Origin of the sequence: Streptomyces sp. NPDC014995 (genome assembly GCF_043080745.1) — a bacterium.
In the GTDB taxonomy this organism is placed as follows: Bacteria; Actinomycetota; Actinomycetes; order Streptomycetales; family Streptomycetaceae; genus Streptomyces.
The window spans coordinates 114541-172211 of the sequence record NZ_JBIBVX010000022.1 but is presented as its reverse complement, the minus strand read 5'-3'; the positions used below and the strand labels follow the sequence as shown (position 1 = coordinate 172211).

Here is a 57671-nt window from a genome sequence, read left to right as displayed (position 1 = left end):
TCTGACCGTTCACGGTCTGGGTGATCGACTCGATGGCGATCGGGGTGCAGTACATGCCGCGGCTGGCGAAGGCGGCGTACGCGCTCGCCATCGTCAGCGGCGAGAGGCCGGTCGAACCGAGCGTCATCGACGAGGGCACCTCGGGGACCTTGTCGCCGTTGCCCTGGACGACGCCGAGGGCGTCGGTCATCTTCACCACGGGGCACATGCCGATGTCGGCGAGCATCTGCACGAAGTAGGTGTTGACCGACAGCTCCATGGCCTTCTTCAGCGCGTACGGCCCGACCTCGGACTCCGCCTCGTTCTCCAGCTTGGCGTTGTCGGTGTTGACCCAGGGCTTGCCGCTGCACGTCTGCACCTGGTTCGGGTACGGCATCTGGTACGGCGCGGGGTACGTCTGCGTCACCGGCCGGCCCTCCTCCAGGGCGGCCGCCGCCACGAACGGCTTGAACGTCGAACCGGTCGGGAAGCCGAAGTTCGAGCCGCCCATCGCCGCGTTGACCGAGTAGTTGTACTCGGTCTCGTTCTTGCCGTAGCCGTACGGCTTCGACTGGCCCATCGCGAGGATCTTGCCGGTGCCGGGCTCGACGAGGGTGGCGGCCGCGGCGACCTTGTCCGACTTGTAGACGTGGTCCTTCAGCGAGTCCTGCACGGACTGCTGGGCCTGCGGGTCGAGCGTCGTCTGGATGGTGAGGCCGCCCTGGTTCCAGACCTTGGCGCGCTCCTCCTTGGTCTTGCCGAAGACCGGGTCGCTCTTGAAGACCCGCTCGACGTACTTGCAGAAGAAGCTGGCGCCCTGGACGGCCGTGATGCAGCCGTTCTTCGGCTGGGTGACCTTCAGGCCCAGCGGGGCCTTCTTCGCCTGGTCGGCCTCGGCCTGCGAGACGTCGCCGACCTCGGCCATGCGCTCCAGCACGACGTTACGGCGCTTGGTGGCCTCCGCCTCGTCGTTGACCGGGTCGTAGCGGCTGGGCGACTGGACGATGCCGGCCAGCAGGGCCGCCTCGGGCAGGGTCAGGTCCTTGGCGTGCTTGGAGAAGTACCGCTGGGAGGCGGCCTCGACGCCGTAGGCCTGCTGGCCGAAGAACGTGATGTTCAGGTAGTTCTCGAGGATCTTCTTCTTGCCGAGCTCCTCCTCGACCTGGATCGCGTACTTCAGCTCGCGGATCTTTCGGCCGAGGGTCTGCTGGGTGGCCTGCGCGACCTTCGTCGGGTCGTCGCCGGCCTCCTCGACGAAGACGTTCTTCACGTACTGCTGGGTGAGTGTGGACGCGCCCTGGGAGACGCCGCCGGTCTGCGCGTTCTTGTTGAGCGCGCGCAGGATGCCCTTCAGGTCCACCGCGCCGTGCTGGTAGAAGCGCGAGTCCTCGATCGCGACGATCGCCTTCTGTATGTACGGCGACATGTCCTTGAGGTCGACGACCGTGCGGTCACGGGAGTAGACCGTGGCGATCTGCTCGCCCTTGGCGTCGAGGATCGTGGTGCGCTGGCTCAGTGGTGGCGTCTTGAGGTTGGCCGGGAGTTCGTCGAAGGACTCCACCGATCCCTTGGCGGCCAGACCCAGCGCGCCGAACGCCGGCAGGGCGATGCCGGCCAGCACGGCTCCCGAGAGCACACTGACACCGAGGAACTTGGCGGCCTGCTGCGTCGTTGTGAGACCACCGCCCGAGCGCTTCTTTGGCATGAGGGCAGCCTACGTTCTCATTCGCCGGACACGCGTATATGCCTTGGCCTAAGCTGCTCTCAACTGTCACAGCAGCAGGGCTACGTATCAATACGTCCGGCGACCCCGAATCGTTCCGGAGGTTCCTCACTTTCTTGTTGGGGGCGTGTCCGAATCCGCCTTGTGTGTCATCCGGCGTCCGTTGTGACCCAACAGAACTGTCCCGTTTTTGCCGGGATAGTCGTGCATGTCGCAGGCTCACTCCCCCGGGTGATCTGCCGCTTACGCATAGTCCGTTCGGGCCATTCAAGATTGGGCCCGAAGGGGGTGTTGCGCTGTGCCCACCTTCCGTAACGTCCTCAACTGGCGGCGGTGAATATGCCGCTGCCGCCGTGGGGGAGCCTCGATTCGGGAGAGGACGGCGCCGGTATGGGCTGGGTAACCGACTGGAGTGCGCAGGCTGCCTGCCGCACTACCGATCCGGATGAACTGTTCGTTCAGGGAGCAGCGCAGAACAGGGCCAAGGCGGTGTGTACCGGGTGCCCGGTACGCACCGAATGTCTGGCCGACGCGCTGGACAACCGCGTCGAGTTCGGCGTGTGGGGAGGCATGACGGAGCGCGAGCGCCGCGCACTGCTGCGCAGGCGGCCGACCGTCACCTCCTGGCGCCGGCTACTGGAGACGGCGCGCTCGGAGTACGAGCGCGGCGCGGGCATCGTGTCGCTCGACGACGACCAGGTGTACGAGAACTACGCGGCGGTGGGCTGAGAGCACCTCTCGGCTCAGTTGTCGGGCAGCTCCGGCCGGTTGGCCGCGAGCCGGTCCCCGATGTCCCGCAAGCCGGCGAGGTCGTGGACATCGCCGGGCAGTGCGGCCACTTCGGTGACCGCCACCTCGGGGTGGAGCGCGGTGAAACGGTCACGCGTGCGCTGCTCGCGCGAGAGCAGGTGCATACGGTCCGCGTGCAGCCTCAGCAGGCCCGCGGTGAGCCGATCGGCGCTCTGATCCGTGCCGGGATCAGTGCTGCGATCTGGGCTTCTGTGGGTGCCTGGGGAGGCGGGCTCGGGACCGGATGCGGGAGAAGCTGCGGGAGATTCTGAACTGCCGTACGTGTCGGGAGAGTTACGAAGTCCAGCTTTCCCGCCGTCCTGATCCACAATGCGGGGCTCTTCAAGATTTTCGGCGGCGGCGAGCGCCCGCTCGGCGGACAGCTGGGCGGCGCCGCTGCCATGGACCCGGTTGAGCACCAGACCGGCCAGCGGCATGTCCTCGGCGGCCAGCCGCTCCACGAAGTACGCGGCCTCCCGCAGCGCGTCCCGCTCGGGAGCCGCCACCACCAGGAACGCCGTGCCGGGCGCCTGGAGCAGTTTGTACGTCGCGTCCGCGCGCGTGCGGAAGCCCCCGAACGTCGTGTCCATGGCGGCCACGAACGTCTGGACGTCCTTGAGCAGCTGACCGCCGAGCAGCTTGCCCAGGGTGCCGGTCATCATCGACATCCCGACGTTCAGGAACTTCATCCCGGCGCGTCCGCCCAGCTTCGCCGGGGCCGTGAGCAGCCGGATCAGCCGCCCGTCGAGGAACGACCCGAGCCGCTTGGGCGCGTCCAGGAAGTCCAGCGCCGAACGGGACGGCGGCGTGTCGACGACGATCAGGTCCCACTCGTCCCTCGCCCGCAGCTGCCCCAGCTTCTCCATCGCCATGTACTCCTGCGTGCCCGCGAAGCCCGCCGAGAGCGACTGGTAGAAGGGGTTGCCCAGGATCGCGGCCGCCCGCTCGCCGTCCGCGTGCGCCTCGACGATCTCGTCGAAGGTGCGCTTCATGTCGAGCATCATCGCGTGCAGCTCGCCGTCCCCCTCGACCCCCTTCACCCGGCGCGGGGTGTTGTCGAGCGAGTCGATGCCCATGGACTGCGCGAGCCGACGCGCCGGGTCGATGGTGAGGACGACCACCTTGCGGCCGCGCTCGGCCGCCCGCAGGCCCAGCGCGGCCGCCGTCGTCGTCTTGCCGACCCCGCCCGAGCCGCAGCACACCACGATGCGGGTGCCCGGATCGTCGAGCAGGGGATCGATGTCCAGCACGCGCGCGGGGGACAGGCCGTGACGGGTGCTCCCCTGGTCGTGAGTCTGGTCCGGACTCATGACATCCCCTGCTTCCGCAGCTCGGTGGCGAGTTCGTACAGGCCCGCGAGGTCCATGCCCTCGGCGAGCAGCGGCAGTTCGTGCAGCGGCAGGCCCAGCTCGGCCAGGACGGACCGCTGCTCGTGCTCCAGCGCGTACCGCTCGGCGTACTCCTCGGCCTGCTCCAGGAGCGGGTCCACCAGCCGCTCGGCGTGCCCGCCGCGCCGCGCGCCGCCGAGCCCCGCGGCGGACAGCGACCGCGCGACAGAGGAACGCCCGACCGACCGCAGGAGTTCCAGCCCGTCCCCGTCCAGCACTTCCGGACGGACCATGTTGACGATGATCCGGCCCACCGGCAGCTTCGCCGCCCGCAGTTCGGCGATGCCGTCCGCGGTCTCCTGGACGGGCATCTCCTCCAGCAGCGTCACCAGGTGCACCGCCGTCTCCGACGACTTCAGCACCCGCATCACGGCCTGTGCCTGATTGTGTATCGGGCCGATCTTGGCGAGGCCCGCGACCTCGTCGTTGACGTTCAGGAAGCGGGTGATGCGGCCCGTGGGCGGGGCGTCCATGACGACGTAGTCGTACACCAGCCGCCCGTTCCTGTCCTTGCGGCGTACCGCCTCGCACGCCTTGCCCGTGAGGAGTACGTCCCTGAGGCCGGGCGCGATGGTGGTGGCGAAGTCGATCGCGCCGAGCTTCTTCAGGGCCCGGCCGGCGCCGCCCAGCTTGTAGAACATCTGGAGGTAGTCCAGAAGGGCCAGTTCGGGGTCGATGGCCAGTGCGTACACCTCCCCGCCCCCGGGAGCGACGGCGATCTTGCGCTCCTCATAAGGCAGCGCTTCCGTCTCGAAGAGCTGCGCGATGCCCTGCCGGCCCTCGACCTCGACGAGAAGCGTCCGCTTCCCCTCGGTGGCGAGGGCAAGCGCGAGTGCGGCGGCGACCGTCGTCTTTCCGGTCCCGCCCTTGCCGCTGACGACCTGGAGCCTGCTCACGTCTTCGAGCGTAACCAGTCGGCGCCCGAGCCAATCGGGAGGCTGTGGACAACGGGGCGGACGGACGCTCGTCGCGCGGCCGTGATCGGCCACCTGGCCTGCGCGGGGCCCCGCGGTCCACAGCGGATACAGTCGGCCCATGACCAAGTGGGAATACGCAACCGTGCCGCTGCTCGTCCACGCCACGAAGCAGATTCTGGACACCTGGGGCGAGGACGGCTGGGAGCTCGTCCAGGTCGTCCCCGGGCCGAACAACCCCGAGCAGCTCGTGGCCTACCTGAAGCGGGAGAAGGCGTGAGCGCGGTCGAGGCGAGGCTCGCCGAGCTGGGCCTGACCCTGCCGGAGGTCGTTCCTCCGCTGGCGGCCTACCAGCCCGCCGTGCAGTCCGGGCCGTACGTGTACACGGCCGGCCAGCTGCCCATGGTGGACGGCAAACTGCCCGTCACCGGCAAGGTCGGCGCGGAGGTCACCGCCGAGGAGGCCAAGGACCTCGCCCGCGTCTGCGCGCTGAACGCCCTGGCCGCCGTCAAGTCGGTCGCGGGCGACCTGGACCGCATCGCGCGCGTGGTGAAGGTCGTCGGCTTCGTCGCGTCCGCCGCAGACTTCACCGGCCAGCCCGCCGTCCTCAACGGCGCGAGCGAACTGCTGGGTGAGGTCCTCGGCGACAAGGGCGTGCACGCGCGCAGCGCGGTGGGCGTCGCGGTACTGCCGCTGGACGCGCCGGTCGAGGTGGAGATCCAGGTCGAGCTGGTCTAGCCGGGCCGGCGTGAGGGACGGGTGGCCGACGGCCTCCGGGCCCGGGACGCGGGCGTGGCCGCCGTGGCCGCGCACGCCGCGTGCCTGCGCGTCGCCGGCCGCGAAGACGGCGGTGGGCGGGTCGCCGGTCCGCAGGATCTGCGTGCCGGCGGCGAGCGCATCGCCGTAGTCGAAGTCGAAGCCGGTCGAGCGGACGGTCGCGGGATCGCAGGCGATCCCGAACTCCTCGCGCGCGGTGCTCCTTGGGGCGCGGCGGCGCGGCGGCGCGGTGGGCAGAGGCCGTGCGGACGGGCTGAGGGCGCCTTCGGCGGCGCGGCCACTGCCGTCCCTCGGCGGGCCGCGCCCGAGAGCGGGCCACCTGCGGCGCCCGCCGTATCCCCCTCGCCCCAGGCACCTCTCGAACATTCGCGCATCGCGGGATAGCCTCCGGCCATGGCGAATGGGCAGTGGTTTCCAGCGGACTGGCCGGACCGTATCCGCGCGCTCGCGGACGGCACGCTCGAGCCGGTCGCCCCGAAACGCGCGGCCACCGTCATGCTCCTGAAGGACGCCGAGGGCGGTCCCGTCGTCCACATGCTGCGCAGACGCGCCTCCATGGCCTTCGCCGGAGGTGCGTACGCCTATCCGGGCGGTGGGGTCGACCCGCGGGACGACGACCGGCAGGTGCGCTGGGCGGGGCCCACGCGCGCGTGGTGGGCCGAGCGGCTCGGTGTGGACGAGGCGGAGGCCCAGGCGATCGTCTGCGCGGCCGTACGGGAGACGTACGAGGAGGCGGGCGTCCTGCTGGCCGGGCCGACCCCCGATTCCGTCGTCGGGGACACCACCGGCGCCGGCTGGGAGGCCGACCGGGCGGCCCTGGTCGCCCGTGAGACGTCCTTCGCGGAGTTCCTCGGCCGGCGGGGACTGGTGCTGCGCTCCGACCTGCTGGGCGCCTGGACGCGCTGGATCACCCCCGAGTTCGAGCCCCGCCGCTACGACACCTGGTTCTTCGTCGCCGCGCTCCCCGAGGGCCAGCGCACCCGCAACGCCTCCACGGAGGCCGACCGCACGGTCTGGATCCGCCCGGCGGACGCGGCCGACGCGTACGACAAGGGCGAGCTGCTGATGATGCCGCCCACCATCGCGACCCTGCGCCAGCTGGTCCCGTGCGCCACCGCCGCCGAGGCCCTGGCCGCCGCTCCCGCGCGCGACCTCACGCCCGTCCTGGCGCGGGCGCGTCTCGTGGACGGCGAGGTCGTGCTGTCCTGGCCGGGCCACGACGAGTTCACCAAGCACATCCCCACAGGTGGAGCCCCCGCATGACGGACGCAGCAGCCCTTCCCGGCCGGCCTCGCGGCGGGGTCCTCTCCGGCCCCGCGACCCCCCGGGCGGTCAACGTCCTCGCGCCCAACGCCTCCGCGATGACCCTGGACGGCACGAACACCTGGATCGTCTCCGAGCCCGACTCCGACCTGGCCGTCGTCGTCGACCCGGGCCCGTTGGACGACGGCCACCTGCGCACGGTCCTCCGCACCGCCGAGGAGGCCGGCAAACGCGTCGCCCTGACCCTGCTGACGCACGGCCACCCCGACCACGCCGAGGGCGCCGCCCGCTTCGCCGAGCTGACCGGCACCAAGGTGCGCGCCCTGGACCCGGCGCTGCGGCTGGGCGACGAGGGCCTGGCCGCCGGGAACGTGATCAGCGTCGGCGGCCTGGAACTGCGGGTCGTCCCGACCCCCGGCCACACCGCCGACTCCCTCTGCTTCCACATCCCGGCCGACCGCGCGGTCCTGACCGGCGACACGATCCTCGGCCGCGGTACGACGGTCGTGGCGCACCCCGACGGCCGCCTGGGCGACTACCTGGACTCCCTGCGGCGGCTCAGGTCCCTCACGGTCGACGACGGCGTCCACACGGTCCTCCCGGGCCACGGTCCCGTCCTGGACGACGCCCAGGGCGCCGTCGAGTTCTACCTCGCCCACCGCGCCCACCGCCTCGCCCAGGTCGAGACGGCCGTGGAGGACGGCTTCCGCACTCCCGCCGAGGTCGTCGCCCACGTGTACGCCGACGTGGACCGCTCCCTGTGGCCGGCGGCGGAGCTGTCCGTACGGGCACAGCTGGAGTACCTGGAGGAGCACGGGCTCATCTAGGGCCTGTCGTTCCGATCACGCCGCGGACGTGGGCGGCTCTGGGCGGCTCTGATCGGCCTGCGGCGGCCTGGGGGCCTTGACGCCGTGCACGCGCGCGTACTCCTCGGCGAGCCACGGTCCGAGGTCGTCGACGTACGAGCGCAGGACGGCCGCGTCCCCGGTCGGCTCGTAGCCGCGTACGGCCGCCGCCCGCACCTGCTCCGCGCGCGCGGGGTAGTAGGCGGCGAACGCCCCGGCCATTTCGTGCAGGTCGCTGGTCCAGCCGTTCCAGCGGGGCATGACCAGCGTGAAGGCGGTGCGGACCAGGTGCCGGGACATGAAGCGGACCAGCGGACGCCGGGCCTCGTCGGCGTTCTCGGCGCTCTCGGCGTCGTCGGCCTCGGCGGCGCGGGCGCGCCAGCGGGGGAGGAGCAGGGCGAGGTCCCCGTTGGTCTCCCGCGCGAGCAGGGAGTCCGGCCGGTAGCGGGGCAGCTGCTCGGCGAGGTCCTCCCCGAGCAGCGGGGTGCACAGGCACGCCACGAACCAGCCCAGGTCGTACCTCTCGAGGTCGCTCAGCAGCCGTGCCCGGCCGTAAAGCAGCGTGCCGACCCCGTCGATCTGCGGGAACTCCGTGTCGAGCGCCTCGCCCAGCGCACCGGCGCCGGCCCGGTCCGCCTCCGTGGGCTCCTCCCGGAGGGCGACCAGGAGGTCCAGATCGCTGCGCCCCACGCGCGCGGTGCCGCGCGGAATCGACCCGTAGAGGTACGCACTGTGCAGCCGCGCCCCGAAGACCTCCGGCACACGGTCGCGTGCCGCGGCCACGACGGGACGGAAGGCGCGGGGCACGCGCGCGAGAGACCCCTCGCGCTCGATGTATCCCTGCGCGTCGAGACCGGGGCGGTGAACGGTTTCGGCCATGGGGTCACTGTGCCGGGAGAGGAGCGCGGGGGCAGCGCATTTACGGCGCCCGCGGACCGCCCTCCTGGGGCCCACCGGTGAGGCACGAGGGGCCCTGCCGCGTGTCATCCACGGCAGGGCCCCTCGTGATGGTCATACGGACGTGTGTGACCGGGCGGCGCGGTCAGCGCGAGCGCTTCGCCAGCCGTTCCACGTCCAGCAGGATGACCGCTCGCGCCTCCAGGCGCAGCCACCCGCGCTGGGCGAAGTCGGCGAGCGCCTTGTTGACCGTCTCGCGCGAGGCGCCGACGAGCTGGGCCAGCTCCTCCTGCGTGAGGTCGTGGACGACGTGGATGCCCTCCTCCGACTGCACGCCGAAGCGGCGGGAGAGGTCCAGCAGGGCGCGCGCCACGCGGCCGGGGACGTCCGAGAAGACCAGGTCGGACATGGCGTCGTTGGTCTTGCGCAGGCGCCGGGCGACGGCGCGCAGGAGCGCGGCGGCCACCTCGGGGCGGGCGTTCAGCCAGGGCTGGAGGTCGCCGTGGCCCAGGCCGAGGAGCTTGACCTCGGTCAGCGCGGTCGCCGTGGCCGTACGCGGGCCCGGGTCGAACAGCGACAGCTCGCCGATGAGTTCGCCGGGGCCGACGACGGCCAGCATGTTCTCCCGGCCGTCGGGGGACGTGCGGTGGAGCTTGACCTTGCCCTCGGTGACGACGTAGAGCCGGTCGCCCGGGTCGCCCTCGTGGAACAGGGAGTCGCCACGGGCGAGGGTCACCTCACTCATGGAGGCGCGGAGCTCCGCGGCCTGCTCGTCGTCGAGAGCCGCGAAGAGCGGGTTGCGCCGCAGAACGTCGTCCACGAGTTCTCTCCTTGTCGACCTGCTCAGGGGATGGTGCTCCCCCGTGTGCCAGGGGACCGTGTTCCCCATTTTGCCGGACGGTCCAAACAGTGTGATCTGTCACAAGGATGCCGCACAGGTGTCCCGAGGTAAGCGGCAGGGGTCCAATTGGGGGCCGATCTTGCGGGGCCGGGGCGGATGTCGGTGAGGGGCTTTAGGCTGGCCGGGTGTCCAAAACGCCGGTGAGAGCACAGGCCGAGGGAGCTGGGCGGGTGGTTGTACGTCGCGATTCCGCTGTGGGCGAACAGGTCTCGGGTGAGGGTGAGCAGACGGTCAGGAAGACGGCAAAGGTGACGAAGAAGACGCCTGTGAAGCCCGCGGCCGCGGCCGGGAAGCCCGAGTCCCGTACGGCCCTCGTCCGCCGCGCCCGCCGGATCAACCGCGAGCTCGCCGAGGTCTACCCCTACGCCCACCCCGAGCTGGACTTCGAGAACCCCTTCCAACTGGTGGTCGCCACGGTCCTGTCGGCCCAGACCACCGACCTCCGGGTGAACCAGACGACCCCCGGCCTCTTCGCCAAGTACCCCACGCCCGAGGACCTGGCTTCCGCCAACCCGGAGGAGGTCGAGGAGATCCTCCGGCCCTGCGGTTTCTTCCGGGCCAAGACCAGGTCGGTGATAGGGCTGTCGAAGGCCCTGGTGGAGCAGTTCGGCGGCGAGGTCCCCGGGAAGCTGGAGGACCTGGTGAAGCTGCCCGGCGTCGGTCGCAAGACCGCCTTCGTGGTGCTGGGCAACGCGTTCGGCCGGCCCGGGATCACCGTGGACACGCACTTCCAGCGGCTCGTTCGGCGCTGGCGGTGGACCGAGGAGACCGACCCCGACAAGATCGAGGCCGCGGTCGGCGCGCTCTTCCCCAAGAGCGACTGGACGGACCTCTCCCACCACGTCATCTGGCACGGCCGCCGTATCTGCCACGCCCGCAAGCCCGCCTGCGGCGCCTGCCCCATCGCCCCGCTCTGCCCGGCGTACGGCGAGGGCGAGACGGACCCGGAGAAGGCGAAGAAGCTCCTGAAGTACGAGAAGGGCGGCTTCCCGGGCCAGCGCCTCAACCCCCCACAGGCCTACCTGGAGGCGGGCGGCAGGCCGGCTCCGCCGCTGGGGGCCACCGGGTGACGGGAGGTGCGCCGGGGATGGCAAGTGCGACTCCTGGCTTCGGGTGGGAGGTGTCGGTGAAGCGGGGCTTCGGCTCGGCGCCGGGGTTGGCGAGTCCGTGTCTTGGGTTCCGGCAACGGGTGCTGGTGGGGCGGGGCTTCGGCTCTGTGCCGGGGGTGGCGGGTGCGCGCCTCGGGTTCCGGCAACGGGTGCTGGAGGAGCGGGGCTTCGCCTCTGCGCGGGGGGCGGCGAGTCCGTGCCTCGGCCTCCGGCGGCGGGTGTCGGCGAAACCGGTCTTCGACCGCGTATCGGATAAACCGCACATGGGTCGCACATCGGGCGAACTGTCTTTCGGTCACACGACAGGCCACCCGCCCATCGACCCCGCCTCGGGGATGGCGAGTCCGCCCCTCGACTCCCGGTCGCGGGTGACGGCCGAGCCCGCCTTCGGCCCTCGGCCCGGGCGGCCCACGGCGGAACCCTCCCCATGCCCCCCGTGGGGCCGTACGGCGGAACCCTCCCCCGGTCCCCGGTCAGGCCGTACGGCAGGACCGTCCGCAAGGCCCCGGCCGGCCCTCACGCCAATGACCGTCCCTGGTCCCCAGCCGGCCCTCACGCCAACGACCGTCCCTGGTCCCCAGCCGGCCCCGACGGCGGCTCCGCCTCTCCGCCGCCCACCGGACCCCGCCGCCCCGGCATGGGTGCGCCGCGCGGAACGATCTACGGCCCCTCGGGCGTTGTACTCGGCAGGACGGAGGGTGGTGCGGCGGTGACACCCGCGAGCAACGCGAGCAACACGCAGGGCGGTTCGGTGACACTCACCAAAGCAGGTCTGCCGGGCTGGCTGGAGCCGGTCGTGCAGGCCGTGGAGACGGTGAAGCCGGTCCAGCTGAGCCGCTTCCTGCCCCCGGAGGACGGCGCGGGGCGGCAGTCGGCCGTGCTCATCCTCTTCGGGGAGGGCGAGCGCGGGCCGGAGCTGCTGCTCATGGAGCGGGCCAGTTCCCTGCGCTCGCACGCCGGGCAGCCCTCCTTCCCGGGCGGCGCCCTCGACCCGGAGGACGGCGATCCGCACGGCGACGGGCCGCTCAGGGCGGCCCTGCGCGAGGCGGAGGAGGAGACCGGCCTCGACCCCGCCGGCGTGCAGCTCTTCGGCGTGCTGCCCAAGCTGTACATCCCGGTCAGCGGTTTCGTCGTCACCCCCGTGCTCGGCTGGTGGCGCGTACCCAGCCCGGTCGGAGTGGTCGATCCCAACGAGACCGCCCGCGTCTTCACGGTCCCAGTGGCGGATCTCACGGACCCCGGCAACCGCGCCATGGCCGTCCACCCCAGCGGACACAGCGGCCCCGCATTCCTCGTCCAATCCGCTCTCGTATGGGGGTTCACCGCCGGTCTCATCGACCGCCTGCTGCACTTCGCGGGGTGGGAGCGTCCCTGGGACCGCGACAAGCAGGTCCCGCTCGACTGGCGGTCATGACAGGGTGTCCTTCGTGAACGTGCTGGACATCCTGTTGCTGGTCGCGGCTGTGTGGTTCGCGGTGGTGGGCTACCGCCAAGGCTTCGTCGTCGGCATCCTGTCGGTGATCGGGTTCCTGGGCGGCGGCCTCGTCGCCGTCTATCTGCTGCCCGTCATCTGGGACGCGCTGACCGACAACTCCGAGGTGAGTACGACGGCCGCCGTCGTCGCGGTGGTCGTCGTGATCGTCTGCGCCTCCGTCGGCCAGGCCCTGACCACCCATCTGGGCAACAAGCTGCGCCGGTACATCACCTGGTCCCCGGCCCGCGCGCTGGACGCGACCGGCGGCGCCCTCGTCAACGTCGTCGCCATGCTGCTCGTGGCCTGGCTGATCGGCTCCGCCCTCGCCGGCACCACCCTGCCCACGCTGGGCAAGGAGGTCCGTAACTCCAAGGTGCTGCACGGGGTGTCCCAGGCGCTGCCCGACCAGGCCGACACCTGGTTCGCCGACTTCTCCTCCGTCCTCGCGCAGAACGGCTTCCCGCAGGTCTTCAGCCCGTTCGCCAACGAGCCGATCACCGACGTCCGGCCGCCCGACCCGACCCTCGCGGGCAGTGCGGTGGCGGCCCGCGCGCAGCGCTCCATCGTCAAGGTCATGGGCACCGCGGAGAGCTGCGGCAAGGTACTGGAGGGCACCGGCTTCGTCTTCGACGAGCGCCGCGTCATGACCAACGCGCACGTCGTGGGCGGCGTCGACGAGCCCACCGTCCAGATCGGCGGTGAGGGCCGCAAGTACGACGCCACCGTGGTGCTGTACGACTGGAAGCGCGACATCGCCGTCCTGGACGTACCGGATCTCGACGCGCCCGTACTGCAGTTCACCACCGATGACGCGGCGAGCGGCGACAGCGCGATCGTCGCCGGCTTCCCGGAGAACGGGGCGTACGACGTGCGTGCCGCGCGCGTGCGCGGACGCATCACGGCCAACGGCCCGGACATCTACCACCGCGGCACCGTCCGCCGTGATGTCTACTCGCTGTACGCGACGGTCCGCCAGGGCAACTCCGGCGGCCCGCTGCTCACGCCCGACGGCAAGGTGTACGGCGTGGTCTTCGCGAAGTCCCTCGACGACGCCGACACCGGCTACGCGCTCACCGCGGACGAGATCCAGCAGGACATCGCCCGGGGACGTACCGCGAACCAGGAAGTCGACAGCGACAACTGCGCGCTGTAGCGCGGCAGGGAGTGTCGCGGTGGGGGAGTGGTCAGCCGCGCGGGTGACGCAGGCGTACCGAGACCCATCGGGCCCGGCGGCGCAGGATGCGCGGAATGCCCACCCGGAGGTCGCTGCCCTCTTGCGGGGCGGTCCCTCGTTGGTGGGAGCTCAGGCCGGTGGCCGAGCGGCGGTTGCGTGCTGCGTCACTGTAGTCGTGCGTCCAGCCCATACCCGGACGTGTGCCCGTGCCCCAAGGTCGATAACCGCCCGAGCGCCCGCCAATTGGCCTATGCGCCGGGCAATTGGCTGTTCGTAGTACAGGTGTTCAGAACCGGATACCGGGCGCGATGGCTTGGTCACCGATCGGGTTCGGGATCCTTCAGCCAGTTGACCAGTTCGGTGGAGAAAGCGACCGGATCCTCCTCGTGCGGGAAATGCCCGAGTCCGTCGAACAGCCGCCAGCGGTACGGCGCTTCGACGTACTCCCCGGAGCCGGCCGCGCTGCGGGTTCGCGTCACCGGGTCGAGGGAGCCGTGCAGATGCAGCGTCGGCACGCGCACGGGCCGCTTCATGCGCCGGTAGAACTGGATGCCGTCCGGCCGCGCCATCGACCGCACCAGCCACCGGTAGGGCTCCACCGAGCAGTGCGCGGTGGACGGGATGCACATCGCGCGCCGGTACGTCTCCAGCGCCTCGTCCTCCGGCAGCCGGGGCCCGGACCACTCCCGGATCAGCCGGCCCACCAGCTCCCCGTCGTCGGCGGTCAGCTGCCGCTCCGGGATCCAGGGCCGCTGGAACCCCCAGATGTGGGAGCTGGCGGTGGTCTGCCGGACGTCGGCGAGCATCGCCGAGCGCCAGCGCCGGGGGTGCGGCATCGAGGCGACCGCGAGCCGGCGTACGAGCTTGGGGCGCATGACGGCCGCGGTCCACGCCAGGTAGCCGCCCAGGTCGTGGCCGACCAGCGCGGCGTCCGGCTCGCCGAGGGAGCGGATCACGCCGGTGATGTCGAGGGCGAGGTTGGCCGGGTCGTAGCCGCGGGGCGTGCGGTCGCTGCCGCCGACGCCCCGCAGGTCCATCGCGACGGCCCGGAAGCCCGCGTCGGCCAGCGCGGTCAGCTGGTGCCGCCACGTCCACCAGAACTGGGGGAAGCCGTGCACCAGCATGACGAGGGGGCCGTCACCCAGCTCGGCGATGTGGAAGCGCGCGCCGTTCGCGGCGACCTCGCGATGGGTCCAGGGGCCCTCCGGCCGGACGACCGAGGAGGGCTGCGCCGAAGGCGTGGCGGGGTCCGTCATGACGATGAGCGTGCCACAGGCTCGATGGCCCGCGGGGCCCGGTCCTGCGCGAGCTCGGTCCGCGGGTGCGGCTTGGCCTTCTGCAGGACGCCCGCCGTCTCCTTCATCGACGCGGCGACCTTCTGCGGGCCCTTGCTCTTCCTGGCCTTCTTCGCGAACGCGACGCCGATCAGTGCCAGGACGACCGCGACGAGGACGTTCGCCGCGAAGGACAGCAGGAAGCAGATCGCGAGGTTCCAGCCGCTCCAGGTACGGATGCCGTACGCAAGCGCGAAGTTCAGCATCGGCAGGGAGAACAGCAGCACTGCGCCGGCCACCGTGAACGCGCCGCCGCTCGTCGCGCCGCGCTTCACGTCCTGCTTGAGCTGTGCCTTCGCCAGTGCGATCTCGTCGTGCACCAGCGCCGACATCTCGGTCGTCGCCGAGGCGAACAACTGGCCGATGCTGCGTTCGGCGCCGACCGGGCTGCCGTCGGGTGCGCTCATCGCGTTCTCCCTCGTCTTGTACGGTTCCGCCGTCTTCTGCCTGACTGCGTACGGTCCCGTCTTTTGTACCGTCCCGTCAGATCATGCCGGACGGTCGCCCTTCTCGCCCGCCCCGCTCCCCACTTCGGCAAGCCTGCGGCGCGCGGCGGCCATCTCCTCGGCGATCCGGCGGTGCTCGGCGGCCTTGCGGTCGTGGATGTCGGCCATGCGCAGGTGGTACGCCGGGTTGTCCTCCTCGTAGACGTCCGGGATGCCGTCGAGGTCGTCGTCGCGCTCCTCGGCCTCCCACAGGCGCCGGTACTTGGCGTTGCGCACCTTCAGCAGGATGCCCGCCAGGGTCGCCGCGATCAGCGAGCCCATCAGGACGGCGGCCTTGACCTCGTCGGTCAGGGTCTCGTCGCCCTGGAAGGCCAGCTCGCCGATGAGCAGTGAGACGGTGAAGCCGATGCCCGCCAGCGACGCGACGGCGAAGACGTCCGCCCAGGCGAGGTCGTCGCTCAGCGAGGCCCGGGTGAAGCGGGCGGTCAGCCACGTCCCGCCGAATATGCCGAGTGTCTTGCCGACCACGAGCCCGAGGACGACACCGAGGGTCTCCGGCCGGGTGAACACGTCCCCGAGCGCGCTGCCCGATATCGCCACACCCGCGCTGAACAGGGCGAACAGCGGGACGGCGAGGCCGGCGGACACGGGCCGCACCAGGTGTTCGATGCGCTCGCCGGGGGAGTGCTCCTCGCCCTCGCGGGTGGTGCAGCGCAGCATCAGCCCCATGGCGACGCCGGCGATGGTGGCGTGGATGCCGCTGTTGTACATCAGCGCCCAGACCACGACCGCGATCGGGACGTACACGTACCAGCCGCGCACGCCCTTCTTCAGAAGCAGCCAGAAGACGGCGAGGCCGGCGAGCGCGCCGCCGAGAGCGGCGAAGTCGATCGTGTCGGTGAAGAAGACCGCGATGATCAGGATGGCGAACAGGTCGTCGACGACGGCGAGCGTGAGGAGGAAGGCGCGCAGGGCGCTCGGCAGGGACGTGCCGATGACGGCGAGCACGGCGAGCGCGAAGGCGATGTCGGTGGCGGTGGGCACCGCCCAGCCCTTCAGCGAGCCGCCGCCGGTGACGTTGGTGAGGAGGTAGACGAGGGCCGGTACGGCCATGCCGCACAGGGCGGCCACTACGGGCAGGACGGCGGCCTTGGGGTCCTTGAGGTCACCCGCGACCAGTTCGCGCTTGAGTTCGATGCCGGCGACGAAGAAGAAGACGGCGAGGAGGCCGTCGGCTGCCCAGTGCTCGATCGACAGGTTCAGGCCGAGGGCCTCGGGGCCGAGGTGGTAATGGCTGACCGCCTCGTAGCTGTCGTGCAGTGCGGGTGCGTTCGCCCAGACCAGTGCGGCGATCGCGGCCAGGAGCAGCAGTACACCGCCGACGGTCTCGGTGCGCAGCGCGTCCGTGACGAAGGTCCGCTCGGGCAGGGACAGACGTGCGAGGACCTTGCGGGGAGTAGTGGGGCGGGAAGGCGCGGTCACGGGAGGGACCTCCGGTTGGTGGGCAGCACGGAGCAGTTGCCGACCAGACTTCCCGGCGCACCTTTTTGTTTAGTTTACCTAAGGTGCGCGGGGAGGGATCCGTTGATCTCCACATTAGGTGCGAAAAGGGCACCCGGCGCACTGGTCACCGGGTGCCCCTGAGGATCGTTCTCAGTCCTGCGGGAGTGCTCGGTCCTGCGGGAGCGCTCAGTCCTCGCTCGGCGCCGCCGGCAGCTTGGCCTGGATGAGGTCCATGACCGTCGAGTCCGTCAGCGTGGTCACGTCACCGAGCTGGCGGTTCTCCGCGACGTCCCGCAGCAGGCGGCGCATGATCTTGCCGGAGCGGGTCTTCGGCAGCTCGGCCACGGGCAGGATCCGCTTGGGCTTGGCGATCGGGCCGAGGGTGGTCCCGACGTGGTTGCGCAGGTCGTTGACGAGGGTCTCCGTCTCCGCCGCCGTACCGCGCAGGATGACGAAGGCGACGATCGCCTGGCCGGTCGTCTCGTCCGCCGCGCCGACGACGGCCGCCTCGGCGACCGACGGGTGGGAGACGAGCGCCGACTCCACCTCGGTGGTGGAGATGTTGTGTCCGGAGACGAGCATCACGTCGTCGACCCGGCCCAGCAGCCAGATGTCGCCGTCGTCGTCCTTCTTTGCGCCGTCACCGGCGAAGTACTTGCCCTCGAACCGCGACCAGTACGTCTCGATGAACCGCTGGTCGTCGCCCCAGATGGTGCGCAGCATCGACGGCCACGGCTCGGTCAGGACCAGGTAGCCGCCACCGCCGTTGGCCACCTCGTTCGCCTCGTCGTCGACGACGGTCGCGCAGATGCCGGGCAGTGGCGTCTGCGCGGAACCGGGCTTGGTCTCGGTGACACCCGGCAGCGGCGAGATCATCATCGCGCCGGTCTCGGTCTGCCACCAGGTGTCGACGATGGGCGTCCGGTCCCCGCCGATGTGCTTGCGGTACCAGATCCAGGCCTCGGGGTTGATCGGCTCGCCGACGGAGCCCAGGACGCGCAGGCTGCCGAGGTCGAACTTGGCGGGGATGTCGTCGCCCCACTTCATGAACGTACGGATCGCGGTGGGCGCGGTGTACAGGATGGTCACCCCGTACTTCTGCACGATCTCCCAGAACCGGCCCTGGTGCGGGGTGTCGGGCGTGCCCTCGTACATGACCTGGGTCGCGCCGTTCGCCAGCGGCCCGTACACGATGTACGAGTGCCCGGTGACCCAGCCGACGTCCGCGGTGCACCAGTACACGTCGGTCTCCGGCTTCAGGTCGAAGACGGCGTGGTGGGTGTACGCGGCCTGGGTGAGGTAGCCGCCGGAGGTGTGCAGGATGCCCTTCGGCTTCCCCGTCGTACCGGACGTGTAGAGGATGAACAGCGGGTGCTCGGCCTCGAACGCCTCCGGGGTGTGCTCGGCGCTCTGCCGCGCGACGATCTCGTGCCACCACACGTCCCGGCCCTCGGTGAAGGCGACCTCCTGGCCGGTACGGCGGACGACGAGCACGTGCTCGACGTTGTCCACGCGCGCGACCGCGTCGTCGACGGCCGGCTTGAGCGCGGCCGGCTTGCCGCGCCGGTAGCCGCCGTCGGCCGTGATGACGACCTTGGCGTCGGCGTCCTGGATGCGGGTCGCCAGCGCGTCCGCCGAGAAGCCGCCGAAGACGACGGAGTGCGCGGCGCCGATACGGGCGCACGCCAGCATCGCGATCGCAGCCTCGGGGATCATCGGCAGGTAGACGGCGACCCGGTCGCCCTTGCGGACCCCCAGCTCCAGCAGGGCACCCGCGGCCTTGGAGACCTCGTCCTTGAGCTCGGCGTAGGTGATGGCGCGGCTGTCGCCGGGCTCGCCCTCGAAGTGGATCGCTACCCGGTCGCCGTGCCCGGCCTCCACATGCCGGTCCACGCAGTTGTACGCGACGTTGAGTTCGCCGTCCTTGAACCACTTGGCGAACGGCGGGTTCGACCAGTCCAGCGTCTCCGTCGGCTCCTTGGCCCAGGTCAGCCGGCGTGCCTGCTCGGCCCAGAAGCCGAGCCGGTCAGCCCTGGCCTGTTCGTACGCCTCCGCCGTGACGTTGGCGTGGGCGGCCAGGTCGGCGGGGGGTGCGAACCTGCGCTCCTCACGAAGCAGGTTGGCCAGGCTCTCGTTGCTCACGACATCTCCCTCTCGAAGGGTGTCCGTTGTGTCCCAGACCACAGCTCATCAGACCCGGGGGGCCGGTGACAAGGGCCGACGGACAATTGGTTTAGACCTGTCGGGGCTGTGTTTCGCCCCCCTTCCGCCGACCGGGGTCATCCGTACCCACGGACGCCGACCGGGCGGAGTTCAGACCCTGTAACGCCTTTCACATCCCGGCCCACACACAGGTGAAGCGCCACCTAGGGGAAGGGGCCCGCATGGACCGCGTGTAAGCGGTGCGAGGCGACCCCGTCGCGGTGGCTGAGATCTTCCCAACGGTCCTGGACTCCGCCCACACCTGTCGCCCGGGGTCGGGCACGAGACGGCCTGGCTGTACGGCATCGCCCACAGCGTTATCTGCCGGGGGTGCCGCAGGACGGCCTGTGGGGGTCGTCCGGCCGCCGGGTTTCTGATGGCGAAGTCGACCGGGTTCCGGGGAGAGGAACCGCCCGAATCCGCTTCGTCCCGGTCGTTCGAGCCGGGGCTTCGCCCGAGTGCCTGCCCGAGCACCTTCGCAGGGCCACCCTCCGTCCCGGCGACTCCCTCGGCATCGAGAACTGGGATGGGACATGTCCGGCCGATGCGGTCGGCGACGTCGCGGCCCCCAGCGTGCCGGGGCGCTCTGGACCGCCGGTACCGGAGGGCATCTACGCGATCAAGGGCGAGCCGCACCCTGTGTGCCGGTGGAGCGGTGGCCGCAGTCCGCACCGGTGACGGTGCCGGTGTGCGCCCCCGCCCCGACGGGGCCCGCACACCGGCACCGGGTTCATGCCGACACGTCCACCACCCCTACGTGGTCGAACAACCCCCCGTCGCCCCCGCCCGCCTCAGCGAGCAGATACGCCTGTGCCTCGCCCACGTGGAAGTACATCCCGTGCAGCTCCAGCGCCCCGGCCCGCAGCGCCCGGGCCACCGACTCATGGGCGCGCAGGTGGTCCAGCTGCTGGACCACATTGGTCAGGCAGAGCTGCTCCACCGCGTCGGCGGGCGCCCGCCCGGCCAGCCGCGTCCAGGGGCGGCTGCCGTCGGCCATCCGCTCCAGGCTCGGCAGCCCGTGCCGCAGCCACCGCTTCAATGGGGTCTGCGCGCCGCCGGGTTCGGAGCTGAGCAGCGCCTGCATGGCCCCGCACCCGGAGTGCCCGCACACCGTGATGGACCGCACCTGTAGCACGTCCACCGCGTACTCGATGGCGGCGGCGACCGAGTCGTCCCCGCTCTCCTCCCCGGGCGGCGGCACCAGATTGCCCACGTTGCGCACCACGAACAGGTCGCCGGGACCACTGGAGGTGATCATCGACGTGACCAGCCGTGAGTCGGCGCAGGTCAGGAAGAGCTGCGACGGCCGTTGCCCCTCCCGGGCCAGCCGCGCCAGTTCACCCCGCACCAGCGGCGCGGTGTGGCGCTGGAACGCGCTGATGCCACGGACGAGCTGGTCTCCACTCGACTCGACGCCGACGGCCCTGCCCGATCCGGTGCCCCTGTCCGAGCCAGTGCCCCTGTCCGAGCCGGCCGGGCCGTCGGATCTGGCAGAGGTACCGGACTGGGTGGAGGCGTCGGATCTGGCGGAGGTACCGGTCTGGGTGGAGGCGTCGGATCTGGCAGAGGTACCGGACTGGGTGGAGGCGTCGGATCTGGCGGAGGTACCGGACTGGGTGGAGGCGTCGGATCTGGCGGAGGTACCGAACTGGGTGGAGGCGTCGGATTCGGCGGAAGTGCCAGACCGGGCGGAGGTGCCGGACCGCGCGGACCTGTCGGTTGTCGCGGACCCGGCGGGAGACCCGCCGGGCTTTCCGCCCGGCTCCCGTCCGCTAGGCGGCTCCCTACCCGGTTCCCCACCCGGTTCCCCGAGCGGCGATCCCTCCTCCAGGTGCCCGTCGGCGCGATGGTCGGCGCGGTCGCCGGAGGAGGGTGAGTGCGAGGGCGTGGACCGCGGGCCCTCGCACTGGTGGTTGCGCCAGGGTGTCCACGGGCGGCAGCGGCAGCCGGCGAGGGGGGCGCCCGCGACCGGGGTGGGGTCGGGAGTCTCGACGGCGGTGAGCTCGGCAATCGAGCCCCCCGGTCCGGAGCGACGGCCGGTCAGCTCTACGGAGCCGCCCTGCGCGGTGTGCGTCTTCTGCCAGTCCTGCAGGGTCTCGTACGCCGCGTGGTCCATGAAGGAGCCGTCCAACTCGACGACGACATGGGCGCCTTGGGGTACGTGATGCAGGGCGCGGCTGAGCCGTGGCACCGCGAGGAACGTCAACTGTCCTCGTACGTGTACGTGACGGACTCCTTCCTTCTCGTCGTGCGTGATCCGGGTGCGGGCGAGGCGGTGCAGGGAGACGGCGACGGCCACGGCGATCCCCAGCGCCACGCCCTGCAGGACGCCGAGGAACACCACGCCGAGGGTGGTGACGGCGTACACCAGCACCTCTCGGTGGCGGGTCACCGTGCGAATGTGGTGCAGGGACACCATCTGGATGCCGACGGCCATCACCAGGGCGGCGAGCGAGGCGAGCGGGATGAACTCCAGGATCGGGACCATCAGCAGCGCGGCGACTACTACGAAAACGCCGTGCAGCATCGTGGAGTTCCGGCTGACGGCACCGGCGTGCACATTCGCCGAACTGCGCACGGCCACGCCCGCGACGGGCAGTCCGCCGAGCGCGCCGGAGACGATGTTGGCGGAGCCCTGCCCGAGCAGTTCGCGGTCCAGGTCGGAGCGCCCGACACGGGCGGGCAGGCCGGGACGGGAGGCGATCAGCTTGTCCACGGCGACCGCGCCCAGCAGCGACTGCACGCTGCACACCAGGGTGATGGTGAGTACGGCCGCGATGAGACCGAGCACCGGCCCTTCGGGGAGTCCGACCAGGGCGTGACTGCTCCAGGACGGCAGCTCGACCCTGGGCTGGGTCAGGCCGGCGAGCGCGGCGGTCGCGGTGGCCCCGGCTACGGCGACGAGTGCCGCGGGCACCGTGCGCAGCAGGCGGCCCATCCGGCCGGGCAAGCGTGGCCAGAGCAGCAGCAGGGCCAGCGTCAGCGCGCTCACGGTGACGGCGGCGGGGTGCAGATTCGCCAACTGGGCGGGCAGGGCCCGGAGGTTGTCGAGGACGGAGCTCTGCGGGCTGCCGCCGAGGACGATGTGCAGCTGGGCGACGGCGATGGTGACGCCGATGCCGGCGAGCATGCCGTGCACGATGGCCGGGCTGACGGCGAGCGCGCTGCGCGCCACGCGCAGGCACCCGAGGCCGAGTTGGGCGAGTCCGGCGAGGACGGTGATGGCGCACGTCGTCCGCCAGCCGTAGCGGTGGATGAGGTCGGCGGTGACGACGGTCAGGCCGGCGGCGGGGCCGCTCACCTGGAGTGGCGCACCGCCGACCCATCCGGCGACGATCCCCCCGACGGCGGCGGCGACGAGGCCGGCCTGCAGGGGCGCGCCGGTGGCGAGGGCGATGCCGAGGGACAGGGGCAGGGCGATCAGGAAGACCGCGATCGAGGCGGACACGTCGGCGCCGGCGATCCGGAGGCGGCGGCGCCGGGCCGGTGGGGGGCTGTGCGGCGGATGGACGCGTTGGATGCGCGTCGAGTCGGACGTGCGGGTGGGGACGCAGGCTGACATGTTTCCCGTCTCCTCCGGGGCAGCGCGGTCGCGGAACAAGTGGTCCCCCGTCGATGGCGGGGGCGGTCGCGGCCGTGGGTCACGGCGTGCAGTGGCGGGATGAAAAATCAACGCTCGGTAAACAGATCGTAATGCAGAGTAAAGGCCAAGCATGGATATTGCGGGCAAATGGGTCAATAGATCACCCGCAGGGAGGAAGTGAGCATTTGATCGGCTTGTCGTACTAATTCCTTCTCGGCCCCGTGCGACCTTGGCGGCGCTGTCGGCTCGTCCCGGCACGCCACCGAGAACGCCCTTGCCGGCGTTGGCCCGAGAGAAGGAAGAAGGTGGGCGGAAGATGGCCGCCACCCAGAGGATCGCCGCGGGCGCCGTGGTCGCCGCGGCCGTCGCCGCATCGCTCGCCGGTTGTGCGACGGGAACCGGTGGGCCCGACCGTTCCCGGGAAGGGGCGCCCGGTCCGCAGAAGGGGAAGCCGGCCCCGGCCCCGAGGAGCGCGGTCCGCCTGATCGGCGACGGCTCCACCGCCTTCACCGGCGCCCAGCCCCACCTGCCCAGACCCGAACGCCTGCGGCCGGGCCAGAAGCCGCCGCAGTTCGTCGTCTTCTCCTGGGATGGCGCCGGCGAGGACAGCCAGCGGCTCTTCTCCCACTTCCGGGAGGTGGCCAAGGCCAACAACGCCACGATGACGTACTTCCTCAGCGGCGTGTACCTGCTGCCGGAGGAGAAGCGCGACCTCTACAAGCCGCCACAGCACTCGCCGGGCCGCTCCGACATCGGCTTCAACGACCCACAGGGCATCGCCGACACCGTGAAACAACTGCGCCTGGCGTGGCTTGAGGGCAACGAGATCGGCACGCACTTCAACGGCCACTTCTGCGGCAAGGGCGGCGGCGTCGGCGAGTGGTCGGTGGAGGAGTGGAAGGACGAGATCGCCCAGGCCAAGCAGTTCGTGAGGACCTGGAAGACCAACACCGGCATGAAGGACGCGGCCCCGCTGCCCTTCGACTACGACAAGGAACTCATCGGCGCCCGTACCCCCTGCCTCGAAGGCCGGGAGAACTTCATGAAGGCGGCACGGGAACTCGGCTTCCGCTACGACACCAGCGGCGTCAACAACCAGGTCTGGCCCGGCAGGAAGGAGGGCCTGTGGGACCTGTCGATGCAGCTCGTGCCCTTCCCGGGCCACTCCTACGAGCAGCTCACCATGGACTACAACTTCATGGTCAACCAGTCCGGCACCACCACCCAGGGCAACCCCGCCAAGCACCGGTACTGGGGTGACCAGATGCGGGACGGCCTGCTCAGGGGCTTCCAGCGGGCCTACGACGGCAATCGCGCGCCACTGATCATCGGCAACCACTTCGAGTCCTGGAACGGCGGCACGTACATGCGCGCCGTCGAGGAGGTCGTGGAGAGGGTCTGCACCAAGGAGGAGGTGCGCTGCGTCTCCTTCCGGCAGCTGGCCGACTGGCTGGACGCCCAGGACCCGAAGACGCTGGACAAGCTGCGCACCCTCGGCGTCGGCGAGGCCCCGAAGCAGGGCTGGGCGTCCTTCCTGTCCGGCCGCCCCGCCCCGGCCCCGAGGGGCGTGCCGGGGGCACCGGCGGCCAAGCAGTAACCGTCGGGCGGAGCTGCCGCACCGGCATCACACGGAGGCGGTGACGCTCTCACCGAGGACGAAGCCGGGGTCGATCTGCGCGGCCAGGTCGGCCCCAGTCCGCTCGTTGCCCCACGCCTGGGCGTTTCTGCGATGGAAGTGCACCATCTGGCGCGTGTACCGCTCCCAGTCGCGCCGCTCGTACGCCGAGTCGACGGCCGTCCGCAGCCGGTCCAGGGCGTGGCGGTTGGAGTCCTCCAAGGCGTCGAACCGGGGCGGCCGGCCCTTCTCCATGGCGCGCACCCAGTCCGAGTGCCCGACCGTCACGAGCAGGTCGTCGCCGACCTCGGCGCGGAGGAAGTCGAGGTCGTCCTGACCCTGCACCTTGTTGCCGACGACTCTCAGCTCGACGCCGAAGTCGCGGGCGTACTCCTTGTACTGGCGGTAGACGGAGACCCCCTTCCGGGTCGGCTCGGCGACGAGGAACGTGATGTCGAAGCGGGTGAACATGCCAGAGGCGAAGGAGTCCGAGCCGGCCGTCATGTCGACCACGACGTACTCGTCACGGCCGTCCACCAGGTGGTTCAGGCACAGCTCCACCGCTCCCGTCTTGGAGTGGTAGCAGGCGACCCCCAGGTCGGCGTCCGTGAAGGGGCCCGTGACCATCAAACGGACCGCGCCGCCGTCGAGTTCCACGGCGCGGGCGCAGGCGTCGTACACGGCGTTGTCCTCGCGCACCCGCAGCAGCCGGGAGCCCTCGCCGGGCGGGGTCGTCTTGATCATCATCTCGGCGGAGGCGATGCGGGGATTGGAGCCGCGCAGATAGTCCTTGATCAGCGGCAGCCGGTCGCCCATCGCCGGCAGTGCGGCGGCCTCCGCCTCGTCGAGGCCGAGCGCGGGTCCCAGATGCTGGTTGATGTCCGCGTCGATCGCGATCACGGGTGCGCTGTCAGCTGCGAGGTGCCGGATGAACAGGGAGGACAGGGTGGTCTTGCCGCTGCCACCCTTCCCGACGAAAGCAATTTTCATGTTCACCAAGCGTAGTTCCGTGACAGCTGTACGTGGCAGGGGTGCGTGAAGAAGACCACTCCTACGAGGGGTGAGCCGTGCCGTTGCGTAGTGTCGTACTCATGAGTACGACAGGCGCTACCGCCGATCCGCTCGCGGCCCTCGGCGCACTGCCCGGTGTGGCCGAGTCCGTGGAGACCGTGCGCAAGGCCGTGGACCGGGTCTACGGGCACCGCATCATGCGACGCCGCAGCACCGCGATCACCTCGGAGGCGGCCCTTCGCGGCGCCCGTGGCTCGGCTGCGCTGTCCGGCGCGGACTGGGCCCTGGAGGAGGTGCGCCGCCGCAGTGACTTCCGCGTCGACGACGAGGCGCGCGTCGTCGGGGCGGCGCTGCGGCTGACCGCCGAGGCGGGTCAGCTGCTGTCCATCTGGCGCCAGTCGCCCCTGCGGGTGCTGGCGCGGCTGCACCTGGTGGCCGCGGCGAGCAAGAGTGACGAGGTCGGGCGCCCGCGGCAGGCCGGTGAACCGGTCGACGAGCCGCTGGTCGAGCTGCCACTGCCCGGCGCGGACGAGGTCTCCGGCCGACTGGAGGGGCTGGCCGGACTGATCGTGGCGGGCAGCTCCGCTCCCGCCCTGGTGACGGCCGCCGTCGTCCATGGCGAACTGCTGGCGCTGCGCCCCTTCGCCTCCCACAACGGCCTGGTCGCGCGTGCGGCCGAGCGCATCGTCCTGATCGGCAGCGGCCTCGACCCGAAGTCGGTCTGCCCGGCCGAGGTGGGCCACGCCGAACTGGGCCGGGCCGCCTACCTGGCCGCCCTGGAGGGCTACGTCTCCGGGACTCCAGAAGGCATGGCGGCCTGGATCGCCCACTGCGGCCGGGCGGTCGAGCTGGGTGCCCGCGAGTCGACGGCGGTGTGCGAGGCGCTGCAACGCGGGGCGGCGTAACGGGAAAAGGCCCCCGGAAGGGGGCCTGAACAAAGGTGCGGCGGTACGAGTCCTCGTACCGCCGCTGGCATGCTCACCGAGTTACCAGGCGTCCTCGAATGTCGCCCATCAGGTCGGGAACTTTGCCCGTCACCTGGTGTGGCTGGCCCGTAATCGACGGGTCGACGTCGCGTGGGTGCCCGATGTTCATGCTGCGGTCCGTGGGGCCAATTGCGTTATTAAGGTGATCCTTTCGGATGTCCTTGGTCTCGCGGGCCGTTGAGTCCTTTGTACTCCAGGACCCCGGCAAGCGGAAGTGCCGCCACCAGTTCTTTACTTTTACTCGCAAACGGGCGTTAATCGGATGCTCTGGTGGGGGTCTTGTGGGCCCGGCTCAGGCGCTCGCCGCCGCCCTGCGCCGGCTCGCGTACCAGACGAGGCCGGCCGTGGCGGCCGCCGCTCCTATGGCGGCCGCGGCGACCAGTGCCGGCCGGGGCGGGACGGAGAACGACGGGATGCGCTGCTTCAGCCGCACCGGCCGGTGGAAGTCGAGAATCGGCCACCCGCGCGCGACGGCCTCGCGGCGCAGGGCGCGGTCCGGGTTCACGGCATGCGGATGGCCCACGGCCTCCAGCATCGGCAGGTCGGTCGCCGAGTCGCTGTAGGCGTAGCAGCGCGAGAGGTCGTACCCCTCGGACGCCGCCAGTTCCTTGATCGCCTCCGCCTTGGTCGGGCCGTACGCGTAGTACTCCACCTCGCCGGTGAAGCAGCCGTCCTCGCCCACGACCATGCGGGTGGCGACCACGCGGTCCGCGCCGAGCAGTTCGCCGATCGGCTCGACCACCTCGGCGCCGGACGTCGACACGATGACGACGTCGCGGCCGGCGGTGTGGTGCTCCTCGATCAGGGAGGCCGCCTCGTCGTAGATGAGCGGGTCGATCAGGTCGTGCAGGGTCTCGGCGACGATCGCCTTCACCTGCTGGACGTTCCAGCCGCGCACGAGTGCGGACAGGTACTCGCGAGTCCGCTCCATCTGGTCGTGGTCCATACCGCCCACGAGGAAGACGAACTGGGCATACGCGGTGCGCAAGGCCGCCCTGCGGTTGATCAGCCCGCCTTGGTAGAAGGACTTGCTGAAGGTGAGCGTGCTCGACTTCGCAATGACCGTCTTGTCCAGGTCAAAGAAGGCCGCTGTGCGGGGCAAGGAGTGGTTTTCCACAACCCAGAGCATAGGGGCAGCCCATTCGGCGTAAGGTGGGCGCGTGGGTTTGCCTGAGAGGGCTCTCGGGTACACCATGGAAGTCACGGATCGTTCGCGACCGTGCTAACCCGGTCCGGCTCCTCCCCCCCCGAGTCGGCCGTGGAGACGACCCCCGCTCTCCCCCCCGGCGGGGGTCGTCGCATGTCCGGATGGGTTTTCCCCTTCTGCAGGCGTCTGCGGTGCCGTGTCGAGGCGATCGCGGGCGCCTCTTTCGCATGCCCACACCTCGTCACCGTCCGTAGTCATCGGACTGCTCTGCGGAAGTCGCACAGGGAGCGGTGTGGCGGTCACCTGTATGGGTGACAGCGATATCCACAACCACCCACTCGTCCACAGTTATCCACCAAGATCCACACGATTTCCGGGTTCGTTGCACCGTGATTCCCACGCGTCCGCTCGCGCCGAGTTCATGGCCGGTTCCGTTTGCCGGACGCGGAGGCCGGTATCCGCCGGCCGTTCATATGGAGCCCGGCCACCGGGTCTTCACACACAGGGGATTCGCGGGGCCGCAGAGAGGTGCGCGCCACGCGGCGAAGGGGGATGGAAGCCGTGACCGGAGCCGTCACACACGACCCGCCGCCCGCCGCCGGAGGACGGCAGGGCAGGCCGCTGATCGTCACCGAGGACGCCGAGCTCCTCGACGACCTGCTGCGGCTGTGCGCCGCGGCGGGCGCCACACCGGAGGTGCACCCCTCGGTGCCGGAGCACCGGGGCGGCTGGGAGACCGCACCGCTCGTCCTGGTCGGCGACGACGCCGCGCGCCGCGTGCGCGGGGCCGCCCGCAGACGCGGAGTGGTCCTCGTCGGACGCGACCAGGACGACTCCGGAGTGTGGCGCAGGGCTGTCGAGATCGGCGCCGACCACGTCCTGGTGCTGCCCGATGGCGAACAGTGGCTGGTCGACCGCATCGCCGACGTCGCCGAGGGCGTCGGCCGGCCCGCTCTGACCGTCGGTGTCGTCGGCGGGCGGGGCGGGGCCGGAGCGTCCACGCTCGCGTGCGCGCTCGCCGTCACCTCCGCGCGTGAGGGACTCCGCACCCTCCTCGTGGACGCCGATCCGCTGGGTGGCGGACTCGACGTACTCCTCGGTGGCGAGACCGCGGCAGGACTGCGCTGGCCCGCGTTCGCCGCCTCGCGCGGGCGGGTCGGCGGCGGCGCGCTGGAGGAATCGCTGCCCGAGCTGCACCAGCTGCGGGTGCTCAGCTGGGACCGTGGCGACTGCGTCGCCATCCCGCCCCAGGCCGTGCGCGCGGTGCTCGCCGCGGCCCGCCGCCGGGGCGGCACGGTCGTCGTCGACCTGCCGCGCCGCATCGACGACGGTGTCGCCGAGGCCCTCGCCCAGATCGACGTCGGGCTCCTCGTGGTCCCCGCCGAACTGCGCGCCGTCGCGGCGGCCGGACGGGTCGCCTCCGCCGTCGGCATGGTCCTGCGCGACCTGCGGGTGGTGGTACGCGGGCCGCACGCGCCCGGACTCGACGACCGCGAGGTCGCCCGGCTGCTCGGACTGCCACTGGTCGGTGAGGTACCCGTCGAGTCGGGCCTGCTGTGCCCGGACGGCGGCAAGGCACCACCCGGCGCGGCCCCGCGCGGGCCCCTCGCCCGGTTCTGCAAGGAGTTCTGGGAGCGGGCGCTGGTCGAGGCGGGTGGCGCATGAGCACGGTCCCCGGACTCGAAAGGCTGAGGGGCACGGGCGCACTGCTCGACGGCGTACGGCAGTGGCTCGCCGAGAGCGGCGCCGAGCCGACTCCCGCGCGCGTGGCCCAGGCGCTGCGGGAGCAGGGGCGGGTCCTCGGAGACGCGGAAGTCCTCGGTGCGGCGGAGCACCTGCGGTCCGAACTGGTCGGCAGTGGGCCCCTGGAGCCACTGCTCGCCGACCCTTCGGTGACCGACGTCCTGGTGTCCGCCCCGGACCGGGTCTGGGTCGACCGCGGCGGCGGCCTCGAGCTGACCACCGTCTCCTTCCCGGACGCGGCAGCCGTACGACGCCTCGCGCAGCGCCTGGCCGCGGTCGCCGGACGGCGTCTGGACGACGCCCGGCCGTGGGCCGACGCGCGGCTGCCCGACGGGACCCGGCTGCACGCGGTGCTGCCCCCGGTCGCCGTCGGCTGCACCTGCCTGTCGCTGCGGGTGGTACGGCCGCGGGCGTTCACCCTCGACGAACTGGTGGCCGCGGGCACGGTGCCGCCGGGCGGCGACCAGGTGCTGCGGGACCTGCTGCGGGCCCGCCTGTCCTTCCTGGTCAGTGGCGGCACCGGCAGCGGTAAGACGACCCTGCTCAGCGCCTTGCTGGGGCTGGTGGGACCGGGGGAGCGGATCGTGCTCGCGGAGGACTCCGCGGAACTGCGGCCCGATCACCCGCACGTCGTCCGGCTGGAGACCAGACCCGCCAACCAGGAGGGAGCGGGGCTCGTCACGCTCGAGGACCTGGTGCGGCAGGCGCTGCGGATGCGGCCGGACCGCCTGGTCGTGGGTGAGGTGCGCGGACCCGAGGTCGTCCACCTGCTGGCCGCCCTGAACACGGGACACGAAGGCGGTTGCGGGACGGTCCACGCCAACGCCGCCGCGGACGTGCCCGCCCGCCTCGAGGCGCTCGGCACGGCGGCCGGGCTCGACCGTGCGGCGCTGCACAGCCAGTTGGCGGCCGCGCTGTCGGTGGTGCTGCACCTGGCGCGTGACCGGGACGGGCGGCGGCGGATCTCCGAGGTGCACGTGCTGGAGCGGGACCCGTCCGGGCTGGTGCGGACGGTGCCGGCGCTGCGGTGGCGGGCGGAGGCGTTCCGCCGCGAGCGCGGGTGGGAGCGGCTGCGGGAACTGCTGCGAAGTGAGAGGAGCGGAACGGGAGATGAGCGTGATGCCTGAGGTGCCGATGGCGACGGCCGCGGTCTGCGCCGGGGCGGCGATCTGGCTGCTCGGCGGGCCGTACTCCGGAGCCCGGCGGGCGCAGTTGCTGCTGGCGGGAGGTGGGGTGGTCGGCAGTGGACCTCCGTCGTGGCGGGACCTGGCCTGCGAGCTGCGGAAGGTCCGTGGGCGGTGGCGGCCCGAGTGGTGGGCGCCGGTCGTTGGAGTGGCCCTGGCGGTGCTGGGTGCCTCGGTGCTGCCGGCCGTCGCGGGGGCGGCCGGAGTGCCCCTGCTGCGCCGGGTGCGGCGGACGCGGGAGGTACGGCGGGCCGGACAGCGCCGGGGTGACGCCGTGATCGCGCTGTGCGCGGCGCTCGCCGGGGAGGTGCGCGCGGGACGGCAGCCCGGCGAGGCGTTGCAACGGGCCGCCCGTGACTCCGGAGGGCTGGGCCCGGCGCAGGCCGCCGTGCTGGCGGCGGCGCGGTTCGGCGGGGACGTACCCGGTGCGCTCGCGGCAGCGGCACGGCAACCCGGGGCTGACGGCCTGCTGGGGCTCGCCGCGTGCTGGCGGGTGGCCGTGGACCAGGGCGCGGGTCTCGCCGCCGGACTCGACCGCCTGGAAGGGGCGTTGCGAGCCGAGCGTGACCAGCGAGCCGACCTGTCCGCGCAGTTGGCGGGGGCGCGCTCGACGGCGGTGATGCTCGCCGGGCTGCCGGTCCTCGGCCTGGCTCTGGGCACCGCGTTGGGCGCCGACCCGTTGCGTGTCCTGCTGCACACCGGCGCGGGATGGGGGTGCCTGCTGGTCGGCGGGGTGCTGGAGGGGGTCGGGATGTGGTGGGCGATGCGGATTGTGCGGGGCGCGGAGGAGGTGTGAGGCGGGAGCGGGCGGCGGATCGTTCGGGCGGGCCGGGTGCGGCCGGGTGAGGGAGACGGAGACGGAATGAGTACGGAAGTTGTCCACAGGCTGGGGGTGGCCGTGGGGATCGGGCTGGCGCTGGCGTGGTTCGTGCGGTGGTTGACGGGCGTGCGACGTGAGCGGAGGACGCGGCAGCGGCTCACCGAGCTGCTGGCCCTGTCGTCGGCGCCGGACACCTCGCGTCCTGAAGTGCGGGAGTTCGCGCGGCGATGGCTGCCCGAGGTGGCGGTCCTGGGCGCCGGTTGGGTGGTGGGCGGCGGTGTCGTCGGGCTCGTCCTGGGGCTCATCGGCGCGGTGGTGATGCGACGGTGGCGTCGCAGGCAGCGGGCGGCCGACGTCGTGAGCGAGGCCGACCTGCGGGCCGCCGCCCGGCAACTTCCGCTCGCCGCGGACCTGCTGGCCGCGTGCATCGCGGCGGGTGCCGGGCCGGTCATCGCGGCGCAGGCGGTGGGTGAGGCCCTGGGCGGGCCGGTCGGGGAAGGGCTGGCGCGCGGTGCCGCGGAGATGCGGCTGGGCGGCGAACCGGCCACCGCCTGGCGGAGGCTGGCCGCCGCGCCGGGCGCGGCCGCACTGGCCCGCCTGCTGGAACGGGCCGACGTCTCGGGGCTGCCGGCGGCCGGACCCGTCACCCGGCTCGCCGCCGACGCCCGCGCCGAGTGGGCACGCGCGGGGACGGCTCGGGCCCGTCGTGCGGCCGTCATGGTCACCGCACCGGTCGGGCTGTGCTTCCTGCCCGCCTTCATCGCGGTGGGCATCGCACCCGTCGTGATCGGCCTCGCCGGTGGAGCGCTGGGAGGGGGTGGGCCATGACGGTGCGGTGAGCGGGACGCCGTTGGGTGGGCGGGAAGTGGAGCGCCCCAGGGCGTGCGGTGAGCGGCCCGGCGGCGAGGAAGCGGCAGGGCGCGGCCCGAGAGAACCAACACGACCGACAGAGCCGGCAGGACCGGCAGAGCCGGCAGGACCGGCAGAGCCGGCAGGACCGGCAGAGCCGGCAGGGCCGACAGAACTGGCGGGGGCCGAGTCCAACAGAACCGTCAGGACCGACAGTCCAACAGCACCAGCAGGACCCACAGGTCCAGCAGGTCAAACAGGTTTGACCAAACAGCGGGATCGAACTTTACGGGGGTTGAGATGAACAAGGCGGTACGGGCGCGGCTGCGTGCCCTGGTGTGCAGGGTGCGTGCGGCGCGGAGGGACGCGGGGATGGTGACGTCCGAGTACGCGATGGGGATCGTCGCGGCTGTCGCGTTCGCCGTGATCCTCTACAAGGTGGTGACGAGCGGGACGGTCACCGCGGAGTTGGAGGGCATCGTGAAGCGGGCGCTCAGTGCGAGTACGTGAGCGCGGACGGAGGCGGGACGCGGACCGGGGGTTCGTGACGGCGGAGGCGGCCGTCGTGCTGCCGGTGCTGGTGGCGTTCGCGATGGCGCTGGTGTGGGGGCTGCTGGTCATGGCGGCTCAGCTCCAGTGCGTGGACGCGGCCAGGACGGGCGCCCGGGCCGCGGCCCGGCAGGACCCGGCCGACGCGGTGGTCGAGGTGACGCGGGCCACGGCACCGCGCGGGGCGCGCGTGACGGTCAGCCGGGAGGGCGACCAGGTGCGCGTGGTGGTCGTGGCACAGCCGCCGGTGTTGCGGGGGCTGCCGTTCGAGGTGCGGGCGGAGGCCGTGGCGGCGGCGGAGGACGTGGGGGTGCCGGAGGACGTGGGGGTGCCGGGGGACGTGGGGGTGCCGGGGGATGTGGGGGCGGGGCCATGAGTGGGCGTCGAGGTGGGTTCGGGAGAGGCCGGGGCGTCGGTGGGTACCGCTGTCGTGGCTCCGATCGTGGCTCGGCCACCGTCTGGACCGTCGGGGCGATCGCCGTGCTGTGCGTGGTCTTCGGCGTGGTGCTCGCCCTTGGGCAAGCCGTCCTGGCCCGGCACCGGGCCGCCGGCGGCGCGGACCTCGCGGCGCTCGCGGCCGCCGACCACTGGTCGGACGGTGCCACGGCGGCCTGCGCACGGGCGGAGCGGGTGGCTCGGGCGCAGGGCGCGCGGCTGGTGCGGTGCGCGGTCGTGGGAGAGATCTCGGACGTGACGGCGGCGGCCGGGCGGGGGCCGTTCGCGGCGGAGGTCAGGGCACGGGCGGGCCCTCCAGGGCCCCAGGAGCGGCTGCCGGAGGAGGAGGTGCCGGAGAGGCGGGCGCCAGAGGAACGGGTGCCGGAGGAGGAGGTGCCGGAGGGGCGGGTGCCAGAGGAACGGGTGTCGGAGGAGGAAGTGCTGGAGGGCCGGGTGCCGGAGGAGGAGGTGCCCGAGGAGCCCGGGCCGTGATCCTGAGTTCAGGGCCGTACTCCTGAGTCCTGGGCTCCTGCTGATGCCCAGGCCGCACCTCCGAGGGTCCCTTCCGGTGCCCCAGGAGACATCTCACCTCCGGCCGTCCATCCGGTCGGACGTCGGCCGGGTGAGTCCCCCGGGCCCCACCGAGGGCTAATCCACCCGCTGCTCCTCCGGGGCCGCCCGCAGCAGTTCCGTGAGCAGTCGTACCGCCCCCCTCTTGTGCAGCGGGTCGTTGCCGTTGCCGCATTTGGGGGACTGGATGCACGACGGGCAGCCGGCCTCGCACTCGCAGGAGGCGATGGCCTGTCGGGTGGCGGTCAGCCAGGCGCGGGCCGTGTGGAAGGCGCGCTCCGCGAAGCCCGCGCCGCCGGGATGGCCGTCGTAGACGAACACCGTCGGCAGCAGGGTGTCGGGGTGCAGGGGGATCGACACTCCGCCGATGTCCCAGCGGTCGCAGGTCGCGAAGAGGGGCAGCATGCCGATGGAGGCGTGTTCGGCGGCGTGGAGGGCGCCGCCGAGGATCTCCGGGTTGATGCGGGCGGCGTCCAACTGGTCCTCGGTGACCGTCCACCACACGGCGCGTGTGCGCAGCGTACGAGGAGGAAGGTCGAGTTTCGACTCGCCCAGTACTTCACCGGTGATGAGCCGCCGACGCAGAAAGGAGACCACTTGGTTGGTGACCTCGACGGAGCCGTAGCACAACCGGCCGTCGCCCCAGGGGATTTCGACGTCCGTCTCCAGGACGGAGATCGACGTCGTGTCGCGGGCGACCGTCGAATACGGCGGGTTGGCCTCCTCGACCAGGGCGACCGAGTCCTCCAGGTCCAGTGACCGCACCAGGTACGTCCGGCCCTGGTGCAGGTGCACGGCGCCCTCGTGCACGGTCGCGTGAGCGGCGCCCTCGTCGACCGTGCCCAGCAGGCGGCCCGTCCCCTCCTCGACGATCTGTACCGGCCGGCCGCCCTCGCCGCGGATGTCGGTGAGGTCGGCGGCCCGTTCCCGTCGCGTCCAGTGCCAGGCCTTCGTCCGGCGGCGCAGCAGTTTCGCGGCTTCCAGCTGCGGCAGAAGTCCCTCGGTCTCGGGGCCGAACAGCTCCAGGTCGTCCTCGGTCAGGGGGAGTTCGGATGCGGCCGCACACAGGTGCGGGGCGAGGACGTAGGGGTTGTCGGGGTCGAGGACCGTCGACTCCACGGGCCGGTCGAACAGTGCCTCGGGGTGGTGGACGAGGAAGGTGTCCAAGGGGTCGTCGCGGGCGATCAGGACGGCGAGGGCGCCCTGCCCGGCCCGGCCCGCGCGGCCGGCCTGCTGCCACAGGGAGGCGCGCGTGCCCGGGTAGCCGGCGATCAGGACGGCGTCCAGGCCGGAGACGTCGATGCCGAGTTCGAGGGCGGTCGTGGCGGCCAGTCCGAGGAGTTCGCCGGAGTGCAGGGCCTGTTCCAGGGCGCGGCGTTCCTCGGGGAGGTAGCCGCCGCGGTACGCCGCGACACGCCGGGCCAGGGAGCGGTCGACCTCGGCGAGGCGCTCCTGGGCGATCACCGAGATCAGCTCGGCGCCGCGCCGGGAGCGGACGAAGGCGACCGTGCGTACGCCCTGGACGGCGAGGTCGGTCAGCAGGTCGGCGGTCTCGGCGGTGGCGGTGCGGCGCACGGGGGCGCCCTTCTCGCCCTGCATCTCGGTGAGTGGGGGCTCCCAGAGGGCGAACACCAGTTCGCCACGGGGTGAGGCGTCGTCGGCGACCTCGACCACCCTGAGGCCGGTCAGGCGGCCCGCGGCCACCGCGGGCTCGGCCGCCGTCGCCGAGGCCAGCAGGAAGACGGGAGAGGCGCCGTAGCGGGCGCACAGGCGGCGCAGACGCCGCAGCACCTGGGCGACGTGGGAGCCGAAGACGCCGCGGTAGGTGTGGCACTCGTCGATGACGACGTACCTCAGCGACTTCAGGAAGGAGGACCAGCGGGGGTGGGACGGGAGGATGCCGCGGTGCAGCATGTCCGGGTTGGTGAGGACGTAGTTGGCGTACTGGCGGATCCACTCGCGTTCCTCGAACGGAGTGTCGCCGTCGTACACGGCTGGGCGTACGGCGCTGCCCAAAGGGTGTGAAAGTTTTTTCACCGATCGGCACTGGTCCGCCGCAAGAGCCTTGGTCGGAGCCAGGTACAGGGCGGTGGTGCCGCGGCCGCTCGGGGCCTCGGAACCGTCCAGAAGCGCCGACAGCACGGGCACGAGGTACGCGAGGGACTTGCCGGACGCCGTGCCCGTCGCGACGACCACCGACTCGCCGTCCAGGGCGTGCTCGGCGGCCCGGGCCTGATGGGCCCAGGGGTGCTCGATGCCGCAGGCCTGAACGGCCGCGATCACCTCCGGGCGAATCCGCTCAGGCCAGACGGCATGGCGGCCCGCGCGCGGGGGCAAGTGCTCCGTATGAGTGATGCGCGAAGCCCGGCTCGGCCCTGGGGCGAGCCGGCCCAGGACCGCGCCCGGCGACAGGCGGGAGGCGGGCTGTGCCGTGGGTCGATCGGATCGGTGATTCTTGGCCATCGGCACCGAGTGTGTCACTGGCGTGACGGACAATGGAGCCAAGGCGTCGTGCACGCCTGCCGGTAAGTGATTGAATGCCATCGCGGCTGGCGAACCGTCCCGGGGGCTCCTGCCGAGGTGTCCCGAGGGGCGACCGCTCGATAGCAAGGTGCTGGAGGATCCGTGGACCTGTCCCTGTCGACCCGTACCGTCGGCGATCGTACGGTCGTCGAGGTCGGTGGCGAAATCGACGTATATACCGCGCCCAAGCTGCGCGAGCAGCTGGTCGAGCTGGTGAACGACGGGAATTTCCACCTCGTCGTCGACATGGAGGGCGTGGACTTCCTCGACTCCACCGGGCTCGGCGTGCTGGTCGGCGGCCTGAAGCGGGTGCGTGCCCATGAGGGCTCGCTGCGCCTGGTCTGCAACCAGGAGCGGATTTTGAAGATCTTCCGCATCACCGGTCTCACCAAGGTGTTCCCGATTCACACCTCGGTCGACGAAGCGGTGGCGGCCACCGACTGACCCACCGACCCGGGCGCGCGAACAGGTGCGCCCGGGTCGGCCCAGTTGAACACCGGGGGACCGGGCTCTCGGCGGCCCGGCCCCCCGACAGCACGCCCGTAGTTCCGAGGGGGATGCATGGCCACCGTTGAGCTCCGCTTCAGCGCGCTGCCCGAGCACGTCAGGACCGCCCGACTGGTGGCGGCAGCGGTGGCGCGCAGGGCCGGAGTGGACGAGGCCGTTCTCGACGAGGTCAGGCTCGCCGTCGGCGAGGCCTGCACCCGCGCCGTCGGACTGCACCAGGCCGGCGGCATCACCGCGCCGGTGAAGGTGCTGCTCATCGAGGAGGAGAAGCAGTTCTCCATCGAGGTGGGCGACGAGGCGCGGCACGCGGTCCCCGGGGACCGCGACGCGGGATCCGGCGAAGAGGCCGACGTGGAGGTCGAGGAGGACGAGATGGGCCTCGCGGTCATCAGCGGCCTCGTCGACGACGTGGAGGTCACCGTCGGCGAGCACGGCGGGTCGATCCGTATGACCTGGCCGAGCGCCCCGGTGGCCGCCCCGCTGGCCTGACGCCGGCGGCCGTATCCGGCGACCCCGGCGACATACCCACCCGAAGGGCCCCCTCGTGGGGCCCTTCGGCATGTGCGGAGATCGCTTCCCGCGCTTACAGTGGTGCCAGGAAGTGAATCTTGAAGAAGTGAATCATGGCGTGAATTGCGTGAAGCAATTCACGAATGACAATGCCTTCAAGGCATTACCTTCCCCACTCGATCTTCCCGCTCGGGTGCGAAGGCGAATTCCATTTACCGCACACTGTTTTGATCAGGTTCCGGTACCTACAATCCGTCCACATCTTGAGCTCAGCCCAAGCGTCAAGGAGGACGAATGGCGGGGCTTTCTACCCCTCATCGGTTGGACCACTCCACAACCTTCGCAGCTGCAGTGCTGACCGACGGCAACCGCCTCCTGGTGGTGGTCATCGCGGTCGTGGCACTGGCTGCGCTCGTGGTCGCGGGCGTACTCATGCGCCAGGTGCTCGCGGCCGGCGAGGGCACCGACAGCATGAAGAAGATCGCGGCAGCGGTCCAGGAAGGCGCCAACGCCTATCTGACCCGGCAGCTGCGCACACTCGGCGTATTCGCCGTCGTCGTGTTCTTCCTGCTCATGCTGCTGCCCGCGGACGACTGGAATCAGCGCGCCGGACGATCAGTGTTCTTCTTGATCGGTGCGGCGTTCTCGGCGGCCACCGGCTATATCGGCATGTGGCTCGCCGTGCGCAGCAATGTGCGTGTCGCCGCGGCGGCCCGGGAAGCGACTCCGGCGGAGGGTGAACCGGAAAAGGATCTCACCGCCGTCTCGCACAAAGCGATGAAGATCGCATTCCGTACGGGCGGCGTCGTCGGCATGTTCACGGTGGGGCTCGGTCTGCTCGGCGCCTCCTGCGTGGTGCTGGTGTACGCGGCCGACGCGCCGAAGGTCCTGGAGGGCTTCGGTCTCGGCGCGGCGCTCATCGCGATGTTCATGAGGGTCGGCGGCGGCATCTTCACCAAGGCCGCCGACGTCGGCGCCGACCTGGTCGGCAAGGTCGAGCAGGGCATTCCGGAGGACGATCCGCGCAATGCCGCGACCATCGCCGACAACGTGGGCGACAACGTCGGCGACTGCGCGGGCATGGCGGCCGACCTCTTCGAGTCGTACGCCGTGACGCTGGTCGCCGCACTGATCCTCGGCAAGGTGGCATTCGGCGACGCCGGGCTCGCGTTCCCGCTGCTCGTGCCGGCGATCGGTGTGATCACCGCGATGATCGGCATCTTCGCCGTGGCCCCGCGCCGTACGGATCGCAGTGGCATGTCCGCGATCAACCGGGGCTTCTTCATCTCCGCGGTGATCTCGCTCGCGCTGGTCGCCGTGGCCGTCTTCGTCTACCTCCCCGGGACCTACGCGGACCTCGACAACGTCACCGACACGGCGATCCAGGCCAAGAACGGCGACCCGCGGATCCTCGCGCTCGTCGCGGTGGCGATCGGCATCCTGCTGGCCGCCGTCATCCAGCAGCTGACCGGGTACTTCACCGAGACGACCCGCCGCCCGGTCCGGGACATCGGCAAGACCTCCCTGACGGGACCCGCCACCGTGGTCCTCGCCGGCGTCTCCGTCGGCCTCGAATCGGCCGTCTACACGGCCCTGTTGATCGGCATGGGCGTGTACGGGGCGTTCCTGCTCGGCGGTACGTCGATCATGCTGGCGTTGTTCGCGGTGGCGCTGGCCGGCACCGGCCTGCTCACCACGGTCGGCGTGATCGTCGCGATGGACACCTTCGGGCCGGTCTCCGACAACGCGCAGGGCATCGCCGAGATGTCCGGCGACGTCGAGGGCGCGGGCGCGCAGGTGCTCACCAACCTGGACGCCGTCGGCAACACCACCAAGGCCATCACCAAGGGCATCGCCATCGCCACCGCCGTCCTCGCGGCGTCGGCGCTCTTCGGGTCGTACCGTGACGCGATCACCACCGGCGCGCGGGACGTCGGCGAGAAGCTCAGCGGGGACGGGGCGCCGATGAGCCTGATGATGGACATCTCGCAGCCGAACAACCTCGTCGGTCTGATCGCGGGAGCCGCGGTCGTCTTCCTCTTCTCGGGGCTGGCGATCAACGCGGTGTCGCGGTCGGCGGGTTCCGTGGTGTTCGAGGTACGACGGCAGTTCCGCGAGAAGCCCGGGATCATGGACTACACCGAGAAACCGGAGTACGGCAAGGTCGTCGACATCTGCACCAGGGACGCCCTGCGGGAGCTCGCCACGCCCGGGCTGCTCGCCGTGCTGTCGCCGATTTTCGTCGGGTTCACCCTCGGTGTCGGCGCGCTCGGCGCGTTCCTGGCGGGCGCGATCGGCGCGGGCACGCTGATGGCGGTCTTCCTCGCCAACAGCGGCGGCGCCTGGGACAACGCCAAGAAACTCGTCGAGGACGGTCACCACGGCGGCAAGGGCAGCGAGGCCCACGCGGCGACCGTGATCGGCGACACCGTCGGAGACCCCTTCAAGGACACCGCCGGGCCCGCGATCAACCCCCTGCTGAAGGTCATGAACCTCGTGGCGCTGCTCATCGCGCCCGCGGTGATCAACTTCAGCTACGGCGACGACGAGAACCTCGGCGCACGGATCGTGATCGCGGTCCTGGCGCTCGCCGTGATCGTCGGCGCGGTGTACGTCTCCAAGCGGCGCGGGATCGCTGTGGGTGACGAAGGCAACGCCGACACGTCCGCCAAGTCGGCGGATCCGGCGGTGGTTTCCTAGGTCCCGCTCTGTTCCGCAGCTCAAGGGTCGGGCGGTCGGCGCGTGTTGACGCGTCGGCCGCCCGTTTCGTCGTGGGTGCGCCCGACCCGTGAGGCTTCTCTCTCGTGGTGCAAATGGACCTATGGATGTTCATAGCGGACATTCGTCCTGGGGTTGTCGCCCGGTTGGCGTGTATGTTCCGGGGCCGAGAGCCATGGGAAGGGACCAATCCGGTGAACAAGAAGCTCACGGCCGCACTGTCCGGCGGTGCGGTACTGGTACTGGCGCTGTCGGGATGCAGCAGCGACGACGGCAACAAGGAGCTCGACGCCTGGGCCAAGCAGGTCTGCGACGCGCTGCCCGCCCAGGACGCCAAGGTCGACGCGGCCAACGACGCCATCAAGAAGGCCGCCACGGACAACAACGCCCCGGCGAACGTCCAGAAGACCGACTCCCAGGCCTTCCAGGACATGTCCGACGCCTACAAGGCGCTCGCGCAGGCCGTCCAGAAGGCGGGGACGCCGCCCGGAGTCGAGGGCGGCGAGAAGAAGCAGCAGGACGCCGTCACGGCCCTCAACGGCCTGTCCGCCTCCTACGCCGACCTGAAGAAGCAGGTCGACGCGCTCGACACGAAGGACCAGGCGAAGTTCGCCGACGGCCTCCAGGGCATCGCCACCGAGCTGGGCAAGCTCAGCAAGAGCGGCAACGCGGCGCTGAAGAACCTGGAGGACGGCGACGTCAAGTACGCCATGGCCAAGCAGGACAGCTGCAAGAAGGTCGCGGCCTCGGCATCGGCCCGGGCGGCGACGACCAGCTGAGGCGGGGCGCGATCAGGAGATGCCCGGGCGATCGGTGAGCAGTCTGGGCCGGGCCGCGATCGGTCGGCGCCGGCGGCGAATCAGCCGGTGTCCGGGCTGCGACCGGCAGGCGCCGGGCGGTGACAGCGACTGCCTGGCTGCGGCGGGCTGGCGTCGGGCCCCGACCGGTTGACGCCGGCCACCACTGGCAGAGGGCGGCAACGACGCGCAGATGCCGGCTGACGCAGGGCAGCTACCGGCAGACGCCTGTGGGGTCGGCCGTTACCTGGGCCGGGTGCCGTTGTCCGTGTCGGGTCGGCCGCCGCCCGGGGCGGTCGGCTGATCCGGGCGGGGCGTGCGGCACGCGCGCGGGACACAATGGGGGCGTGAGTAACGCCACCCTGTCCCCCCTGCCCTCCGCCGACCGCCCCGACGTCGCCGCCCGGCTGCGTGAGGCCCTCCTCGCGGCCTCCTTCACCGCCGACGGGCTGCTGGAACTGCTCGGCGCCCCCGCGTACGCGGCCCTGGCCCGCAGCGAGGTCGTGCCCGCGCTGCGGGCGACCCGCGGGGACACACCGCTGGAGGCGCTCGTCCGTCTCTTCCTGCTCCAGCAGCCGGTGCCGTACGCGCGCGTGGAGGGCGTTCTGCCCGTGCACGCGTGCGTGGAGAGCGGCTGGCTGAGGCGGGCGGGCGAGGACGACGTCGCCGCGACCGTCGACGTCCGGCCGTACGGAGGGCCGGACGGCGAGGACTGGTTCATCGTGTCCGACCTCGGGTGCGCGGTCGGCGGGGCCGGCGGCATCGGCAGCCGGGACGAGAACGTCGTCCTCGGCGTCGGCGGAGCGTCGACGACCCTCGCCGGGATCACCGTCCGCACGCCCGTCACCTCGGCCCTCGACCTCGGCACCGGTTCCGGGATCCAGGCGCTGCACGCCGCCCGGCACGCCACGCGCGTGACGGCGACCGACCTCAACCCGCGCGCGCTGCACATCACCGCGCTCACGCTCGCGCTGTCCGGCGTCCCGGCGGCCGACCTGCGCGAGGGGTCGCTGTTCGAGCCCGTGCGGGACGACGAGACGTTCGACCTCATCGTGTCCAACCCGCCGTTCGTGATCTCGCCGGGTGCGCGGCTGACGTACCGGGACGGCGGGATGGGCGGGGACGATCTGTGCCGGTCGCTCGTTCAGCAGGCGGGGGAACGGCTGAACGAGGGCGGGTTCGCGCAGTTCCTCGGCAACTGGCAGCACGTGGAGGGGGAGGACTGGCAGGACAGGCTCAGGTCATGGGTGCCGCGCGGCTGCGACGCGTGGATCGTGCAGCGCGAGGTGCAGGACGTCTCGCAGTACGCCGAGCTGTGGCTCAGGGACGCCGGTGACCACCGGGGCGATCCGGAGGAGTACCAGGCGCGGTACGACGCGTGGCTGGACGAGTTCGAGGCCCGCAAGGTGAAGGCCGTCGGCTTCGGCTGGATCACGCTGCGGAAGACGGCGTCCACCGAGCCCGTCATCACCGTCGAGGAGTGGCCGCACCCGGTCGAGCAGCCCCTCGGCGACACGGTCCGCGCGCACTTCGAACGCCTCGACTACCTGCGCGCGCACGACGACGCGGCCCTGCTCACCGGGCACTTCAAGCTCGCCGCGGAGGTCGTGCAGGAGCAGGTCGGGCTGCCGGGCGCCGAGGACCCGGAGCACGTCGTGCTGCGCCAGCACCGCGGCATGCGCCGGGCCACCAAGGTGGACACGGTCGGCGCGGGCTTCGCGGGCGTGTGCGACGGTTCGCTGAGCGCGGGCCGCATCCTGGACGCCATCGCACAACTCGTCGGCGAAGATCCCGTGGTGCTGCGCGACCGCACCCCGGCGCAGATCCGGCTGCTCGTGGAACAGGGGTTCCTGGAGCCGGCCTGAGGACGCCGGGCGGTGCCCGCCGCGTGGATCGGCGGTCGCCGAAGCTCATCCCGCCCGGGACACGGAAACGGGGCGACGACTGCGAGGCGCCCTCACAGATTGCGCCATATCGCACACGGATCCGTGATCGAACCGTTCGGACGCCCGACAAAAAGGAGCGGGAAGAAGGGTGCGACAACGCGATCAAGCTTCGCGCCGACGAATTCGAGTCGCCCGGGCGCCCGGTTCCGGGCGGTCGCGGTCGGCCGGATGACCGGTGAGACCGGCTGGAACGCCGGATTCGACAAGATCCTTCGTACGGTGAGCAGGACCCACGGCGGAAAGACGACGGGAAAGACACCCGCGCCCGAGTCGGTGTGATGCCGGTCGCATCCCCGTGGGTCGCTTCCGGCGGCCCGCCGCCCCCGTCCGTCGACCCGACGTTCACCTCGGATTCGCCCGGCCGCCGCCCGCGCGTGTCAGCCTTCCGGGGCGGGGCCACACGCGGGTGGGGGAAGAGAGGCGCGGGCGATCATGGAGAGCGGACCGGCGATCTTCACCGGAGTGGTGTTCGCGCTGTTCGGAAGCGGTTTGCTGGGGTGGACCGTGGTCCGCGTACGGCAGCGCCAACCCGTCGCCCAGGGAGTCAGCACCGTCGCATCGGCGACCCTCGCGACGGTCCTCGCCGTGGTCGCGCTGGCCCTCGGAACGTGGTCCCTCACCCGCCTCTGAAGCACCTTCGAAGATCTTGCAGAAGCACCTGTGAGAACCCCGCGAGGGTGGCAACACGGATAACCAAGAGGTCGTGCTCCGGTCCGGCGGAAAAGTGCCGGTCGGCACTCGGGGCGGCAGGAATGGCGGTAGTCGGGTTACCGTTCGAGTGGCCGTTGCGGGCTTTTCCCGTTTGACACGGGGGCGGGATGTACCGTCACACTCCGCAGCGTCACCATGACCCGACCCCGGGAGCAAGGCCTGGGGAGGCCCCAGCGTCGACCGGAGAGAAGAGCGAAGTTGTCCCCGACCAGCGAGACCGCGAAGGGCGGCCGCCGACTCGTCATCGTCGAGTCGCCTGCCAAGGCGAAGACGATCAAGGGCTATCTCGGCCCCGGATACGTTGTCGAGGCGAGCGTCGGGCACATCCGCGACCTCCCCAACGGCGCCGCGGAGGTGCCGGAGAAGTACACCGGCGAGGTGCGCCGCCTCGGTGTGGACGTCGAACACGACTTCCAGCCGATCTATGTGGTCAACGCGGACAAGAAGGCACAGGTCAAAAAGCTCAAGGACCTGCTGAAGGACTCCGACGAGCTCTACCTCGCCACCGATGAGGACCGCGAGGGCGAGGCCATCGCCTGGCACCTCCAGGAAGTCCTCAAGCCGAAGATCCCGGTCAAGCGCATGGTGTTCCACGAGATCACCAAGGACGCGATCCGGGCGGCCGTGGCCAACCCGCGCGAGCTCAACCAGAAGCTGGTCGACGCCCAGGAGACCCGCCGCATCCTCGACCGTCTCTACGGCTACGAGGTCTCGCCGGTCCTGTGGAAGAAGGTCATGCCGCGCCTGTCGGCCGGCCGCGTCCAGTCGGTCGCCACGCGCCTGGTGGTCGAGCGGGAACGCGAGCGCATCGCGTTCCGTTCTGCTGAGTACTGGGACCTGACGGGCACCTTCGCGACCGGCCGCGCGGGGGACCCGTCGGACCCGTCGTCGCTGGTCGCCCGCCTGCAGACCGTCGACGGCAGGCGGGTCGCGCAGGGCCGCGACTTCGACTCCCTGGGACAACTCAAGAGCGCGAACATCCTCCACCTCGACGAGGACAACGCCCGCGCCCTCGCCGCCGCCCTGGAGAACACCCGCTTCTCGGTGCGCTCCGTCGAGTCCAAGCCCTACCGCCGCTCGCCGTACGCCCCGTTCCGTACGACGACGCTGCAGCAGGAGGCCAGCCGCAAGCTCGGCTTCGGCGCGAAGGCCACCATGCAGGTCGCGCAGAAGCTGTACGAGAACGGCTACATCACGTACATGCGTACGGACTCCACGACGCTGAGCGACACCGCCGTGGCGGCCGCCCGCGCCCAGGTCACGCAGCTGTACGGCGCCGACTACCTGCCGGCGCAGCCGCGCACGTACGCCGGCAAGGTCAAGAACGCGCAGGAGGCGCACGAGGCGATCCGCCCCTCGGGTGATCGTTTCCGTACGCCTGCCGAGACGGGCCTGACCGGCGACCAGTTCAGGCTCTACGAGCTGATCTGGAAGCGGACGGTCGCCTCCCAGATGAAGGACGCGACGGGCAACTCCGTCACGGTGAAGATCGGCGGCACGGCGGCCGACGGGCGGAACGTCGAGTTCAGCGCCTCCGGCAAGACGATCACCTTCCACGGCTTCCTGAAGGCGTACGTCGAGGGCGCCGACGACCCGAACGCCGAGCTGGACGACCGCGAGCGCCGCCTGCCCCAGGTCTCCGAGGGCGACGCGCTCAGCGCCGAGGAGATCACGGTCGACGGGCACGCCACCAAGCCCCCGGCCCGCTACACCGAGGCCAGCCTGGTCAAGGAGCTCGAAGAGCGCGAGATCGGCCGCCCGTCGACGTACGCGTCGATCATCGGCACGATCCTCGACCGCGGGTACGTGTTCAAGAAGGGCACGGCGCTCGTGCCGTCCTTCCTGTCCTTCGCCGTGGTCAACCTCCTGGAGAAGCACTTCGGGCGGCTCGTCGACTACGACTTCACCGCCAAGATGGAGGACGACCTCGACCGCATCGCCCGCGGTGAGGCGCAGGCCGTGCCGTGGCTGAAGCGGTTCTACTTCGGCGAGGGCACCGTGGAGGGTGTCGCCGCCGACGCCGGCAACGGCGACGGGGACCACCTCGGCGGCCTCAAGGAGCTGGTGACCGACCTGGGCGCGATCGACGCGCGCGAGGTCTCGTCGTTCCCGGTGGGCAGCGGCATCGTGCTGCGGGTCGGGCGCTACGGCCCGTACATCGAGCGCGGTGAGAAGGACGCCGAGAACCACCAGCGGGCGGACATCCCGGAGGACCTGGCACCGGACGAGCTCTCCGTCGAGCTGGCGGAGGAACTGCTCGCCAAGCCGAGCGGCGACTTCGAGCTGGGCACCGACCCGGCCACCGGCCACCAGATCATCGCCAAGGACGGCCGCTACGGCCCGTACGTCACCGAGGTGCTCCCCGAGGGCACCCCGAAGACCGGCAAGAACGCGGTCAAGCCGCGCACGGCCTCGCTGTTCAAGTCGATGTCGCTGGACACGGTGACGCTCGACGACGCGCTGAAGCTCATGTCGCTGCCGCGTGTCGTCGGCACCGACGCGGACGGCGTGGAGATCACCGCGCAGAACGGCCGCTACGGCCCGTACCTGAAGAAGGGCACGGACTCGCGGTCGCTGCAGTCCGAGGACCAGCTCTTCACGATCACGCTGGAGGAGGCGCAGGCGATCTACGCCCAGCCCAAGCAGCGTGGCCGTGCGGCCGCCAAGCCGCCGCTGAAGGAGCTGGGCGCGGACCCGGTCAGTGGCAAGCCGGTCGTCGTCAAGGACGGCCGCTTCGGGCCGTACGTCACCGACGGGGAGACCAACGCGACCCTGCGCTCCGGCGACAGCGTCGAGACGATCACCCCGGAGCGCGGCTTCGAGCTGCTCGCCGAGAAGCGGGCCAAGGGGCCCGCCAAGAAGACGGCGAAGAAGGCTCCGGCCAAGACGGCGACCGCGAAGAAGGCGGCTCCGGCGAAGAAGACGGCCGCCAAGAAGACGGCCGCCAAGAAGACGGCGGCGAAGAAGACGACCACGGCCGCGAAGAAGACGGCGGCGAAGACGACGGCGAAGAAGGCGACGGCCTCGAGGGCGGCGACCGAGGACTGAGTTCCCGGACCGACCGAGCCGCCCGAGCCACGCGGGATTCCCCACACCGGCTTCGCGAAACGCACGCCCCGGCATCACTTTGGTGTCGGGGTGTGCACGCCTGCGGACGGCCCTCTCGGGCTGTCAGTCGCTGCCGATAGGCTGAACGCATGACGCGAGCCGAGCAGCCAACGGCCCACCACCCGGCCCCAGACGACGCCCTGGTAGCGGACTCCCGCGAGCGCGCCGTTCGCGCCCTGTTGCGCCAGCCGCAGCTCAAGCGGTTGTGGAGCGCACAGTTGGTGAGCGGCATCGGTGACGCCCTCGCCCTCCTGGTGCTCGTCCTCCTCACCCTCCAGGCGGCCATCGCCGAGGGCTCCTTCGGAGGCGGCTACCGGGGCGTGGCGTTCGCGGTGGCGACCGTCTTCGGGGTGCGGATTCTCGCCACCCTGCTCTTCGGTGCCGTCCTCCTCGGGCCCCTGACCTCACTGACGTCGCCGGACGGTCCGCTCGACCGCCGCTGGACCATGGCCGGCGCGGACGGCCTGCGCGCCGCCCTGCTGATCGTCGCGCCCCTGTGGATCGACTGGATCCCGGGCGACGCTCTGGCGCTGCTGCTGGTCACCGTGTTCGTGACCGGTGTCGCCGAGCGGTTCTGGACGGTCGCCCGCGAGAGCGCGGCCCCCGCGCTGCTGCCCGCGCCGCCGCCGGAGGGCGCGACGGTACGGCCGTTGCCGGACCACCTCGACGCGCTGCGCCGCCTGTCGCTGCGTACGACCTTCGTGGCGGTCCCGCTGGGCGCGGCCATGCTCCTCGTGGCGGCGTTGTTCAACAATCTGCTGGGCGCCGGGATCGACTGGTTCGGCCAGCACCAGGCGGCTCTCGCCTCGTACGTCGCGGCGGGCCTGTTCGCCGGCTCCCTGTCCGTCGTGGTCTTCCTGGAGCTGCCCGGTACGCGCACCCCGCGCGCGCGGTCCCCGCTCGAGGGTCTGCGTCGGCCCCGGACGGCCACGGGTGTCGACGCGGGCCGCACGAGTGCGATCCCGCTGCTGGTCCTCGCCTGCGCGGCCGTCGCCGGAGCGATCGCGGCCGCGGTCGCCGTGGCGGTGCTGCACGCCAAGGACCTGGGCGGCGGCCCGGTGACGTACGGCCTGCTCGTGCTCGCGCTGACCGGCGGGGTCGTCGTCGGCGTCCGTACGGCACCGAAGGTGCTGGTGACGCTGTCGCGGCGGCGGCTGCTCGCGCTGGCGATCGCCTTCACCGGTGTGGCGCTGCTGGCGGCCGGGCTCGTCCCGGACGTCACCACCGTGCTGCTGATCACGGCCCTGGCCGGCGTCGGCGCGGGCGTGGCGGCCAACACCGGGCACACGCTGCTCGACCAGGAGACCGAGGACCACCGCCGCACACGCGTGACGGAGCATCTCCACGCGGTCGTCCGGGTCCTCGTCGCGCTGGGTGCGCTGATCGCCCCGGTGGTGGCGGCGCTGATCGGGCCGCACCGCCTGGAGAGCGGCAAGTTCGTCTTCGCGCACGGCGGGGCCGCGTTCACACTGATGCTGGTGGGCGCGCTGCTGCTGCCGGTGGCCGCGCTGGTGCTGGCCAAGGTCGACGACCGGTCCGGGGTGCCCCTGCGGCACGACCTGCGGGACGCGCTGCTCGGCGGCGACGACCCGGTGCAGGCACCGGCGTCGAACGGCTTCTTCATCGCCCTGGAGGGCGGCGACGGCGCCGGCAAGTCCACGCAGGCCGAGGCGCTCGCCGAGTGGATCAGGGCCAAGGGCCACGAGGTCGTCCTCACGCGCGAGCCGGGGGCCACGCCGGTGGGCAAGCGGCTGCGGTCGATCCTGCTCGACGTGTCGAGCGCCGGGCTCTCGCACCGCGCGGAGGCGCTGCTGTACGCGGCGGACCGCGCGGAGCACGTCGACACCGTCGTACGGCCCGCCCTGGAGCGCGGCGCGGTGGTGATCACCGACCGGTACATCGACTCGTCCGTGGCTTACCAGGGTGCCGGCCGGGACCTGTCCCCGACCGAGATCGCGCGGATCTCCCGCTGGGCGACGAACGGGCTGGTGCCGCATCTGACGGTGCTGCTGGACGTCTCCCCGGAGACCGCCCGGGAGCGCTTCACGGAGGCGCCGGACCGGCTGGAGTCGGAGCCGGCGGAGTTCCACGCGCGCGTGCGCTCCGGTTTCCTCACGCTGGCCGCCGCCGACCCCGGCCGTTACCTCGTCGTCGACGCCGGTCAGGAGCCGGAGGCCGTGACCGCGGTCGTCCGGGCCCGGCTCGACCGGATGCTGCCGCTGTCCGAGGCCGAGATCAAGGCCCAGGAGGAGGCGCGGAAGAAGGCCGAGGAAGAAGCGCGCAAGAAGGCCGAGGAGGAGGCGCGCCGCAAGGCCGAGGAGGAGCGCCTCGAGCGTGAGCGCCAGGAACAGCTCGCCCGGCTGCGTGCCGAGGAGGAGGAGCGCAAGCGGCGCGAGCTGGAGGAGGCGCAGCGGCGCGAGGCCGAACGGCAGGCTGAGGAGGCCCGGCAGCGGGCCGAGGAGGCCGCTCGGCGTGCGGAGGAGGAGCGGGTGCGTCTCCTCGCCGAGGAGAAGGCTCGCGCCGAGGAGGAGGCCCGCCGCAAGGCGGAGGAGGAGCGGCGCCGCAGGCAGGCCGAGGAGGAGGCCCGGCTGCGCGCCGAGGCGGAGGCGCTGCGCCTGGAGAAGCAGCGGAAGGCCGAGGAGGCGCTGCTGCGGGCCGAGCAGGCGCGGCGCGCGGCGGAGCAGGCCGCTGCCGCGGCCCAGGCCGGCCCGAAGCCGACCCCGCGCGCGGCGGCCCCGGCCGCACCGGACGCGGCGACCGTGCCGACGCCCGTGGTGACGCCGACGAACGCGTCGGGCGGGCCGGTCGAGGAGACGGCCGTGCTGCCCCGGGTGCGGATGGACAAGGATCCGGTGGAGGACTCGCGGGAGTCGGCAGCGAACGCTCCGGGTGCGTCTTCCGGCGCGTCGACCAGGACGTCCCGGGCGCCCGAGGTGCCCGGACCCGACGCCGAGGTGACCGCCGAGCTGCCGCAGCCGCCGGCGCCCGCAGGTGCCGCCGACGACACGGCGGTGCTGCCCCCGGTGCGCGCGGAGGGCCCCGCGGACGAGACGGCCGTGCTGCCGCCCGTGCTCGGGGAGAGCCCCGCGGACCGGGTGCCGCCGGGCTACTTCCGCGACGAGCGGGCGGGTTCGGGCCCGGACGGGTCGGACGACCGTACGCGCGAGCTGCCGCAGGTCGACGAGGAGGGCACGCCCCGGCACCGGCCGCGCTCGGACTGGGCCGAGGAGACCCCGCTGGACGATCTGCCGACGCTGGCGGACGAACTGCTGGGCCCGCGCGGCGACGACGAGGGTTACGACGACGGGCAAGGCGGTGGCCGCGGCGGCGGTCGCGGGCGGGGCCGGCGCCGCTGAGGCCCGGGGCCGACCCCGGGCCGCCCGGTCGGCGGTGACGTCCGGCCGGTCGGCGGTGACGCCCGCCCGGTCGGCGTGACGCCCGCCCGGTCGGCGTGACGCCCGCCCGGTCGGCGTGACATCCGGCCGGTCGGCGTGACATCCGGCCGGTCGGCGTGACATCCGGCCGTCGGTCTCGGGGCGGCTTCCCCGGCTGCCGCGGGCCGCGCTGTCAGTGCCAGCCCGCACAATGGAACCCGCAACGCGCACCGTGACGAAAGGGGCGGCGTAACCCATGACCGTGTGGGACGACCTCGTCGGGCAGGAGCGGGTGAGTGAACAGCTCGCCGCCGCTGCCCGGGACGCCGACGCGCTCGTCACCGCGGTCGCGTCCGACACGCCACCGCCCGAGGCATCCAAGATGACGCACGCCTGGCTGTTCACGGGGCCGCCCGGCGCGGGCCGGACACAGGTCGCCCGCGCCTTCGCCGCCGCGCTCCAGTGTGTGAGCCCCGACCGGGCGCTCGGCGGCGCCCCCGGCTGCGGCTTCTGCGACGGCTGCCACACGGCGCTCATCGGCACGCACGCCGACGTCACCACGGTCGCCGCCGTGGGCACGCAGATCCTCGCCGAGGACATGCGCGACACGGTGCGGAAGTCCTTCACCTCGCCCGCCACCGGCCGTTGGCAGGTCATCCTCGTCGAGGACGCCGAGCGGCTGAACGAGAAGTCCGCCAACGCCGTCCTCAAGGCGGTCGAGGAGCCCGCCCCGCGCACCGTTTGGCTCCTGTGCGCCCCCTCCATCGAGGACGTCCTGCCGACGATCCGCTCCCGCTGCCGCCACCTCAACCTGAGCACGCCCTCCGTCGACGCCGTCGCCGACATGCTCGTACGGCGCGAGGGCGTCGAGCCCGCCGTCGCCGCAGCCGCGGCCCGCGCCACCCAGGGGCACGTCGACCGGGCCCGGCGCCTGGCCACCGACCCCGCCGCCCGCGAGCGCCGCGCCGCCGTACTGAGGCTGCCGCTGCGCGTCGAGGACATCGGCGGCTGCCTCAAGGCCGCCCAGGAACTCGTCGACGCGGCCACCGAGGACGCCAGGCAGCTCGCCGAGGAGAGGGACACCAAGGAGACCGATGAGCTGAAGGCGGCGCTGGGCGCTGTCCCAGGAGGCCGGATGCCGCGCGGCACGGCGGGCGTGATGAAGGACCTGGAGGACAAGCAGAAGCGCCGCCGGACGCGTACCCAGCGCGACAGCCTCGACCTCGCGCTCACCGACCTCACCGCCTTCTACCGTGACGTCCTCGCCCTTCAGCTCGGCTCCCGCATCGCCCTGGCCAACACGGACGCCGAGGACGCCCTGGAACGGCTCGCCCGCAGCAGCACCCCCGAGTCCACCCTCCGCCGCATCGAGGCCATCGCCGCGTGCAGAGAGGCCCTCGACCGCAATGTGGCTCCGCTGCTGGCGGTGGAGGCGATGACGATGGCGCTGCGCGCGGGCTGAGGCGCGTGATGACGATGGCGTTGAGAGCGGGCTGAGTCCGTTGATGACCATGGCGCGCGCGATGACGATGGTGTTGCGAGCGGACTGAGGCGAGATGACGACGGCGCCGGCACCGACGGCCCCGCCGAGGCCGGCGGGCTGAGTCCGGCGCAGGCCCGAGGTCGCGTCGACGTGAAGCTGTCGCAGCCGCCGACGTCCACCGCGTCGATGTCCCGCGACCGCGTCACTCGTCCGTGGCAGCCGGTGTACGTACAGCGTTCAGTCCGTCGCGCAGAGTTACCCTCGCTGGATGCATATCAGGCGCTCCCCCCGCAGATCCCGTACCGGCGTCACCCTCCTGTCCCTCGCCTCCCTCACCGCCCTGCTCCTCTCCGCCTGCTCCTCCGGAGGCGTGACACGTTCCGCCAGCCCGGCGGCGGCAGAGGCGGAGCTGGCCGCACTGCCCCGCGCCACTCCACGCGCGCTCGCGCCGTACTACGGGCAGAAACTCAGCTGGCGCGGCTGCGGCGTCCCCGGCTTCGAGTGCGCCACCCTCAGGGCGCCGCTCGACTACGACCGGCCCGGCGCCGGCGACGTCCGGCTCGCCGTCGCCCGCAAGAAGGCGACGGGCCCGGGCCAGCGGCTCGGCTCGCTGCTCGTGAACCCGGGCGGCCCGGGCGGCTCCGCGATCGCCTACCTCCAGCAGTACGCCGGCATCGGCTACCCGGCCGCGGTCCGCGCCCGCTACGACATGGTCGCCGTCGACCCGCGGGGCGTGGCCCGCAGCGAGCCCGTGCAGTGCCTCGACGGGCCCGAGATGGACGCGTACACGCAGACCGACATCACGCCCGACGACCAGCGGGAGACGGACGGACTCGTCGACGCGTACAAGAAGTTCGCCGAGGGGTGCGGCGCGCGGTCGGCCCGACTGCTGCGCCACGTCTCCACCGTCGAGGCGGCCCGCGACATGGACGTCCTGCGCGCGGCGCTGGGAGACCGGAAACTGACGTACGTGGGGGCGTCGTACGGGACGTTCCTCGGGGCGACGTACGCGGGGCTGTTCCCGGAGCGGGTGGGGCGGCTCGTGCTGGACGGGGCGATGGACCCGGCGCTGCCCGCCCGGCGCCTGAACCTGGACCAGACGGCGGGCTTCGAGACGGCGTTCCGGTCGTTCACGAAGGACTGCGTACGGCAGCCGGACTGCCCGCTGGGCAGCAGGGCGGGTGAGGTCGGCAAGAACCTCAAGGCGTTCTTCGACAAGGCCGACGCCCGACCCCTCCCGACCGGCGACGCGGACGGCCGCAGGCTCACCGAGTCCCTCGCCACCATCGGCGTGATCGCCGCGATGTACGACGAGAGCGCCTGGGAGCAGTTGCGGGAGGCGCTGACCTCGGCGATCGAGGAGAGCGACGGGTCCGGGCTGCTCGTCCTCTCCGACAGCTACTACGAGCGTGCCGCCGAGGGCCGCTACTCGAACCTGATGTTCGCCAACGCGGCCGTGAACTGCCTGGACCTTCCGGGAGCCTTCGCCGGCCCGGACGAGGTGCGCAGGGCGCTGCCCGCCTTCGAGAAAGCCTCGCCGGTATTCGGCGAGGGCCTCGCCTGGGCGTCCCTGAACTGCGCGTACTGGCCGGTCGCGCCCACCGGTGAGGCGCACCGCATCGAGGCGAAGGGCGCGGCCCCGATCGTCGTCGTCGGCACCACCCGCGACCCGGCGACCCCCTACCGCTGGGCCCAGTCCCTCTCCCGCCAGCTCTCCTCGGCCCGCCTCCTCACCTACCAGGGCGACGGCCACACCGCCTACGGTCGCGGCAGCGCCTGCGTCGACTCCACGATCAACGCCTACCTCCTCCGCGGGACGCCTCCGGCGGACGGAAAACGCTGCTCGTAGCACCGACGACCACCCCCGGAACCGGCTCCTCCGGGGGTGGTTCAGAGCACCTCCGAAAACTGTGTAGACTTACCGACGTTGCTGATCGCACCATGGTGCGACGGCGCGCCGCCTTAGCTCAGATGGCCAGAGCAACGCACTCGTAATGCGTAGGTCTCGGGTTCGAATCCCGAAGGCGGCTCTCTTTGAAGCCCAGCCCAGACAGTGTCTGAGCTGGGCTTTCTCGTTCAGCGGACCCGACGGCGGCGAGCGCGGGCCGCGCGGCTGTCCATGGTCTCAATTCTGGTCTCAACGGAGGGTTCCGGACGGGGTTCCCGCTGAGCTTCCGGGGCGGGCGCCGGGCGGGGCATGAAGGTGTCGCCCATGCGGCGCATGGCGTCCTTCGACAGGTGCGATCGGCCCTGGATGTACCGGCGGGTCTGGCTGATTTGGGTGTGCCGAAGGATCTCCATGATCGTGGGCATGTCGACCCCGAGTAAAATCACACTGAACCGGAACACGGCCTGCCCCACCAGCCTCCCGCGTCCACTTGTTGGCATCCTGTGATGAGTACCCCTTCGCCTCAACGTGGCAGGGCGCCAATACGGGCGGCAGCTACAGCCAGCGCATGATCGATGCGAAGCAGAACAGCGGCGGCGGCCGGGCGTTGAGTCTCTTCTACCTGTACAACCGCATCATCGAGAAGGACCGGTTCCTGGTGTGGATCACATAGCCGGCACTCCGACTGAGGACTGCGGATGAGCGACGAAGTCGAACGGGGCAGCGGACGTGTCCCGGTGCAGTACCACCAGTTCAACATCAGCGATGAGGAGGGACCCACCGCCCCAGATCTGGCATACGAGCACAACGGGCTCGTTGAGGTCACCGACGGTGCCACTGTCGTCCACACCGGCATCCATACCGGCGACGTGGACGTCACCGTCACGGCCCACGAATCCGCCCCCGCACCCGGCAACGACGACTGGCACGAGATCGTGGAGGTCTCCGCGCACTCCGCGTCGGGCGATCTCATGGTCCGTGGCCTGATGGACGACCTGGACGAAGAACTTCCCGTCCTGTCGTTCAACGGCCCTGGCGACTACCGGCTGCGCATTCACGCCCGCGGCCGAGACACCGCAGTCGACCTCGCGTCTGATGAGGTGACTGAGTGGTACCTCATCCAAGTATGGCCGGCACCTACCGCACCCGTCACCGTGCTCCGCCACAGCGACGGCTACGGCGCGTCGGTACGCTCTCGCTGAGCACTTCACACGTCTGCCCGCCCACCACTACGTGGGCGGGCAGAGCCATCCGCGCTGCGGCGCAGGACGCACGACCGCCCCTATGAGACATCACACCAGCCCCGCTGACCAGCAAAGACAACGAGTGCGGTTTCTCAAGTGATGCAAGCGATGGTCTCAATGATGGTCTCAACCAGCAGTGAATCCGGTGACGTCCGCTGTTGTCCGCCGCAGTTGGAAGACCTCTCTGACGAGGAGTGACTCACTCTTCCCGGACGCCCACGGACGCCCCCGGACCAAGATCGGACAATTCGTAATGCGTAGGTCTCGGGTTCGAATCCTGAAGGCGGCTCCAATTAAGACCAGATCAGATGCCATCTGGCCTGGTCTTTTGTGCTGTGCTCCTGATGCTCCGTCAGCCTGCGGTGGCGCGGTGCGAGGAGGGGAACGCAAGGGGCGCGCATCAGGGCTTGGCTCTCCAAGCCTACGACCTGGCCTTTTATGGTGCGTGGCGACCCGGGATGCTGCGGTCTTGTGGCGGTGGCTGGGATTTGTGGTCAAGGTGGAGCGAGCAGGGGCCCCGGGCACCTGGGCTTGGGCAGTGACGAGCGTGGAGTTTTTCTCGGATGGGGGCGCGCCTGACGCCTGATCTATGAAGATCTGCACTGCGCGAGTCCAAGCCGGAGATCGTCAAGAAGGACTGGCCGGACACTGACGGCCGTTACTACGCGGATCGGGTGCTCGCCGGTGGTCGTCCGGACGGGGAAAAAGTCTTCGCCGGTCACGGCTATCTTGGCCGCAGGGCCGGCGACACCGTGGTTCCCGAGGGAACCAATATATCTTTCTACGTGCAGCACGGAGACGCACTTCCCGGCCTCAACGGCCTGACCGTCGAGCGAGGCGTGTATCCGGGAGGTTACGTGGAGACATTCGGGCCGGGTGAAGTAATTCCGAACTACACGCTGGCGCCTCCCGCTTCAACGGGTGGTGGAGGTTTCAGTGTGTTCGAGAATTCGACGACCGTCGGCAAAGAGACCGCATTGAGTGAGCTGCTCGAGCCCGGCATGGGAAATATTCACTGGGCAGCCTGTCGCGAGATAAAGTAGGATGATTGTCCTGTGAGGAGCCTTGGATGGATGCAGCAGAAAAACGTCATTGGGTCTTGACGGATGTGTCACTCGTCATCAAGGGAAGAGATCTCCAGCCCGAGGAGATCACATCCTTCCTCGGTATCGAGCCCACTGGTGTGCGCAACCCGGGCCCCAATAAGTGGAGTCGCCCGGGCGAGGTCGACGGAGAGTGGGGGATCAACTGCAACTCGAACGTCAGTCGGGACTTCCACGAGCAGCTGGACAACATCCTTTCCACTGTGGAAAGCAAGAGGACCGAGCTCGCGCAACTGGCCGAGCAGGGATGCGAGGTGATCGTCGACATCTACGGATTCTCCGGGAACGACTGCACCCTCACTCTTCGGCCGGTGGAACTCAAACGAATCGCACTCCTGGGATTCCCCCTCCGGGTCGCGGCCAATATGAACGAGCGTTGAAACAGCAGTCATGAAACTTGGAGCGAACTTGAAGCCTTGGGGTGACCTGAGCACGTCCCTGGTTGTGTCGGGTCAGGAGGTGGATGCTGCTTATCTGATTGCTGAGTTGGAACTCGCCGACAGTGAAGAGTTCTCTTCGTCCGAAGGTGTGGGCATCTATTCTGGCCCCGGCTGGGCCACGCTCAGTGTTGACGAGCGACACTCGAAAAGCGCCGACGAACAGGCCGCGAAACTTATCGGATTCCTCAGCCTCCGCAAGCCGGCGCTCGACGCGCTGAAGAAGGCGGGAACATCGGTAAAGGTTGATGTGTCAGGCGTTGCCGAGTCAGGATCGGGACTGTACATCTCGCCAGACGTTCTTGCAGGTCTTGCAGAGCTGGGAGTCCCTCTCACCTTTACGACGGTCCGGGCATCCGGGGAGGACGAGGAAGATCCACTCGCCTGGCTCGGCTGAACCCGGAAGTCCCACGGCGTCCGTGCCGAGGCAGCCGTAGCCCGTCGCCGTGTCCACGGCGGGGATGCTGCCCTGGGGCAGGTACTTCGCGAGCATCTTGCGCGCCTGCCGGACGGGGAAGTGGGGCTGCACGGGTGACCGAGAGATGAACGAGCGAAGGGTCTGTGCGCCCCGTGTGTGACACGAAGCGCACAGACCCTTGTTCACCTGCGGTTTTCGGCCGGATCAGCCGAACAGGTTGTACGCCTGCCAGCCGGTGCCGAAGTCCTTGCGTGCGGCGAAGATCCCACCGGACGCGGCGCCGTTGCCGTTGCCCGGGTACAGCCAGAGCTTGCCGGTCGAGTCACGGACCAGGAGGTCGGCGTGACCGTCGCTGTTCACGTCACCGACGGTGATCAGAGCATTGAAGCTGCTGGTGGTGAACTTGCCGACGAGACGACGGGCCTCGAACGGAGCGGAGGCCTTGCCGGTGCCCCTGTAGAGGTAGGTCGAGCCGTCGGAGCTCCGGGCGAGGATGTCGGCCTTGCCGTCGTTGGTGAAGTCACCGTGACCGCGGACCGCGTTGTACTGGCCCCAGCCACCGCCGACCAGGGTCGGCGCGGCGAAGCCGCCGACGCCGTTGCCCGCGTAGACGTGGAGGTAGCCGGAGGAGTTCACCGCGAGCATGTCGGGCTTGTCGTCGCCGGTGACATCGCCGGGGACGAGGATCTGCTTGTGCTTGCTCCAGCCCGTCGCGACGAGCTTGTTCTGCCAGTCGCCCTCGGCGCCGTCGGCCCCGGGGACGTAGTGGTCCCAGTACACGTCACCGTTGCCGACGCGGTACAGCAGGTCGTCGTAGTCGTCCACGTTCAGGTCGTTCTGAACGAGCAGGGTGACGTTGCCGAAGTTGCCGAGGTTGTAGGTGCGGGTCAGACCCGTGACCTTGGAGTGCCAGCTGAACAGGCTGGCGTCCGACGTACGACGCGCCAGCAGGTCGGCGGTGTGGTCGGCGTTCCAGTTGGCGTCGTTGACCCGGGCGCGAATCGGAGCGGCGTACGTGCTCACCTTCGCGTACACGCCGTACCTGCCCTCGGCCGAGCAGTTGACGTCGCCCCAGGAGACGATGCCGACGAGCTTGCCGCCGGCCACCAGCGGGCCGCCGGAGTCACCGTTGCAGGTGGTCTCGGAGGTGGAGTCGTCACCGGTCGGAGCGGCACCGGCGCAGACCATGTGGCCGACGATGTAGTCCGAGCCGTACGCGGCCTGGCACGCGGCGTTGGAGTTGATGTCGGCGTCCGCGACCTTGAGGGTCTGCGAGCCGCTGTCGGGGACGGTGGAGCTGGTGCGGCCCCAGCCGTACACCTTGGCGTCCGTGCCCGGGGTGTAGAGCGCCGTGTCGGTGTTCTGCATGATCGGCAGCGGCTTGGCCTTGACCGGAGCGGTCAGGGTGAGCACGGCCACGTCGTTGTCGATCGTGACGGGGTTGTACTGCGGGTGGTTCCACTGACGGTACGCACCGCGCAGCTCACCGCCGTGGAAGTCCCAGCTGCCGTCGGGGTTCTCGGTGGGGAGCTGGTCCGTGCCGGTGATGACCGTGCCGGTGTCGTACCACTTGATGCCCTTGACGCAGTGCGCGGCGGTGGCGACCTTCGACGGAGCGACGACGACGCCGCCGCAGAAGTAGCCGTTGCCCTCTGCGTCCGCGAAGTGGAGCTGGGCCATCCATGGCGCCGCGG

46 protein-coding genes, 1 tRNA gene and 2 pseudogenes (2 of these 49 only partly in view) are annotated in these 57671 nt (G+C 71.2%); 33 read left to right on the top strand and 16 right to left on the bottom strand.

Going from position 1 to position 57671, the window contains the following annotated elements; translation table 11 throughout:
• On the bottom strand, window positions 1–1684 hold the 5' portion of the coding sequence (locus ACF1A1_RS35155; protein ID WP_392005571.1) for a transglycosylase domain-containing protein. It extends 575 nt beyond the left edge of the window; the window shows 1684 of its 2259 coding nt (coding positions 1–1684); its start codon is at window positions 1682–1684; the stop codon falls past the left edge of the window.
• A 408-nt stretch (window positions 1685–2092) separates the two neighbouring features.
• On the opposite strand from ACF1A1_RS35155, the gene wblA reads away from it, so the two are divergent.
• On the top strand, window positions 2093–2431 hold the full coding sequence (wblA, locus tag ACF1A1_RS35150; RefSeq protein ID WP_392005588.1) for a transcriptional regulator WblA: 339 nt from the start codon (window positions 2093–2095) through the stop codon (window positions 2429–2431).
• Window positions 2432–2445: 14 nt separating this feature from the next.
• Here wblA and ACF1A1_RS35145 read toward each other — a convergent pair whose 3' ends face one another.
• Together ACF1A1_RS35145 and ACF1A1_RS35140 are read right to left on the bottom strand one after the other, a co-directional pair.
• Window positions 2446–3801, bottom strand: coding sequence for an ArsA family ATPase (locus tag ACF1A1_RS35145; protein ID WP_392005569.1), 1356 nt, complete (start codon window positions 3799–3801; stop codon window positions 2446–2448).
• On the bottom strand, window positions 3798–4775 hold the full coding sequence (locus ACF1A1_RS35140) for an ArsA family ATPase (RefSeq protein WP_392005567.1): 978 nt from the start codon (window positions 4773–4775) through the stop codon (window positions 3798–3800). The genes ACF1A1_RS35145 and ACF1A1_RS35140 overlap by 4 nt, the downstream gene beginning before the upstream one ends.
• A gap of 139 nt (window positions 4776–4914) precedes the next feature.
• On the opposite strand from ACF1A1_RS35140, the gene ACF1A1_RS35135 reads away from it, so the two are divergent.
• From ACF1A1_RS35135 to ACF1A1_RS35120, 4 genes are all read left to right on the top strand, one after another.
• A complete protein-coding gene (locus ACF1A1_RS35135) occupies window positions 4915–5073 on the top strand; it encodes a DUF4177 domain-containing protein (RefSeq protein ID WP_003967454.1) in 159 nt (52 codons plus the stop codon).
• Window positions 5070–5531, top strand: a complete 462-nt coding sequence (locus tag ACF1A1_RS35130) for a RidA family protein (protein WP_392005565.1) — start codon at window positions 5070–5072, stop codon at window positions 5529–5531. The genes ACF1A1_RS35135 and ACF1A1_RS35130 overlap by 4 nt, the downstream gene beginning before the upstream one ends.
• A gap of 432 nt (window positions 5532–5963) precedes the next feature.
• Window positions 5964–6833 (top strand): NUDIX hydrolase, encoded by an 870-nt coding sequence (locus ACF1A1_RS35125; RefSeq protein WP_392005564.1) that lies wholly within the window; start codon window positions 5964–5966, stop codon window positions 6831–6833.
• Complete coding sequence (locus ACF1A1_RS35120) at window positions 6830–7660, top strand: MBL fold metallo-hydrolase (RefSeq protein ID WP_392005562.1); 831 nt, start codon at window positions 6830–6832, stop codon at window positions 7658–7660. The genes ACF1A1_RS35125 and ACF1A1_RS35120 overlap by 4 nt, the downstream gene beginning before the upstream one ends.
• 15 nt (window positions 7661–7675) lie before the next feature.
• On the opposite strand, the gene ACF1A1_RS35115 is transcribed toward ACF1A1_RS35120, so the two are convergent.
• Both ACF1A1_RS35115 and ACF1A1_RS35110 read right to left on the bottom strand, forming a co-directional pair.
• Window positions 7676–8557 (bottom strand): nucleotidyltransferase domain-containing protein, encoded by an 882-nt coding sequence (locus tag ACF1A1_RS35115; RefSeq protein WP_392005560.1) that lies wholly within the window; start codon window positions 8555–8557, stop codon window positions 7676–7678.
• Window positions 8558–8720: 163 nt separating this feature from the next.
• Entirely contained in the window at window positions 8721–9395 is a 675-nt protein-coding gene (locus ACF1A1_RS35110; RefSeq protein WP_029382547.1) for a Crp/Fnr family transcriptional regulator, read from the bottom strand.
• Between the two features lie 329 nt (window positions 9396–9724).
• Between ACF1A1_RS35110 and nth the strand changes: the two genes are divergently transcribed.
• The 3 genes from nth (at window position 9725) to ACF1A1_RS35095 (ending at window position 13212) form a co-directional block, all read left to right on the top strand.
• Window positions 9725–10546 (top strand): endonuclease III, encoded by an 822-nt coding sequence (nth, locus tag ACF1A1_RS35105; protein ID WP_392005558.1) that lies wholly within the window; start codon window positions 9725–9727, stop codon window positions 10544–10546.
• Window positions 10547–11336: 790 nt separating this feature from the next.
• Window positions 11337–11999 carry an NUDIX hydrolase gene (locus tag ACF1A1_RS35100; RefSeq protein WP_392005586.1) on the top strand — a complete coding sequence of 221 codons (663 nt, stop codon included), beginning with the start codon at window positions 11337–11339 and terminating at the stop codon, window positions 11997–11999.
• Window positions 12000–12012: 13 nt separating this feature from the next.
• Window positions 12013–13212 (top strand): MarP family serine protease, encoded by a 1200-nt coding sequence (locus ACF1A1_RS35095; RefSeq protein ID WP_392005556.1) that lies wholly within the window; start codon window positions 12013–12015, stop codon window positions 13210–13212.
• A 31-nt stretch (window positions 13213–13243) separates the two neighbouring features.
• Here ACF1A1_RS35095 and ACF1A1_RS35090 read toward each other — a convergent pair whose 3' ends face one another.
• The 6 genes from ACF1A1_RS35090 to ACF1A1_RS35065 form a co-directional block, all read right to left on the bottom strand.
• The gene (locus ACF1A1_RS35090) at window positions 13244–13423 is read right to left on the bottom strand and encodes a hypothetical protein (protein WP_392005554.1); all 180 of its coding nucleotides are present in this window, start codon (window positions 13421–13423) and stop codon (window positions 13244–13246) included.
• Between the two features lie 127 nt (window positions 13424–13550).
• Window positions 13551–14489: an alpha/beta fold hydrolase gene (locus tag ACF1A1_RS35085; RefSeq protein WP_392005552.1), complete on the bottom strand. Its 939-nt coding sequence runs from the start codon at window positions 14487–14489 to the stop codon at window positions 13551–13553.
• Window positions 14486–14974, bottom strand: a complete 489-nt coding sequence (locus tag ACF1A1_RS35080) for a phage holin family protein (RefSeq protein ID WP_392005551.1) — start codon at window positions 14972–14974, stop codon at window positions 14486–14488. Before ACF1A1_RS35080 ends, ACF1A1_RS35085 begins: the two co-directional genes overlap by 4 nt.
• A gap of 81 nt (window positions 14975–15055) precedes the next feature.
• On the bottom strand, window positions 15056–16495 hold the full coding sequence (gene nhaA / locus ACF1A1_RS35075; protein ID WP_392005549.1) for a Na+/H+ antiporter NhaA: 1440 nt from the start codon (window positions 16493–16495) through the stop codon (window positions 15056–15058).
• A 207-nt stretch (window positions 16496–16702) separates the two neighbouring features.
• Complete coding sequence (gene acs, locus ACF1A1_RS35070; protein WP_392005547.1) at window positions 16703–18658, bottom strand: acetate--CoA ligase; 1956 nt, start codon at window positions 18656–18658, stop codon at window positions 16703–16705.
• 790 nt (window positions 18659–19448) lie between these two features.
• Window positions 19449–22280, bottom strand: coding sequence for a SulP family inorganic anion transporter (locus tag ACF1A1_RS35065; protein WP_392005545.1), 2832 nt, complete (start codon window positions 22278–22280; stop codon window positions 19449–19451).
• A 337-nt stretch (window positions 22281–22617) separates the two neighbouring features.
• On the opposite strand from ACF1A1_RS35065, the gene ACF1A1_RS35060 reads away from it, so the two are divergent.
• Complete coding sequence (locus ACF1A1_RS35060) at window positions 22618–23898, top strand: hypothetical protein (RefSeq protein WP_392005543.1); 1281 nt, start codon at window positions 22618–22620, stop codon at window positions 23896–23898.
• Window positions 23899–23925: 27 nt separating this feature from the next.
• On the opposite strand, the gene ACF1A1_RS35055 is transcribed toward ACF1A1_RS35060, so the two are convergent.
• The gene (locus tag ACF1A1_RS35055; RefSeq protein WP_392005541.1) at window positions 23926–24906 is read right to left on the bottom strand and encodes an ATP-binding protein; all 981 of its coding nucleotides are present in this window, start codon (window positions 24904–24906) and stop codon (window positions 23926–23928) included.
• Between the two features lie 101 nt (window positions 24907–25007).
• Here ACF1A1_RS35055 and ACF1A1_RS35050 point away from each other — a divergent pair, with 101 nt between their 5' ends.
• Window positions 25008–25832, top strand: a complete 825-nt coding sequence (locus tag ACF1A1_RS35050) for an oxidoreductase (RefSeq protein WP_392005539.1) — start codon at window positions 25008–25010, stop codon at window positions 25830–25832.
• Window positions 25833–26205: 373 nt separating this feature from the next.
• Here ACF1A1_RS35050 and ACF1A1_RS35045 read toward each other — a convergent pair whose 3' ends face one another.
• Entirely contained in the window at window positions 26206–27042 is an 837-nt protein-coding gene (locus ACF1A1_RS35045; RefSeq protein WP_392005538.1) for an HAD family hydrolase, read from the bottom strand.
• A 570-nt stretch (window positions 27043–27612) separates the two neighbouring features.
• Between ACF1A1_RS35045 and ssd the strand changes: the two genes are divergently transcribed.
• The 7 genes and pseudogenes from ssd to ACF1A1_RS35010 form a co-directional block, all read left to right on the top strand.
• The gene (gene ssd / locus ACF1A1_RS35040; RefSeq protein ID WP_392005536.1) at window positions 27613–28725 is read left to right on the top strand and encodes a septum site-determining protein Ssd; all 1113 of its coding nucleotides are present in this window, start codon (window positions 27613–27615) and stop codon (window positions 28723–28725) included.
• On the top strand, window positions 28722–29930 hold the full coding sequence (locus tag ACF1A1_RS35035; RefSeq protein WP_392005534.1) for a TadA family conjugal transfer-associated ATPase: 1209 nt from the start codon (window positions 28722–28724) through the stop codon (window positions 29928–29930). The genes ssd and ACF1A1_RS35035 overlap by 4 nt, the downstream gene beginning before the upstream one ends.
• Window positions 29914–30783: a type II secretion system F family protein gene (locus ACF1A1_RS35030; RefSeq protein WP_392005532.1), complete on the top strand. Its 870-nt coding sequence runs from the start codon at window positions 29914–29916 to the stop codon at window positions 30781–30783. Before ACF1A1_RS35035 ends, ACF1A1_RS35030 begins: the two co-directional genes overlap by 17 nt.
• A 66-nt stretch (window positions 30784–30849) precedes the next feature.
• Window positions 30850–31635 (top strand): type II secretion system F family protein, encoded by a 786-nt coding sequence (locus tag ACF1A1_RS35025; protein WP_392005530.1) that lies wholly within the window; start codon window positions 30850–30852, stop codon window positions 31633–31635.
• A 321-nt stretch (window positions 31636–31956) separates the two neighbouring features.
• Complete coding sequence (locus ACF1A1_RS35020) at window positions 31957–32166, top strand: DUF4244 domain-containing protein (protein ID WP_392005528.1); 210 nt, start codon at window positions 31957–31959, stop codon at window positions 32164–32166.
• Window positions 32167–32200: 34 nt separating this feature from the next.
• Window positions 32201–32581 carry a TadE family type IV pilus minor pilin gene (locus ACF1A1_RS35015; protein WP_392005526.1) on the top strand — a complete coding sequence of 127 codons (381 nt, stop codon included), beginning with the start codon at window positions 32201–32203 and terminating at the stop codon, window positions 32579–32581.
• Window positions 32578–32964: pseudogene (locus tag ACF1A1_RS35010) on the top strand (Rv3654c family TadE-like protein); the annotation flags it as partial. The gene ACF1A1_RS35015 and the pseudogene ACF1A1_RS35010, both read left to right, overlap by 4 nt.
• Before the next feature lie 324 nt (window positions 32965–33288).
• On the opposite strand, the gene ACF1A1_RS35005 reads toward ACF1A1_RS35010, so the two are convergent.
• Window positions 33289–35754 carry a DEAD/DEAH box helicase gene (locus tag ACF1A1_RS35005; RefSeq protein WP_392005524.1) on the bottom strand — a complete coding sequence of 822 codons (2466 nt, stop codon included), beginning with the start codon at window positions 35752–35754 and terminating at the stop codon, window positions 33289–33291.
• Window positions 35755–35835: 81 nt separating this feature from the next.
• Here ACF1A1_RS35005 and bldG point away from each other — a divergent pair, with 81 nt between their 5' ends.
• From bldG to ACF1A1_RS34950, 11 genes are all read left to right on the top strand, one after another.
• The gene (bldG, locus tag ACF1A1_RS35000; protein ID WP_009189842.1) at window positions 35836–36177 is read left to right on the top strand and encodes an anti-sigma factor antagonist BldG; all 342 of its coding nucleotides are present in this window, start codon (window positions 35836–35838) and stop codon (window positions 36175–36177) included.
• 117 nt (window positions 36178–36294) lie between these two features.
• Window positions 36295–36729 (top strand): ATP-binding protein, encoded by a 435-nt coding sequence (locus ACF1A1_RS34995; protein ID WP_392005522.1) that lies wholly within the window; start codon window positions 36295–36297, stop codon window positions 36727–36729.
• 315 nt (window positions 36730–37044) lie between these two features.
• Window positions 37045–39450: a sodium-translocating pyrophosphatase gene (locus ACF1A1_RS34990; protein WP_392005520.1), complete on the top strand. Its 2406-nt coding sequence runs from the start codon at window positions 37045–37047 to the stop codon at window positions 39448–39450.
• 173 nt (window positions 39451–39623) lie between these two features.
• Window positions 39624–40247, top strand: coding sequence for a small secreted protein (locus ACF1A1_RS34985; protein WP_392005518.1), 624 nt, complete (start codon window positions 39624–39626; stop codon window positions 40245–40247).
• A 365-nt stretch (window positions 40248–40612) separates the two neighbouring features.
• Window positions 40613–42130 (top strand): methyltransferase, encoded by a 1518-nt coding sequence (locus tag ACF1A1_RS34980; protein ID WP_392005517.1) that lies wholly within the window; start codon window positions 40613–40615, stop codon window positions 42128–42130.
• Window positions 42131–42643: 513 nt separating this feature from the next.
• A complete protein-coding gene (locus ACF1A1_RS34975) occupies window positions 42644–42841 on the top strand; it encodes a hypothetical protein (RefSeq protein ID WP_392005515.1) in 198 nt (65 codons plus the stop codon).
• A gap of 279 nt (window positions 42842–43120) precedes the next feature.
• The gene (gene topA / locus ACF1A1_RS34970) at window positions 43121–45970 is read left to right on the top strand and encodes a type I DNA topoisomerase (RefSeq protein ID WP_392005513.1); all 2850 of its coding nucleotides are present in this window, start codon (window positions 43121–43123) and stop codon (window positions 45968–45970) included.
• A 149-nt stretch (window positions 45971–46119) separates the two neighbouring features.
• Window positions 46120–49386: a dTMP kinase gene (gene tmk, locus ACF1A1_RS34965; RefSeq protein WP_392005511.1), complete on the top strand. Its 3267-nt coding sequence runs from the start codon at window positions 46120–46122 to the stop codon at window positions 49384–49386.
• Window positions 49387–49660: 274 nt separating this feature from the next.
• Complete coding sequence (locus ACF1A1_RS34960) at window positions 49661–50866, top strand: DNA polymerase III subunit delta' (RefSeq protein ID WP_392005509.1); 1206 nt, start codon at window positions 49661–49663, stop codon at window positions 50864–50866.
• A 289-nt stretch (window positions 50867–51155) separates the two neighbouring features.
• Window positions 51156–52736: an alpha/beta hydrolase gene (locus ACF1A1_RS34955; RefSeq protein WP_392005507.1), complete on the top strand. Its 1581-nt coding sequence runs from the start codon at window positions 51156–51158 to the stop codon at window positions 52734–52736.
• A gap of 107 nt (window positions 52737–52843) precedes the next feature.
• A tRNA-Thr gene (locus ACF1A1_RS34950) sits at window positions 52844–52917 on the top strand.
• 46 nt (window positions 52918–52963) lie between these two features.
• Here ACF1A1_RS34950 and ACF1A1_RS34945 read toward each other — a convergent pair.
• Window positions 52964–53212, bottom strand: a pseudogene (locus ACF1A1_RS34945) (integrase); the annotation flags it as partial.
• Between the two features lie 53 nt (window positions 53213–53265).
• Between ACF1A1_RS34945 and ACF1A1_RS34940 the strand changes: the two are divergent.
• From ACF1A1_RS34940 to ACF1A1_RS34920, 5 genes are all read left to right on the top strand, one after another.
• On the top strand, window positions 53266–53448 hold the full coding sequence (locus ACF1A1_RS34940) for a NucA/NucB deoxyribonuclease domain-containing protein (RefSeq protein ID WP_392005505.1): 183 nt from the start codon (window positions 53266–53268) through the stop codon (window positions 53446–53448).
• A gap of 25 nt (window positions 53449–53473) precedes the next feature.
• Window positions 53474–53977, top strand: coding sequence for a hypothetical protein (locus tag ACF1A1_RS34935; protein WP_392005503.1), 504 nt, complete (start codon window positions 53474–53476; stop codon window positions 53975–53977).
• A gap of 716 nt (window positions 53978–54693) precedes the next feature.
• Window positions 54694–55062, top strand: a complete 369-nt coding sequence (locus ACF1A1_RS34930) for a putative adhesin (RefSeq protein WP_392005501.1) — start codon at window positions 54694–54696, stop codon at window positions 55060–55062.
• Window positions 55063–55088: 26 nt separating this feature from the next.
• Window positions 55089–55502 (top strand): DUF4279 domain-containing protein, encoded by a 414-nt coding sequence (locus tag ACF1A1_RS34925; protein ID WP_392005499.1) that lies wholly within the window; start codon window positions 55089–55091, stop codon window positions 55500–55502.
• Window positions 55503–55512: 10 nt separating this feature from the next.
• The gene (locus ACF1A1_RS34920) at window positions 55513–55956 is read left to right on the top strand and encodes a hypothetical protein (RefSeq protein WP_392005497.1); all 444 of its coding nucleotides are present in this window, start codon (window positions 55513–55515) and stop codon (window positions 55954–55956) included.
• Between the two features lie 225 nt (window positions 55957–56181).
• Here ACF1A1_RS34920 and ACF1A1_RS34915 read toward each other — a convergent pair whose 3' ends face one another.
• Window positions 56182–57671: the 3' portion of a trypsin-like serine protease gene (locus ACF1A1_RS34915; protein WP_392005495.1), read on the bottom strand. Its footprint extends 277 nt past the window's final position; 1490 of the gene's 1767 nt are visible here — the last part of the coding sequence; its start codon lies beyond the right edge, outside the window; the stop codon is at window positions 56182–56184.

Bases quoted from the DNA above. Each gene is read 5' to 3' on its own strand.
- ACF1A1_RS34955 (WP_392005507.1), top strand. From the start codon at position 51,156: ATGCATATCAGGCGCTCCCCCCGCAGATCCCGTACCGGCGTCACCCTC.
- tmk (WP_392005511.1), top strand. From the start codon at position 46,120: ATGACGCGAGCCGAGCAGCCAACGGCCCACCACCCGGCCCCAGACGAC.
- ACF1A1_RS35020 (WP_392005528.1), top strand. From the start codon at position 31,957: ATGAACAAGGCGGTACGGGCGCGGCTGCGTGCCCTGGTGTGCAGGGTG.
- ACF1A1_RS35050 (WP_392005539.1), top strand. From the start codon at position 25,008: ATGAGTACGACAGGCGCTACCGCCGATCCGCTCGCGGCCCTCGGCGCA.
- ACF1A1_RS34995 (WP_392005522.1), top strand. From the start codon at position 36,295: ATGGCCACCGTTGAGCTCCGCTTCAGCGCGCTGCCCGAGCACGTCAGG.
- ACF1A1_RS35135 (WP_003967454.1), top strand. From the start codon at position 4,915: ATGACCAAGTGGGAATACGCAACCGTGCCGCTGCTCGTCCACGCCACG.
- ACF1A1_RS34925 (WP_392005499.1), top strand. From the start codon at position 55,089: ATGGATGCAGCAGAAAAACGTCATTGGGTCTTGACGGATGTGTCACTC.
- ACF1A1_RS34975 (WP_392005515.1), top strand. From the start codon at position 42,644: ATGGAGAGCGGACCGGCGATCTTCACCGGAGTGGTGTTCGCGCTGTTC.
- ssd (WP_392005536.1), top strand. From the start codon at position 27,613: ATGGAAGCCGTGACCGGAGCCGTCACACACGACCCGCCGCCCGCCGCC.
- ACF1A1_RS34960 (WP_392005509.1), top strand. From the start codon at position 49,661: ATGACCGTGTGGGACGACCTCGTCGGGCAGGAGCGGGTGAGTGAACAG.
- ACF1A1_RS35060 (WP_392005543.1), top strand. From the start codon at position 22,618: ATGGCCGCCACCCAGAGGATCGCCGCGGGCGCCGTGGTCGCCGCGGCC.
- ACF1A1_RS35065 (WP_392005545.1), bottom strand. From the start codon at position 22,280: ATGTCAGCCTGCGTCCCCACCCGCACGTCCGACTCGACGCGCATCCAA.
- ACF1A1_RS34985 (WP_392005518.1), top strand. From the start codon at position 39,624: ATGTTCCGGGGCCGAGAGCCATGGGAAGGGACCAATCCGGTGAACAAG.
- ACF1A1_RS35005 (WP_392005524.1), bottom strand. From the start codon at position 35,754: ATGGCATTCAATCACTTACCGGCAGGCGTGCACGACGCCTTGGCTCCA.
- ACF1A1_RS35045 (WP_392005538.1), bottom strand. From the start codon at position 27,042: ATGCTCTGGGTTGTGGAAAACCACTCCTTGCCCCGCACAGCGGCCTTC.
- ACF1A1_RS35025 (WP_392005530.1), top strand. From the start codon at position 30,850: ATGAGTACGGAAGTTGTCCACAGGCTGGGGGTGGCCGTGGGGATCGGG.
- ACF1A1_RS35120 (WP_392005562.1), top strand. From the start codon at position 6,830: ATGACGGACGCAGCAGCCCTTCCCGGCCGGCCTCGCGGCGGGGTCCTC.
- ACF1A1_RS35055 (WP_392005541.1), bottom strand. From the start codon at position 24,906: ATGAAAATTGCTTTCGTCGGGAAGGGTGGCAGCGGCAAGACCACCCTG.
- ACF1A1_RS35145 (WP_392005569.1), bottom strand. From the start codon at position 3,801: ATGAGTCCGGACCAGACTCACGACCAGGGGAGCACCCGTCACGGCCTG.
- ACF1A1_RS35030 (WP_392005532.1), top strand. From the start codon at position 29,914: ATGAGCGTGATGCCTGAGGTGCCGATGGCGACGGCCGCGGTCTGCGCC.
- ACF1A1_RS34920 (WP_392005497.1), top strand. From the start codon at position 55,513: ATGAAACTTGGAGCGAACTTGAAGCCTTGGGGTGACCTGAGCACGTCC.
- ACF1A1_RS35125 (WP_392005564.1), top strand. From the start codon at position 5,964: ATGGCGAATGGGCAGTGGTTTCCAGCGGACTGGCCGGACCGTATCCGC.
- ACF1A1_RS35080 (WP_392005551.1), bottom strand. From the start codon at position 14,974: ATGAGCGCACCCGACGGCAGCCCGGTCGGCGCCGAACGCAGCATCGGC.
- ACF1A1_RS35035 (WP_392005534.1), top strand. From the start codon at position 28,722: ATGAGCACGGTCCCCGGACTCGAAAGGCTGAGGGGCACGGGCGCACTG.
- ACF1A1_RS35115 (WP_392005560.1), bottom strand. From the start codon at position 8,557: ATGGCCGAAACCGTTCACCGCCCCGGTCTCGACGCGCAGGGATACATC.
- ACF1A1_RS34990 (WP_392005520.1), top strand. From the start codon at position 37,045: ATGGCGGGGCTTTCTACCCCTCATCGGTTGGACCACTCCACAACCTTC.
- ACF1A1_RS34935 (WP_392005503.1), top strand. From the start codon at position 53,474: ATGAGCGACGAAGTCGAACGGGGCAGCGGACGTGTCCCGGTGCAGTAC.
- wblA (WP_392005588.1), top strand. From the start codon at position 2,093: ATGGGCTGGGTAACCGACTGGAGTGCGCAGGCTGCCTGCCGCACTACC.
- ACF1A1_RS35090 (WP_392005554.1), bottom strand. From the start codon at position 13,423: ATGGGCTGGACGCACGACTACAGTGACGCAGCACGCAACCGCCGCTCG.
- ACF1A1_RS35085 (WP_392005552.1), bottom strand. From the start codon at position 14,489: ATGACGGACCCCGCCACGCCTTCGGCGCAGCCCTCCTCGGTCGTCCGG.